Origin of the sequence: Nocardia sp. NPDC046473 (genome assembly GCF_040645995.1) — a bacterium.
Taxonomy (GTDB): domain Bacteria; phylum Actinomycetota; class Actinomycetes; order Mycobacteriales; family Mycobacteriaceae; genus Nocardia.
In genome coordinates, this window is record NZ_JBEYZJ010000003.1 from 572,913 (window position 1) to 628,825 (window position 55,913).

General features: G+C 67.1%; 56 protein-coding genes, 1 pseudogene and 1 riboswitch (2 of these 58 cut by a window edge). Of the genes and pseudogenes, 25 read left to right on the forward strand and 32 right to left on the reverse strand.

Annotated elements, in window-relative coordinates; all coding sequences use genetic code 11:
* Positions 1-231, reverse strand: partial view of an isoprenyl transferase gene (locus ABZ942_RS12760; RefSeq protein ID WP_357381248.1) — the start only. Its footprint begins 549 nt before the window's first position; the window shows 231 of its 780 coding nt (coding positions 1-231); the start codon lies at positions 229-231; its stop codon lies beyond the left edge, outside the window.
* A gap of 207 nt (positions 232-438) precedes the next feature.
* Between ABZ942_RS12760 and ABZ942_RS12765 the strand changes: the two genes are divergently transcribed.
* A complete protein-coding gene (locus tag ABZ942_RS12765; RefSeq protein WP_357381891.1) occupies positions 439-1,062 on the forward strand; it encodes a hemolysin III family protein in 624 nt (207 codons plus the stop codon).
* Between the two features lie 60 nt (positions 1,063-1,122).
* Entirely contained in the window at positions 1,123-2,712 is a 1,590-nt protein-coding gene (locus ABZ942_RS12770; protein ID WP_357381250.1) for an adenylate/guanylate cyclase domain-containing protein, read from the forward strand.
* A gap of 19 nt (positions 2,713-2,731) precedes the next feature.
* On the opposite strand, the gene ABZ942_RS12775 is transcribed toward ABZ942_RS12770, so the two are convergent.
* Positions 2,732-4,768 (reverse strand): thioredoxin domain-containing protein, encoded by a 2,037-nt coding sequence (locus ABZ942_RS12775; RefSeq protein WP_357381252.1) that lies wholly within the window; start codon positions 4,766-4,768, stop codon positions 2,732-2,734.
* Between the two features lie 150 nt (positions 4,769-4,918).
* Between ABZ942_RS12775 and ABZ942_RS12780 the strand changes: the two genes are divergently transcribed.
* Positions 4,919-6,121 (forward strand): Fic family protein, encoded by a 1,203-nt coding sequence (locus ABZ942_RS12780; RefSeq protein ID WP_357381254.1) that lies wholly within the window; start codon positions 4,919-4,921, stop codon positions 6,119-6,121.
* A 161-nt stretch (positions 6,122-6,282) separates the two neighbouring features.
* Here ABZ942_RS12780 and ABZ942_RS12785 read toward each other — a convergent pair.
* Positions 6,283-6,453, reverse strand: a pseudogene (locus tag ABZ942_RS12785) (DUF255 domain-containing protein); the annotation flags it as partial.
* A 224-nt stretch (positions 6,454-6,677) separates the two neighbouring features.
* Positions 6,678-7,772: a serine hydrolase domain-containing protein gene (locus tag ABZ942_RS12790; protein WP_357381256.1), complete on the reverse strand. Its 1,095-nt coding sequence runs from the start codon at positions 7,770-7,772 to the stop codon at positions 6,678-6,680.
* Between the two features lie 172 nt (positions 7,773-7,944).
* Between ABZ942_RS12790 and ABZ942_RS12795 the strand changes: the two genes are divergently transcribed.
* Positions 7,945-8,697 carry a helix-turn-helix domain-containing protein gene (locus tag ABZ942_RS12795; RefSeq protein ID WP_357381258.1) on the forward strand — a complete coding sequence of 251 codons (753 nt, stop codon included), beginning with the start codon at positions 7,945-7,947 and terminating at the stop codon, positions 8,695-8,697.
* A 151-nt stretch (positions 8,698-8,848) separates the two neighbouring features.
* Positions 8,849-9,262 (forward strand): VOC family protein, encoded by a 414-nt coding sequence (locus ABZ942_RS12800; protein ID WP_357381259.1) that lies wholly within the window; start codon positions 8,849-8,851, stop codon positions 9,260-9,262.
* Positions 9,263-9,322: 60 nt separating this feature from the next.
* Here the strand turns inward: ABZ942_RS12800 and ABZ942_RS12805 are convergent, their stop codons facing one another.
* The 8 genes from ABZ942_RS12805 to ABZ942_RS12840 all read right to left on the reverse strand — a co-directional run bounded on the left by ABZ942_RS12805 (position 9,323) and on the right by ABZ942_RS12840 (position 19,527).
* Complete coding sequence (locus ABZ942_RS12805) at positions 9,323-9,742, reverse strand: Dabb family protein (RefSeq protein ID WP_357381261.1); 420 nt, start codon at positions 9,740-9,742, stop codon at positions 9,323-9,325.
* A 68-nt stretch (positions 9,743-9,810) separates the two neighbouring features.
* The gene (locus ABZ942_RS12810; protein ID WP_357381263.1) at positions 9,811-11,010 is read right to left on the reverse strand and encodes an MFS transporter; all 1,200 of its coding nucleotides are present in this window, start codon (positions 11,008-11,010) and stop codon (positions 9,811-9,813) included.
* Positions 11,011-11,210: 200 nt separating this feature from the next.
* Entirely contained in the window at positions 11,211-12,521 is a 1,311-nt protein-coding gene (locus ABZ942_RS12815) for an FAD-binding oxidoreductase (protein WP_357381265.1), read from the reverse strand.
* Positions 12,522-12,624: 103 nt separating this feature from the next.
* Entirely contained in the window at positions 12,625-13,839 is a 1,215-nt protein-coding gene (locus ABZ942_RS12820; RefSeq protein WP_357381267.1) for an FAD-dependent monooxygenase, read from the reverse strand.
* A gap of 52 nt (positions 13,840-13,891) precedes the next feature.
* Positions 13,892-16,987 (reverse strand): BTAD domain-containing putative transcriptional regulator, encoded by a 3,096-nt coding sequence (locus ABZ942_RS12825; RefSeq protein WP_357381269.1) that lies wholly within the window; start codon positions 16,985-16,987, stop codon positions 13,892-13,894.
* 43 nt (positions 16,988-17,030) lie between these two features.
* The gene (locus ABZ942_RS12830) at positions 17,031-17,798 is read right to left on the reverse strand and encodes an SDR family oxidoreductase (protein WP_357381271.1); all 768 of its coding nucleotides are present in this window, start codon (positions 17,796-17,798) and stop codon (positions 17,031-17,033) included.
* 159 nt (positions 17,799-17,957) lie between these two features.
* The gene (locus ABZ942_RS12835; RefSeq protein WP_357381273.1) at positions 17,958-18,425 is read right to left on the reverse strand and encodes a cupin domain-containing protein; all 468 of its coding nucleotides are present in this window, start codon (positions 18,423-18,425) and stop codon (positions 17,958-17,960) included.
* Between the two features lie 130 nt (positions 18,426-18,555).
* Positions 18,556-19,527, reverse strand: coding sequence for an MBL fold metallo-hydrolase (locus ABZ942_RS12840; RefSeq protein WP_357381275.1), 972 nt, complete (start codon positions 19,525-19,527; stop codon positions 18,556-18,558).
* 83 nt (positions 19,528-19,610) lie between these two features.
* On the opposite strand from ABZ942_RS12840, the gene ABZ942_RS12845 reads away from it, so the two are divergent.
* A complete protein-coding gene (locus ABZ942_RS12845; protein ID WP_357381277.1) occupies positions 19,611-20,561 on the forward strand; it encodes a LysR substrate-binding domain-containing protein in 951 nt (316 codons plus the stop codon).
* 7 nt (positions 20,562-20,568) lie between these two features.
* Here the strand turns inward: ABZ942_RS12845 and ABZ942_RS12850 are convergent, their stop codons facing one another.
* Positions 20,569-21,489, reverse strand: coding sequence for a serine hydrolase (locus ABZ942_RS12850; RefSeq protein ID WP_357381279.1), 921 nt, complete (start codon positions 21,487-21,489; stop codon positions 20,569-20,571).
* A 59-nt stretch (positions 21,490-21,548) separates the two neighbouring features.
* Here ABZ942_RS12850 and ABZ942_RS12855 point away from each other — a divergent pair, with 59 nt between their 5' ends.
* Entirely contained in the window at positions 21,549-22,112 is a 564-nt protein-coding gene (locus ABZ942_RS12855; protein WP_357381281.1) for a GyrI-like domain-containing protein, read from the forward strand.
* Between the two features lie 278 nt (positions 22,113-22,390).
* Positions 22,391-22,576, forward strand: coding sequence for a hypothetical protein (locus ABZ942_RS12860; RefSeq protein ID WP_357381283.1), 186 nt, complete (start codon positions 22,391-22,393; stop codon positions 22,574-22,576).
* 6 nt (positions 22,577-22,582) lie between these two features.
* Here the strand turns inward: ABZ942_RS12860 and ABZ942_RS12865 are convergent, their stop codons facing one another.
* From ABZ942_RS12865 to mca, 3 genes are all read right to left on the reverse strand, one after another.
* A complete protein-coding gene (locus ABZ942_RS12865; protein ID WP_357381285.1) occupies positions 22,583-23,161 on the reverse strand; it encodes a TIGR03086 family metal-binding protein in 579 nt (192 codons plus the stop codon).
* Positions 23,162-23,641: 480 nt separating this feature from the next.
* On the reverse strand, positions 23,642-23,911 hold the full coding sequence (locus ABZ942_RS12870) for a hypothetical protein (RefSeq protein ID WP_357381287.1): 270 nt from the start codon (positions 23,909-23,911) through the stop codon (positions 23,642-23,644).
* Complete coding sequence (mca, locus tag ABZ942_RS12875) at positions 23,911-24,777, reverse strand: mycothiol conjugate amidase Mca (RefSeq protein WP_357381893.1); 867 nt, start codon at positions 24,775-24,777, stop codon at positions 23,911-23,913. Before mca ends, ABZ942_RS12870 begins: the two co-directional genes overlap by 1 nt.
* A gap of 119 nt (positions 24,778-24,896) precedes the next feature.
* On the opposite strand from mca, the gene ABZ942_RS12880 reads away from it, so the two are divergent.
* Both ABZ942_RS12880 and greA read left to right on the forward strand, forming a co-directional pair.
* Positions 24,897-25,346: a DUF4307 domain-containing protein gene (locus tag ABZ942_RS12880; protein ID WP_357381289.1), complete on the forward strand. Its 450-nt coding sequence runs from the start codon at positions 24,897-24,899 to the stop codon at positions 25,344-25,346.
* Between the two features lie 300 nt (positions 25,347-25,646).
* Positions 25,647-26,141 (forward strand): transcription elongation factor GreA, encoded by a 495-nt coding sequence (gene greA / locus ABZ942_RS12885; RefSeq protein WP_040738717.1) that lies wholly within the window; start codon positions 25,647-25,649, stop codon positions 26,139-26,141.
* Between the two features lie 104 nt (positions 26,142-26,245).
* On the opposite strand, the gene ABZ942_RS12890 is transcribed toward greA, so the two are convergent.
* Positions 26,246-27,388 (reverse strand): cystathionine gamma-synthase, encoded by a 1,143-nt coding sequence (locus ABZ942_RS12890; protein ID WP_357381291.1) that lies wholly within the window; start codon positions 27,386-27,388, stop codon positions 26,246-26,248.
* Between the two features lie 184 nt (positions 27,389-27,572).
* Between ABZ942_RS12890 and ABZ942_RS12895 the strand changes: the two genes are divergently transcribed.
* Both ABZ942_RS12895 and ABZ942_RS12900 read left to right on the forward strand, forming a co-directional pair.
* A complete protein-coding gene (locus ABZ942_RS12895) occupies positions 27,573-28,748 on the forward strand; it encodes an acyl-CoA dehydrogenase family protein (protein WP_357381293.1) in 1,176 nt (391 codons plus the stop codon).
* A gap of 215 nt (positions 28,749-28,963) precedes the next feature.
* Positions 28,964-29,329 (forward strand): DUF6401 family natural product biosynthesis protein, encoded by a 366-nt coding sequence (locus tag ABZ942_RS12900; RefSeq protein WP_357381295.1) that lies wholly within the window; start codon positions 28,964-28,966, stop codon positions 29,327-29,329.
* Positions 29,330-29,394: 65 nt separating this feature from the next.
* Here ABZ942_RS12900 and ABZ942_RS12905 read toward each other — a convergent pair whose 3' ends face one another.
* Positions 29,395-30,261: a hypothetical protein gene (locus tag ABZ942_RS12905; protein WP_357381297.1), complete on the reverse strand. Its 867-nt coding sequence runs from the start codon at positions 30,259-30,261 to the stop codon at positions 29,395-29,397.
* A 406-nt stretch (positions 30,262-30,667) separates the two neighbouring features.
* On the opposite strand from ABZ942_RS12905, the gene ABZ942_RS12910 reads away from it, so the two are divergent.
* Entirely contained in the window at positions 30,668-31,156 is a 489-nt protein-coding gene (locus ABZ942_RS12910; protein ID WP_357381299.1) for a DUF4254 domain-containing protein, read from the forward strand.
* 92 nt (positions 31,157-31,248) lie between these two features.
* On the opposite strand, the gene ABZ942_RS12915 is transcribed toward ABZ942_RS12910, so the two are convergent.
* Positions 31,249-32,382, reverse strand: coding sequence for an AbrB family transcriptional regulator (locus tag ABZ942_RS12915; RefSeq protein WP_357381301.1), 1,134 nt, complete (start codon positions 32,380-32,382; stop codon positions 31,249-31,251).
* Between the two features lie 256 nt (positions 32,383-32,638).
* Positions 32,639-32,754, forward strand: a riboswitch (TPP riboswitch).
* Here ABZ942_RS12915 and ABZ942_RS12920 point away from each other — a divergent pair.
* The gene (locus ABZ942_RS12920) at positions 32,751-34,139 is read left to right on the forward strand and encodes a cytosine permease (protein ID WP_357381303.1); all 1,389 of its coding nucleotides are present in this window, start codon (positions 32,751-32,753) and stop codon (positions 34,137-34,139) included. Its footprint overlaps the riboswitch before it by 4 nt.
* A 91-nt stretch (positions 34,140-34,230) precedes the next feature.
* Here the strand turns inward: ABZ942_RS12920 and ABZ942_RS12925 are convergent, their stop codons facing one another.
* Positions 34,231-35,622: a cystathionine beta-synthase gene (locus ABZ942_RS12925; RefSeq protein ID WP_357381305.1), complete on the reverse strand. Its 1,392-nt coding sequence runs from the start codon at positions 35,620-35,622 to the stop codon at positions 34,231-34,233.
* A gap of 109 nt (positions 35,623-35,731) precedes the next feature.
* Here ABZ942_RS12925 and ABZ942_RS12930 point away from each other — a divergent pair, with 109 nt between their 5' ends.
* The 4 genes from ABZ942_RS12930 to ABZ942_RS12945 all read left to right on the forward strand — a co-directional run bounded on the left by ABZ942_RS12930 (position 35,732) and on the right by ABZ942_RS12945 (position 38,845).
* Positions 35,732-36,211: a hypothetical protein gene (locus tag ABZ942_RS12930; protein ID WP_357381307.1), complete on the forward strand. Its 480-nt coding sequence runs from the start codon at positions 35,732-35,734 to the stop codon at positions 36,209-36,211.
* A 19-nt stretch (positions 36,212-36,230) separates the two neighbouring features.
* Entirely contained in the window at positions 36,231-37,121 is an 891-nt protein-coding gene (locus ABZ942_RS12935) for an SGNH/GDSL hydrolase family protein (protein ID WP_357381309.1), read from the forward strand.
* A gap of 40 nt (positions 37,122-37,161) precedes the next feature.
* Positions 37,162-38,382: an acetyl-CoA C-acetyltransferase gene (locus ABZ942_RS12940; RefSeq protein WP_357381311.1), complete on the forward strand. Its 1,221-nt coding sequence runs from the start codon at positions 37,162-37,164 to the stop codon at positions 38,380-38,382.
* Between the two features lie 103 nt (positions 38,383-38,485).
* Positions 38,486-38,845 (forward strand): DUF1330 domain-containing protein, encoded by a 360-nt coding sequence (locus ABZ942_RS12945; protein WP_357381313.1) that lies wholly within the window; start codon positions 38,486-38,488, stop codon positions 38,843-38,845.
* A gap of 84 nt (positions 38,846-38,929) precedes the next feature.
* Here the strand turns inward: ABZ942_RS12945 and ABZ942_RS12950 are convergent, their stop codons facing one another.
* The 3 genes from ABZ942_RS12950 to ABZ942_RS12960 all read right to left on the reverse strand — a co-directional run bounded on the left by ABZ942_RS12950 (position 38,930) and on the right by ABZ942_RS12960 (position 41,790).
* Positions 38,930-39,790, reverse strand: coding sequence for a Bax inhibitor-1/YccA family protein (locus ABZ942_RS12950; protein ID WP_357381315.1), 861 nt, complete (start codon positions 39,788-39,790; stop codon positions 38,930-38,932).
* Positions 39,791-39,914: 124 nt separating this feature from the next.
* Positions 39,915-41,066 (reverse strand): methyltransferase, encoded by a 1,152-nt coding sequence (locus tag ABZ942_RS12955; RefSeq protein ID WP_357381317.1) that lies wholly within the window; start codon positions 41,064-41,066, stop codon positions 39,915-39,917.
* 118 nt (positions 41,067-41,184) lie between these two features.
* Positions 41,185-41,790 (reverse strand): hypothetical protein, encoded by a 606-nt coding sequence (locus ABZ942_RS12960; RefSeq protein ID WP_357381319.1) that lies wholly within the window; start codon positions 41,788-41,790, stop codon positions 41,185-41,187.
* Between the two features lie 164 nt (positions 41,791-41,954).
* Between ABZ942_RS12960 and ABZ942_RS12965 the strand changes: the two genes are divergently transcribed.
* The 4 genes from ABZ942_RS12965 to ABZ942_RS12980 all read left to right on the forward strand — a co-directional run bounded on the left by ABZ942_RS12965 (position 41,955) and on the right by ABZ942_RS12980 (position 44,442).
* Positions 41,955-42,530 carry a hypothetical protein gene (locus ABZ942_RS12965; RefSeq protein WP_357381321.1) on the forward strand — a complete coding sequence of 192 codons (576 nt, stop codon included), beginning with the start codon at positions 41,955-41,957 and terminating at the stop codon, positions 42,528-42,530.
* A 60-nt stretch (positions 42,531-42,590) separates the two neighbouring features.
* Positions 42,591-43,031: a DUF6153 family protein gene (locus ABZ942_RS12970; protein ID WP_357381322.1), complete on the forward strand. Its 441-nt coding sequence runs from the start codon at positions 42,591-42,593 to the stop codon at positions 43,029-43,031.
* A gap of 84 nt (positions 43,032-43,115) precedes the next feature.
* Positions 43,116-43,730 (forward strand): DUF305 domain-containing protein, encoded by a 615-nt coding sequence (locus ABZ942_RS12975; RefSeq protein WP_357381324.1) that lies wholly within the window; start codon positions 43,116-43,118, stop codon positions 43,728-43,730.
* Positions 43,731-43,890: 160 nt separating this feature from the next.
* Positions 43,891-44,442 (forward strand): hypothetical protein, encoded by a 552-nt coding sequence (locus tag ABZ942_RS12980; RefSeq protein WP_357381326.1) that lies wholly within the window; start codon positions 43,891-43,893, stop codon positions 44,440-44,442.
* On the opposite strand, the gene ABZ942_RS12985 is transcribed toward ABZ942_RS12980, so the two are convergent.
* The 5 genes from ABZ942_RS12985 to ABZ942_RS13005 all read right to left on the reverse strand — a co-directional run bounded on the left by ABZ942_RS12985 (position 44,439) and on the right by ABZ942_RS13005 (position 47,953).
* Positions 44,439-45,209, reverse strand: a complete 771-nt coding sequence (locus tag ABZ942_RS12985; protein WP_357381328.1) for an alpha/beta hydrolase — start codon at positions 45,207-45,209, stop codon at positions 44,439-44,441. The genes ABZ942_RS12980 and ABZ942_RS12985 overlap by 4 nt on opposite strands.
* A 37-nt stretch (positions 45,210-45,246) precedes the next feature.
* Positions 45,247-45,675: a hypothetical protein gene (locus ABZ942_RS12990; RefSeq protein ID WP_357381330.1), complete on the reverse strand. Its 429-nt coding sequence runs from the start codon at positions 45,673-45,675 to the stop codon at positions 45,247-45,249.
* Positions 45,676-45,767: 92 nt separating this feature from the next.
* Complete coding sequence (locus ABZ942_RS12995; protein ID WP_357381895.1) at positions 45,768-46,046, reverse strand: hypothetical protein; 279 nt, start codon at positions 46,044-46,046, stop codon at positions 45,768-45,770.
* Between the two features lie 15 nt (positions 46,047-46,061).
* Positions 46,062-46,397 (reverse strand): hypothetical protein, encoded by a 336-nt coding sequence (locus tag ABZ942_RS13000; protein ID WP_357381332.1) that lies wholly within the window; start codon positions 46,395-46,397, stop codon positions 46,062-46,064.
* 131 nt (positions 46,398-46,528) lie between these two features.
* Entirely contained in the window at positions 46,529-47,953 is a 1,425-nt protein-coding gene (locus ABZ942_RS13005) for a three-helix bundle dimerization domain-containing protein (protein WP_357381333.1), read from the reverse strand.
* Between the two features lie 277 nt (positions 47,954-48,230).
* On the opposite strand from ABZ942_RS13005, the gene ABZ942_RS13010 reads away from it, so the two are divergent.
* Positions 48,231-49,034: an SDR family oxidoreductase gene (locus tag ABZ942_RS13010; protein ID WP_357381335.1), complete on the forward strand. Its 804-nt coding sequence runs from the start codon at positions 48,231-48,233 to the stop codon at positions 49,032-49,034.
* 8 nt (positions 49,035-49,042) lie between these two features.
* Here ABZ942_RS13010 and ABZ942_RS13015 read toward each other — a convergent pair whose 3' ends face one another.
* The gene (locus tag ABZ942_RS13015) at positions 49,043-49,990 is read right to left on the reverse strand and encodes an SDR family NAD(P)-dependent oxidoreductase (protein ID WP_357381337.1); all 948 of its coding nucleotides are present in this window, start codon (positions 49,988-49,990) and stop codon (positions 49,043-49,045) included.
* 186 nt (positions 49,991-50,176) lie between these two features.
* Between ABZ942_RS13015 and ABZ942_RS13020 the strand changes: the two genes are divergently transcribed.
* Positions 50,177-51,052, forward strand: coding sequence for a helix-turn-helix transcriptional regulator (locus ABZ942_RS13020; RefSeq protein WP_357381339.1), 876 nt, complete (start codon positions 50,177-50,179; stop codon positions 51,050-51,052).
* Here the strand turns inward: ABZ942_RS13020 and ABZ942_RS13025 are convergent.
* From ABZ942_RS13025 to ABZ942_RS13035, 3 genes are all read right to left on the reverse strand, one after another.
* Positions 51,049-52,263 carry an alpha/beta fold hydrolase gene (locus ABZ942_RS13025; protein WP_357381341.1) on the reverse strand — a complete coding sequence of 405 codons (1,215 nt, stop codon included), beginning with the start codon at positions 52,261-52,263 and terminating at the stop codon, positions 51,049-51,051. The genes ABZ942_RS13020 and ABZ942_RS13025 overlap by 4 nt on opposite strands.
* A 63-nt stretch (positions 52,264-52,326) precedes the next feature.
* The gene (locus tag ABZ942_RS13030; protein WP_357381343.1) at positions 52,327-53,949 is read right to left on the reverse strand and encodes a DUF885 family protein; all 1,623 of its coding nucleotides are present in this window, start codon (positions 53,947-53,949) and stop codon (positions 52,327-52,329) included.
* A 70-nt stretch (positions 53,950-54,019) separates the two neighbouring features.
* A complete protein-coding gene (locus ABZ942_RS13035) occupies positions 54,020-55,084 on the reverse strand; it encodes a glycosyltransferase family 4 protein (protein ID WP_357381345.1) in 1,065 nt (354 codons plus the stop codon).
* 245 nt (positions 55,085-55,329) lie between these two features.
* On the opposite strand from ABZ942_RS13035, the gene ABZ942_RS13040 reads away from it, so the two are divergent.
* Positions 55,330-55,913, forward strand: partial view of a glycosyltransferase gene (locus ABZ942_RS13040; RefSeq protein WP_357381346.1) — the beginning only. It continues 610 nt past the right edge of the window; the window shows 584 of its 1,194 coding nt (coding positions 1-584); its start codon is at positions 55,330-55,332; the stop codon falls past the right edge of the window.

A 55,913-nucleotide genomic window follows, 5' to 3' on the forward strand; every position in this document is an offset into this window, starting at 1 on the left:
GACCATCTCGATGCCCTCGGCCTGACACCAGCCGACCAGCTCGGCGATCTTCACCGCGCCGACCCGGTGCCCGTGGCTCACGTCGGTGAAACCGTTCTCGCGCGCCCACCGCCGATTACCATCGCACATCACCGCGACGTGGCGGGGATGTTGTTTGCCGGCCAGCTGCTTCATGAGCCGGGCCTCGTAGATGCGATACGGCAAACCCCGCACCTGAACCGGAAGCTCCACGCGGCCACCCTACGCCTCAGCGGCGGGATCCTGGCAGCGACCGGGTCTCCCGGTACAGTGGCGGGAGACCGTAACTTACGGTTCCGTAGGTTACCGGTGGGTTCAATCAGGAGGTAGCTCGTGTCCGAATCGGTCGGCGACACCGACACCGGAGTGGTCGACGACTCGAGGTCCGAGTCGCTGGTCGAGGCGCTAGGCAAACCCCGGATGCGCGGCTGGATCCATACCTGGGCCGTCGGCGTTGCGGCCGTCGCCGCCATCGTGCTCGTCGCCGAGGCGGCCACCATTTCGGCCACCGCGGGCTGGTCCACCGCCGTCTACGGGCTGACGGTGTGTGGCCTGTTCGGCATCAGTGCGGTCTATCACCGGGTGACCTGGCCCACCGCGCAGGCCCGCATCCGGATGAAACGGGCGGACCACTCGATGATCTTCCTGTTCATCGCGGGCAGCTACACGCCGTTCGCCCTGCTCGGCCTCCCCGGCCGCACCGGGCAGACGCTGCTGATCGTGGTGTGGGCGGGCGCGCTGGCCGGTGTCGCGCTGAAACTGTTGTGGCCCACCGCTCCTCGCTGGGTCGGCGTTCCGCTCTACCTGTTGCTCGGCTGGGCGATCGTGCCGGTCGCCGGGCAGCTGAACAGTCAGATCGGCATCGCGCCGCTGATCCTGCTGCTGGTCGGCGGGCTGTTCTACAGCGGCGGCGCGATCCTCTACGCCACCAAGTGGCCCAACCCGTGGCCGACCGTCTTCGGCCATCACGAGTTCTTCCACGCCGCGACGGTGCTCGCCGCGCTGACCCACTATGTCGCGGTCTGGCTCGTCGTCCTCCGATGACCAGCGCGAACGGCTAAGCTGCTCGTTCGTGTTCCTAGTCACTGCCGTTCGTGGCGTCGCATGATCGCCCGGCTGGTCATCTGGGCACTCAAGGCCCGCGCCGGTCTCGCGGCGGTGGTGATCACCGCCAATCTCAGCGGTCTGGCCGTCATCATCATGGAGCTGTGGCTCAGCGGGTCGCTGAGCAGGCTCGGTCCCGACTGGCTCCGGCATGTCGCGCTGGCGGGCATCTATCCCACGCTCGGTTTCCTGGCCGGGGTCGCGCTCGCGATCCGGGACCGGTCGTACCATTTCGGCTGGCTCGATCAGGGGCGTAAACCTACCGAGGAGGAAGCGCGGCAGCTGCTCCGGCTGCCGATCACCATCACCACCCGCGCGCTCGCGGTGTGGATCACCGGCGTCATCGTCGCGACCCTGTCGCTCATCCGGTTGACGCCGGACAACGATCCTGCGGTGATCGCGGCGCTGTTCACCTTCGGCGGGATCGAATCGGTGGGGCTGACCTTCCTCATCGTCGATCGGCTCATCCGGCCGACCATTCCGATCGTGGCCGCGGTGCTCGGGCCGACCATGCACTGGAGTTCCTCGGTGCTGGTCCGGGTCGTGGTGAGCTGGGCGGTCGCGGCGGCGTTGCCGATGCTGATGCTGATCGTGGTGCTCGGCAATCCGGTGGCCGATCCGGCCGATCGCGTGCGCACCGCCATCTATCTTTCGGTGGTCGGTCTCGGCGTCGGCGCGCTGGCGACGGCGTTCCTGGCCCGCGCGGTGGCCACGCCGATGCGCACGTTGCGGCTGGCGTTGGATCGCATCACCAAGGGCGATCTCGACGTGCGCGTCCCGGTGGGCAGCACCAGCGAGATCGGGCGGTTGGAGAACTCGGTCAACGAGCTGGTCGCGAATCTGCGTGAGCGCCAACGGATGCGCGACGTATTCGGCAGGCACGTCGGCGCCGAGGTGGCCGAGCGCGCGCTGGCCGGCGGGCTGGACTTGACCGGCGATGTGCGGGTGGTGACCGCGCTGTTCGTCGACGTGACCGGCTCGGTCGAACTGTCCACCGGACTGCCGCCGGAGGAGTTCGTCGCCAAGCTGAACCGGCTGCTCGCGACCGTCGTCGCCGCGACCGAGGAGAACAACGGGCTGGTCAACAAGTTCGAGGGCGACGCGGCGCTGTGCATCTTCGGCGCGCCGATCGCCCTGCGCGACAACGCGACTCCCGCACTACGCGCGGCGCGGCGAATCCGGGACGAGGTGGTCGCGGCGGGCGAACTCGACATCGGCATCGGCGTCGCGCACGGTTTGGTCTTCGCGGGCGATATCGGCTCGGACACGCGGCTGGAGTACACCGTCATCGGGGACGCCGTCAACGAGGCCGCCCGCCTCACCACCGAGGCGAAAGAGGTGCCGCGCCGAATCCTGGTGAGCGGGTCCGCCATCGAGGACGCCGCACCGCACGAACGCGCGAAATGGACGCTGTACGAGACGATTCTGCTGCGCGGGATGAAGAAGCCGACGGCCTGTTGGACCGACCTCGACCCCGCCGAACCGAGTACCAACGGTGCGTCGGCCGCCGCGCCGAGCGGCACCGCAGATCCGACGACCGACCGCAGCGGAGTAGTCGAAGTCCGCACCGCCGCAACGGAAACCGACTGAGCCCGGTCGGCTTCCGAGCCTATGTCCGTTCCAAGGATGCGCGTAGTTCAGCCGATGTCGCCACCGGGAGGTCACAGACCGTGCCGCGGCAGACATAGGCGGCGGGCTCGCCGCCCAGTAGCGGGCGGTCAGCCAGCAAGGGTGCCGAATTCGGCAGGCCCGCAAGGATTACCGTGCCGCCGGGGGCGGTGGCACGGGCGGTGGCGAGCAGTTCGCTTGGCTCGCCGGGTGTTTCGGTGGCGATGGCGACCTGGAGGGGTCCGCGGAGCGCGGCCTCGGCGACCGTGAGCCACTGGCCCGCGGAGCGCGGGGCGCGGGCCAGGACGACTGCGCCACGCTGGAGGGTCTGTTCGGCCAGGGAGAAGTAGGGAACGGCGCGGTCGGGATCGCTGGCGGCGGCCGCGGTGAGCAACGCTTCGGCGAGGGCGGACGCGCCCGCCGGGGTGGCGCCGTCGACCGGGTCGCGGGGACGGGCGACCAGGGTTTCGGCGTCGTCGGCGGTGTCGTACCAGCTGCCGGGGACGCCGGGGTCGGCGAAGTGCTGGATTGCCTTGTCCAGCAACCGTTGTGCCTCGTCGAGCCAGCTGAGCTCGCCGGTGGCCTGATGCAGGGCGAACAGGCCGGTGACGAGCCAGGCGTAGTCCTCCAGCACGCCGGGCGACGCTCCGGCGACGCCGTTCAGTGAGGCGCGACGCACGCGGCCGTCGATCACGTGCTCGGACAACAGGAATCGCGCGCAGCGGACCGCGGCGGCCACCCAGTCGTCTTCACCCAGTGCGGCACCCGCCTCGGCCAACGCCGTGATCGCCATGCCATTCCACGCGGTGACCACCTTGTCGTCGCGGTCCGGTTGCGGGCGGCCGTCGCGCGCCTTGCGGAGCGCAGCGGTGACGCGGTCGAGCCGATCGATGTCTGCGGGTGCCGGATCGGTGTATCGGGTGAGCACCGAGGTGCCCTGCTCGAAGTTCCCACCGGTCGTCACTCCGAAAAACTCTGCGGCCCAAGCGCCGTCGATCGGACCGACTTCACCGACCAGCTCGGCGGGCGTCCAGACGTAGGTCGCGCCCTCCACGCCGGGCTGGCCGGGTTCGAGATGCGTATCGGCGTCGAGGGCAGAGGCGAAGCCGCCCTGCTCGGTACCCAGATCATCGAGCAGGAACTGAACGGTCTCGCGAGTAACCCGGTGCGCCGACGACTCCGGCGATCGCCGCGCCAAATGCCCGTACGCCCGCAGCAATTGAGCATTGTCGTACAGCATCTTCTCGAAATGCGGTATCACCCAGGCCGGATCGACGGAGTAGCGCGCGAAACCACCACGCAACTGGTCGTAGATGCCGCCACGCGCCATCGCCTCGGCCGTACGATTCACCGCCGCGAGCACAGCCGGATCACCACTGCGCTCCCAGCTGCGCAGCAGCCCCTCCAACAGCGCCGACGGCGGAAACTTCGGCGCCCCACCGAATCCCGCATGCTTCGGATCCTCGTCCCGCAGCACCGCGGCAACCGCATGATCGAGCAGTTCCGCAGTGATCGCGAGATCGGAGTCGGGCAGCCCCGCCGCCTGCGCCTGCAACGCCTCGGTCACCTGCGCCGACGCCTTGTGCACCTCATCGCGCCGCTGCTGCCAGGTCTCGGTGATCGCGGTGAGCACCTGCGTGAACGACGGCATCCCACCCCGCGCCACCTTCGGGTAATACGTCCCGCAGTAGAACGGCTCCCCCTCCGGCGTAAGGAAGCACGTCATCGGCCACCCACCCTGCCCCGTCATCGCCACGGTCGCATTCATGTACACCGCATCCAGATCAGGCCGCTCCTCCCGATCCACCTTGATGCAAACGAAGTTCTCGTTCATCAACTCCGCAGTCGCCACATCCTCGAACGACTCGTGCGCCATCACATGACACCAGTGACAAGACGCGTACCCGATCGACAACAGGATCGGCACATCCCGCTCCGCCGCCTCCGCCAAGGCAGTGGCATCCCACTCCCGCCAATCAACTGGGTTGTCGGCATGCTGACGCAGGTAGGGAGATGTCGCAGCGGCCAATTGGTTCACGCTTCCAGCCTGCCATACCGGGGTGCACGGAAACCCGATCCTTACTCGTCATCTCGCGTCCGGGGTTAACTCGGATTGATCGTTGCGTTAGTCCGAGTTATGGGGTTAAATCGGACTAAGGTTGCGGAATTTCCGGGTTAGGAGGCGTCTGTGTCGACAAAGTGGCCCGCGCACACCCGGGAGCGGCGAGCGTGGCAGCAGACGCATCGCGGCGGCACCCGGGACGATCGGATGCTGCGGGAGATCGAGGTGTCCCTGCCACCAAGGATCGCCAGACAGGCAGTTGACATCGATGCTGCGCTGTCGGCCGAATTGGAGGCGGCGGTTCGGGAGATCGCGGTGTTGGACGCCGCGCACGGGGACCAGCTCGAGGCGTTGGGGTTACTGCTACTACGCACCGAGTCGGTGGCATCGTCGAAGATCGAAGCCATCGACGCCGATCTCGACGACTACGCTCGCGCGCTACACGGCATTCGGAGCAACCCTTCGGCGGTGGCGATGGCCGCCGCAACAGACGCGCTGGACGCACTGATTGGCTCCGCCTCCCGGGAGCGTCGGGTCACCATACCGAATTTCCTTGCCGCGCACCGCATTCTCATGGCCGACGACAAGTACGAACACATGCATGCAGGGCGCTTCCGGGACCTGCAGAACTGGATTGGCGGCAGCGACCATTCGCCGCGTGGTTCGCTCTACATTCCGCCACCACCGGACACCGTGGCTGACTACATGGCCGATCTAGAGACGTTCGTCAACCGGAGCGATCTGTCGGCGCTCGCGCAAGCGGCGCTCGCGCACGCGCAATTCGAGTCCATCCATCCGTTCACCGACGGCAACGGCCGGATCGGGCGGGCGCTCATCAACAGTGTGCTGCGGTTGCGTGGCGTAACCACACTGGTGGTGGTTCCGCTCGCGTCGGCACTGGTAGCCCGGCGCGACCGCTACTTCGAGCTGCTCACGCTCTACCGGACAGGTGACGTGCGGCCACTCATCTCGGATTTCGCGCGATGTGCGGCAATCGCGGCGGCACAGTCGCGAACGACAGCCGAGCGGCTGCGCGACGAGATCCCTCGCGAGTGGCGTGACCTGCTCGGCGGCGTGCGCGCTGGCAGCGCCGCCGCCGCGTTACTCGGACACCTACCTGCCCACCCGATCCTGTCCGCCGAAGAGGCGGAAGCCCTGACAAACGCTTCTCGCAGCAGTGTTTTCGCGGCAATCGACCGCCTGACCGAAGCTGGTGTACTACGGCCGCTCACCGATCGGAAACGCAACCAGATCTGGGGCGCCGGCGCAGTCCTCGACGAACTCGACGACCTCGGCGTCCGGATCGCCGACGCGGCTCGCCCAACGTGATCATGTCGGCGACTTGCTCTGCGGTGTCGATACGAACTACAGGCCACACTCTCCGTGTCCACCGGAGAGGACGGCACCATCGACAGCCGAGGAATCTCGTCGGGTTGCGTCACATCTCCGCAGGTAGCAACACTTCTCGAAGACTACGGCACTTCGCAACTCACATGACACCAGTGACAAGACGCGTATCCGACCGACAGCAGGATCGGCACGTCCCGCGCCGCCGCCTCGGCCAGCGCAGCGGCGTCCCACTCTCGCCAATCCACCGAATTGTCGGCATGCTGAAGCAGGTAAGGTGATGTCGCACTAGACAATTGGTTCACAGTCGTCAACCTCCCACATCGAGCCGGAGCGCAACACGATCTGATCGCTTCGCCCGGACGTGTGCGGCAGGTCTTGCTGGAACAGCAAAAAGCACCTGCCACCACATCGCGGACTCGTGCGCTATCACCTGAACAGTAGTGCGCCATCGCCGGTCGAATCACTGTGGCGTCCCGCTGGCATAGCGGTGGGTTGGCACAGTCGATCGGTTGCCGACGGCGTCAGGGTTTCGAACTCAGGCATGCGGGCGGAAAGCCGCCTCGAGCAGCTCGGGGAAGATATCCAGCGGTGGCATTCCCCAGTCTCCGTTGACGTTCTGGGTCACGACGCGCTGCCCGTCACGCGTGCCGTACAGGTAGGACCAAGCGCCGGTGATCATCCCGCCGTGACCGTAGACGGTCGTCCCGTTGGGTAGCGTCACCGAGGAGATGCCGAGACCGTAACCGTAGCCGTCGAGCCATCTGCCGTCGGGCACCGGGGTCATCGTGAGCATCTCGTCCAGCTGTGCCGGCGGCAACAACCGACCGGACAGCAGCGCACTGAGGAAGGTGTTGAGATCGGTTGCGGTGGAAATCAATTCGCCGACACCGAAGCCGTAGGTCGCACTCAGCTCGGTCACGTCATGCACGGGTGCGTCGGCCTCGGGGAGCATCAGTTTCGAGTAGGTCCGGCCGTGCGGTCCTCGGATCTCGGTTTCACCGCCCGGCGCATAGGTACCGGTCAGTCCCAGCGGACGGGCGATCCGTTGATCCAGCACGTCGGCATAGGACTGCCCGGTCACCCGCTCGATGATCATCGCGGCGAGCACGAAGTTGGTGTTCGAATAGCCCCACTCGGTACCCGGTTCGAAGTCGGCCGGATGCGAGGTGGCGATGTCGATCAGCTGCGTCGGCCGGTAGACATCGAATCGGTGCTCCAGCATGGCCGGACTATAGAACAGCTCGATCATGGTCTCGTCCAGGGTGTAGCCGAAGATCCCACTGGTGTGACCGAGCAGCTGACGGATGGTGATCCGGGTACCGTCATGCCCGTTGCCGCGGACCAGACCCGGCAGCCACTTCTCCACGGTGTCATCGAGACCAAGCTGGTACTCCGCTACCAGCTGCAACACGATCGTGGCAGTGAAAGTCTTTGTGACACTGCCGATTCGGAAGTGATCTCCCTGCTGCGGGGCACGATCAGAGCTCAGGTCGGCGGCGCCGGCCGAATCGAACCAGGTCTGCTTGCGGTCGCGGATCTCGGCGAACATGGCGGGGTAGCCGTTCTCAGTCACCGCCCGCTTCAGGACGCTCTGCACTGCGGCGGTCCCGGTGTTCAAGTTGATGGTCATCACGCTCTCCTTCAGGTCGGATTCATCTTCGCGATGAGAGAAAAGCTATGTTGCGTTCACAATATCGTCAATCGAATGACATCACCGAAATATGCATATTCGCAGCTTAATTGGCTGTAATCGTTGCAATGATATTGCCGATGAATGCATGACCTGTCGCAAGAATGTTGCAATGACTCGAGCCAAGCGGCAGTCTGGTAGCCCCGAACCAGAGGAGGAGCTCATGCCCGGCGGCCGACTGACGCAGCAGGACCGTCGGCAGATCGCCGCCGGGCTCGCGGAGAACCTGTCCTACGGCGCGATTGCCAAGCGCCTGCAACGGCCCACCTCGACCATCACCCGGGAAGTGATGCGCAACGGCGGACCCCACGACTATCGAGCCGACCGGGCACATCACGCGACCGGACTCCGTGCGCGCCGGAATCATCGTTCACCCCAACCGATTCCCCAGTCTCGCCGTGATCCGGACGGACGCGATCCCGAGGCGGTGCGCGACTTCACCGCGCACTTCACCACCCTGCTGGACAACTCCGGCATCCCCCACATGATGGCGGGCGTGCTCGCCTGCCTATACGCCACCGACAGCGGCAGCCTCACCTCCGCCGAACTGGTCCGCCGACTCCAGGTCAGCCCCGCATCGATCTCCAAAGCCGTCGGTTACCTCGAAGCGCAGGAACTGATCCGCCGCGAACGCGACTCCGACGGCCGGCGCGACCGTTACGTCATCGACGAAGACGTCTGGTACCGAGCGATGCTCGCCAGCGCACAACTGAACGTCCAGGTCGCCGCCGGCGCTCGCGACGGCGCAGACACCCTCGGCCCGAGCACCCCGGCCGGTGTCCGCCTGCGCGCCATGGCCCAATTCCTCGGCGACGTCGGTCGCGACCTCATCGAATCCGCCGAGCGGCGCCGGACCGACGGGTAGGCAACTGGGACAGCAAGTCCGACACGCTCGGCAGCACTGTCGCCGACCAAGGTTCTACCAATAAACGCGACAGGAGGTGTCGTGATTACTTGAAAGGCTGGCTCGGTGACCGTCGGAAGGCCCGATCGGTCGCGTCATGAGGGAGCGTCACGTGAGTTCTGGAGTCAATCCGTGCATCGTGTTCAACGGCAACGCTCGGCAAGCGATGGAGTTCTATCGGGAGGTCTTCGGCGGTGAGTTGGCGGTCGGAACGGTCGCGGACTTCGGCTCACCCGAAGCACCCAGCGCTGACAGCGTCATGCACGCCCGGCTCGACACGCCGGCCGGTTACACGCTGATGGGATGGGACTTCCCGGACGACCGGCCCGACCACCCGCCCTATCGGCCAGGCAACAACGTTGCGGTCTTCGTCGGTGGTGACGCCGCCGAACTCCGCGGCTACTTCGAGAAGCTTTCGGTCGGCGGCACCGTCACACTGCCCCTCGAAGCGCAGGTGTGGGGCGACGAGGCGGGCTCGCTCGTGGACCAGTTCGGGATCAGCTGGATGTTCAACATCACGACCTAGCAGCACGAAACCCCCTGTCGGACAGGCTGTCCGGCAGGGGGTTGTGTTTGGATCGGGTGGTTACTTCTCGCCGTGGTGTCCGGGTGCGGCGCTGCCGCTGTATTCGCCGAGGTCGGAGACCAGCTGGGTCAGTTCCGGGTCGCTGTCGTAGCGGCGCTGGTGCAGTTCGGCGATCTTCTCCGCCATCGCCGGATCCTCGTCGTCGGTGATGTCGAAGGAGGCGAACTTGTCGACCAGGGGCAGACCGACACGGTCGGTGTTGCGGTGGGCCGGGTGGATCAGGTACTCCCAGTAACCTGCCAGGTCCTCGATGACGAACACCGCGCCCCACTGGTATTCGCCACCGAAGTCGGGGCCGACCACGAACGACTTCACCGACGGAATCACCCGGCCCTGGTTACGCAGGCTCTCGAGGGCTGCTTCGATCGCCTCGGGGGTGGCGTCGGCACGGAGGGTGAAACGGTTGCCGTGGTAGATCATGTCTTTCATCCTTCATTCAAGTGAGCCGCAGGCTTGGGACTCGGTGGTTGGTGGTGAATTCGTCGGTGTTACTTGGCATTACGGAGTAGAGGCAGCGCGATCACCGCGCCTAGAGTCATGACGATCCCGCTCCAGAGGAACGCGCCGCCGATGCTGGTGGCGTGGATCAGCGGCGCGAGGATCAACGGAGAAACGAACTGGCCCAAGAAGATCGCGGTAACCAGGCCGCTGAGGATCCGCCCACGAGTGGCGGCCGGTGCGAGCTCGCTCAACCGCAGATTCAGGTTCGGGACTGCCAGACCGACACCGAACCCACCCACGAGTAGCCCGACCACCACCTGCGCCACCGCCCCAGCGGTGCCGACCAGGATCCACCCGGCACCGAGCAGCGCGATGCTCGCGGCGGTGAGGACACTGGGGGACCAGCGGCCCCGCAGCGCCGGAAAACTCAGTGCGCCGGCGACACTGCTGACCGTGGTCGCGGCGATCACCGCACCGACCAAGGCCGGACCGATATGCAGTTGCGCCAGCAGGAACGGCAACTGCGTGGGGGCCATATAGAAGGCGAGGGTCACCAAGAAGGCGAGTAGGTAGAGCCCGGTGATCGGCCGCAAGATCGGTGACCGCGAACCCGCGGTGTTGCCGCTAGCTGGTCCGGATACCTTGTCGCGCTGCTGTTCTCGCAAAGCGAGTAGCGCGAACGGCAGAATCACCGCGCCGACACCATAGATCCAGAACGGCAACTTCCAGTTGGACGCGGCCAGCAGACCCGCCAGCGGCAAGAACACGACGCCGCCGATGCTGGCGAAAGCTTGTTGCAGCCCAAGGAAACTCGCCCGCTTGGGTCCCTGGAACCAGTCGGTGATGATGGCACTGACCGCAGTCATAATTCCGCCGACCGCGACACCCACCATGGCTCTGGTCACCAGCAGCACACCGATGCCCTCGACGAAGAACCCGGCCACTCCGGCCACCGCGTACAGCGCGAGACTGCCCACCAACAGTGGTTTCCGCCCGATCCGGTCCGCAGCCATGCCCGCCAGCGGCGCGCTGAGCCCGATCGCCAGCGACGTGACCGTCAACACCAGCCGGACCAGCACATCCGCACCTGCCACCGCCGAAAACGCCTCCCGCATCCCCGGCAAGCTCGGCGCGATAACCGCCGGACCCATCACCGTCAATGTCGCGGCCGCCAACACAGTGGCACGAGCAATACGCGCCGGAGTGGCCAGCTCTGGTTCCACCGCCTCATCAGGTGCCGCGATCATGGTGTTCCTCCTCGTGTCCGGCAAGTCGTGCTCGCTTGCTGACAACGAGATTTCCATCCACACACCGGCATCCGCGTCGGTGATTCCTACCTAGATACGTAGCCGAGTCGGCGACTAGGTAGGTAGGCGATCAGGCCATCTCGACCGGGCTCATACGCCTGAGCGGAAGCCGTCATCCTGGGGGTGGACGGCGCTGGAGGTCAGCCGAGAACTGGGAAGTTGGCGCGGATGATGTTGTGGGGGTCGCGGTTTCGCTTGATGTCCCGCAGTCGCGCGAGGGTGTTCGGGTCGAAGGCTGCGGTGGCGGACTCACCGGGGGCGAGGAAGGTGTAGGGCTTGGTGCCGGTGATGTGGGTGCCGAGGGCGCTGATGATCTCGTCGAATCGATCACCGATGGGGCCGAGCAGGTGCGGTAGGCCCAGGCCGAGCAGGTACAGCGCGTAGGGCTCGGTGACCGCGCCGCGGGCGCCGCCGTCGGGGCGGTGCTGGGCCAGCGCGCCGCCCAGGCCGCGGATCTGCACGTTGAGCAGCGGCGCGACGGGTGCTTCGATGAGGGTCTTCACGACTGCGTCATCGAGATCGGTGAGTAGTTCGCCGCGTGAGAGCGACGGGCTGGGGTCGGTGGGTTCGGCGGTGATCTTGCCGATCTCGCCGGGGCTGAGTTCGCCGCGAGTGTCGGCGAGAATACCGTCGATCGTGTCGAGCCTGCGGGTCAGGTGCCGTCCGTCGGCGGGATCGCCGAGGTAGGCGAAGTCGATGGCGACGGTCGGTGCGGCGCCGGGAATCTGGTAGCGCTGCAACCACACTGACAGTTCGGCGGGTGCGTCGGTGGTGAGCTCGGTGAACAGGTCGAAGACCGCGCGGGTCCGGTCGGCGGGCCACATCACCCGCCCGCCGTAGAGGCGGGGCAGTGCGAACAATTCGAACTCGAGACCGGTGACGATCGCGAAATCGCCACCGCCGCCACGCAATGCCCAGAACAGGTCCGGGTCGGAGTCGGCGGTGACGCGCTGCGGACGTCCGGCGGCGTCGACGATCTCGATCGCACGCACCGCGTTCGCGGCCCACCCGTACTTTCGGGCGAACCAGCCGAATCCGCCGCCCAGGGTGTATCCGGTCACGCCCACGACCGGGTTGCTCCCGGCCAGCCCGGTGAGCCCGCACCCGGCCGCCGCTGCCTGCACCTGTCCCCAATGCACGCCGCTGCCCACCCGCGCCACACGCTGTCCGGGATCGATGTCGACAGTGTGGAAGTGCTTGGTGCGCACCAGGATTGCACCATCGATGTCGCCGGTCGCACCGTGCCCGGTCGGCTGCGTCACCACAGGCCGGCCCGCCCGGCGGGCGTAGTCGAGCACCGCCGCGACGTCCAGCGCGTCGGCGACCTCGACGACGCCGGCCACGGACTGCGCGATGGCAGAGTTCCATGGTCGCGCCGCCTGATCGAAATCGGCGTCGCCCGGTAGGAGCACACCGCCGCGGACCGCGGTGCGTAGGTTTTCGATAGACATTCTCAATCCTCGTTCGTCGTTGTCGTGGTTGCTGATTGATCGACGACGTAGCGCTCGCGGGTGTGACACGAGCTCCTCGTCGACGAAGTGAGGCTGCTCGCGATCAGTAGTCCGCCAGCGTGATGGCGTTGGCGGCGCGCTCGATCGGTTTGATGATAGGGCGCAGAGCCAGCCCCTTCCAGGGCATATGACGCAGCATGCGGAGCATGGTGGTCTGGGTGCGGATGGCGCGGCGGTCGGCGGCGACCATCTGGGTGGCGTTGGACCAGCCGAGGGTTTGGTTGCGGGAGATGTAGTCGCTCATGGCTTGCTGGTAGCGCGGAAAGGCGACGTGGTGGTCGCCCCGCGCCGCACGGAGTTCACCGGCCAGGACGTATGCGCCGACGAGCGCCATGCTGGTGCCCTGGCCGGACAGCGGGGACGGGCAGTAGGCGGCATCACCGACGACGGCCACGCGGTGGTCCCACCAGCGATCGAGGTGGATCTGACTGACGGTGTCGAAGTAGAAGTCGGGGGATTCGGGCATGGCGTACAACAGGTTCGGCGCTTCCCAGCCCGCATCGGCGAAGGTCTGCGCGACGAGACGCTGCTGCGCGGCGACATCGCGGCGGTCAGGCAGCTGGTCGGGGACCGGGAAAATGAACTGGGCCTTGGCGGTGCCGTGCTGGGTGCTGTAGAGCTGGACGACCTTGCCGGGCGTCGGGTAGACCAATTCCCAGCGGTCCAGGCCGAGGGCGTTGGGGACCGAGAACGCGCAGACCGCCATGCCGGTGTGGCGGACGAACTGCTCCTCGGGACCGAATGCGATGCGACGCACCGCCGAATGCATCCCGTCGGCACCGATGACCAGGTCGAAGACGCGCGTGGCGGCATTGCGGAAACCGACGGTAACGCCGTCGTCGTGCCGGGTCAGCTCCGTGATCGAATCGCCGAACAGGTACTCGACCTCCCCCTTGGTGGCATCGAAGAGGATGCGGGCGAGGTCGCCGCGCAGCACCTCGTCATCGCCGGGCGAGCGCAGACCGATCAGCTCGGGGCCCAGCGTGGCGACGGCCTTGCCGGACGCGTCGACCCAAGCGCCCCCTCGCATATCGGTAGAGGCGCCGCGCAACTGCGGCAGCAGACCCATGCGGTCGACGACATCCATTGCCACACCGCGGATATCGACCTTGTAGCCGCCCTCGCGCAGCGTCTGCGACTGCTCGACGATGGTGACAGTGAAGCCGTAGCGGGTCAGCCAGTAGGCGAGGGCGGGACCGGCGACGCTGGCACCGGAGATGAGGACGGTCTTGTTGGCGAACTGCGGTGTCTCGGTCATGGAAAGGAGCTTCGCGGGGCTCGCTCACCGCGGGCTCACCATCGGCTCACCGTCACTCACCGACCAGCGCGACCACCTGTTCGACGGAGTATTCGCGGCCCCTCCCGAAGGCCGCGAGGAAGCCGGATTCGCCCAGGGCGGAGCGGGTTTCAGCGGTGATGCGAGCGAGGTCGCCGTCGCCGGTGGAGCGCAGACCGCGCAACGCCTCGGCGGCACCGAGCAGGTGGGCCGCGCGTTCCGCGTCGCCGCACGTGGCGGCCACTCCGGCCAGGCCCTCGACGGCCGTGGCCGCCACCGGTCGCAGCTGGTGGCGGTGGGCGAGTTCGAAAGCCGTGCGATGGGCGGCGCGTCCCGCCGCCAGGTCACCTTCGGCGGCGCCGACCCAGCCCAGGCCGATGAGCGCGCGGGCGCGGGCCTCGACCGCCCCCACCGAGCCTTCGGCCACCAGATTCAGGGCCGCGGCATATTGCTCCCGCGCACTCGACATGTTTCCGTCGGCCCGGTCCAAATCGCCGAGCCCGCGAATCGCATTGGCGCGCATATCCGTCGCACCCACCGAGCCGGAAAGATCGGCGGCACGTTCGTAGGCGGCGCGGGCGGCGTCGGGGTCACTGCCCGCCAGGATGTCGCCGCGACGGTTGAGCAGATCGGCGGTGTCGTCGACGGTGCCCAGCTCGGTATAGCGCTGCACTGCCTCATCGATCAAGGCCAAGGCGGCCGGTCGATCGCCACGCCAGTCGGCGACCGCCGCGAGTTTGTCCAGCGCCGTGGCGATCGCCCAGCGGTCACCGGTTGCGTGGAAATCATCAAGGGCACTGCGGAATTCGGTCTCGGAGTCGTGCATACGCCCGGACATGAACAGGTGCAGCCCATCCCCCAGGCGCAGGAAGGCCCGCGACCACACGTCCGGCCCGAAGAGCAGACGCGAGCGATCCGGATCGACGGTGGCCATACCGCCCGCGATGGCGAGCAGAAACACCAAATGCGGTCGCCGCAACGGGTTTCGGGACTCCGATACCGCCGCGGCCGCGCGTTCGACGGCCGCGCGCGACTCGCCACCGCCCCGCGCCGCCACCGCCGCGCACAGCGCGTAGTCCTCGACGGACGACGGATCGAGTTGGGGCAGAAGCTGTTCGGCTATTTCGACGGCGTCACCGGGGCGGCCGCTCAACCACCAGTACCAGGCCAGGGCGGCGATAAGCCGTTGTGCCAGTGGCGGATCGGAACGCGCCGCCCAGTGCAGCGCCGCTTGCAGATTGCCGTCGTCGGCGGCCAGCCTTGCCAGCCAATCCAGCTGGTCGGCCCCGCGCAGCAGCGGGTCGGCGCGCTCGGCGAGGTCGGTGAAGTACCGCGCGTGCGCGTCGAGCAGCCGCTGCTGCTCGCCCGAGTCGATCGCCTGCCGCCGCGCGAATTCACGAATGGTCTCCAGCATTCGGTAGCGGCCGCCGGTCACCTCCACCAATGATTTGTCGACCAGGTCGTCGAGCAGTTCATCGGCATCGTCGATATCGCAGATATCGCGCGCGGTCCGTGCGGTGGCTCCGCCCGCGAAGACCGAGAACCGTTGGGCCAGTGCCTGTTCGGCCGGGGCCAGGAGTGCCCAGCTCCAGTCGACCACTGCCTGCAAGGTGCGATGGCGCGGCTCGGCGGTGCGGTCACCGCGGGCGAGCAATCGGAAGCGGTCGCCGAGGCGCGCGTCGAGCTCGTCGAGCTCGAGGGTGCGCAGCCGGGCGGCGGCGAGTTCGAGGGCCAGCGGCAACCCGTCGAGGCGGGCGCACACGCGCCGGACCTCGCCGATCGTCGCGGCATCCACGGCGAATCCGGGTCGCGCGGCGGCGGCACGATCGGCGAACAACCGAACGGCCGCGCAGTCGAGCTGCTCGGCCAGGGGGGCATCGGCAGCGGCGACGGGTAATTGCCCGACGGGGAAAACGGTTTCGCCGGTGATCCGCAAGGGTTCTCGGCTAGTCGCCAGCACGCGCAACCCGGGGCAGTCGAGCAGCAGCCGGTGCAGCAGGCGGGCGGTGTCGAGAATCAGGTGCTCGCAATTGTCGAGAATGATCAGCTGCGGTCGTTCGGCGAGCATCGAGCGCACCCGGCTCTCGACATCGCGGAGCTCCCCCGGGGCGCGCCCGGCGCTCTCGCGCCCACCCAACGCCGCGGCCACCGCCTGGACCACCTGCGCCCCGTCCACCAGCGGGGCCAGGTCCACGAAGCACACCGGCCCCTCGGTGCGAGCGCCGACTTCCAAAGCCAATCGCGTCTTGCCGGTCCCGCCGGGACCGGTCAGTGTCAGCAGCCGGGTCCGCGCGAGCAGCAGCGCTACCCGCGCCAATTCCGCATCGCGCCCGAAGAATCCGGTGAACGGCGTCGGCAGCCGCCGGACCGCACGTTCCGGTGCGGCATCCGCGCGCAGGATCGCCAGATGCGCCTGCGCCAATTCCGCCGACGGGTCGGCACCGAGTTCCTCGGCGAGCAGCTCGCGCCCCTGCTCGAACAGCGCCAGTGCCTCCGCCTGCCGCCCCGCCCCATACAGCGCCCGCATCAGCAGAGCCCGCGCCCGCTCGCGAAGTGGATGTGCCGCAACGATTTCGGGCAGCGTGCCCAGCGCCGCACGGTGATCGCCCAGCGCCACCGCCGCCGCCGCGCGATCCTCCAGCGCCGCGAGCCACACCTCGGTGAGCCGAGCGGCCTGCACCGCGGCGAAAGGCGCATCCGCCACATCGGCGAGGGCCGGGCCGCGCCACAGCCGCGCAGCCTCGTCCAGCAAGACGGCAGCAGTGGCGAACTCCTTGTCGTGCAAGGTCTTTCGGCCGTCGTGTGCGAGTTGGACGAACCGGTGGGCGTCGACGTCCACCGGTGGCACGGTCAATCGGTACCCGGCGGCCGAGGACTCGATGAGCTCTTCAGGGTTGCCCGCGCTGCGCAGCGCACCACGCAGCCGCGATACCTGCGCCTGCAAAGCATGCCCGGCATTGGCGGGTGGCCGCGCCCCGTAGAGACCGTCGATCAACCGATCTCGCGACACGAAGCGGCCGGCGTCCAACGCAAGCAGCGCCACCAACGCCCGCACCTGCGGGCCGCCGACCGTGATCGGACTCCCGTCGGCCAGGCGGACTTCGATGGGACCGAGGATTCCGAACTGCACAATGCACAGTATGCCCGCAATCTCCGAGCTATCAGATGGACGGCTACCGGGCGCCGATGGCCGGGCTGATGGCGGTGCCGCCGCTCACATCGACCACATTGGCGGTGATCCAGCGGGCGTCCGCGGACGCGAGGAAGGCCACCACATCCGCGATATCGGCAGGCTGCCCCACCCGGCCCAGCGCGGTCATCGCACCGATACTGGCCCGCACCTGCGGATTCCCATCGAGGAAGGCGGCCATCCCCTCGGTCTCGGTCGCACCGGCAGCCACCGCGTTCACGGTGATCCCGCGCGGACCGAGCTGTACCGCAAGGGTTTTGGTGAGCACATCGATCGCGCCTTTGCTCATCGCATAGGCCACCTGGGATGGTGCCGCCACCCGCGGTGCGCACGAGGAGATATTGACGATGCGACCGCCATCGCGCAGCAACGGTATCGCCCGCTGCGAAATGAACAGCGGCGCGACTACATTCACCGCGAAGAGGCTGTCCACCGCCGCCGGGGTCAGCTGCTCGATCGAGCCGTTACCACCGCCGCCGCCCGCATTGTTCACCAGAATATCGAGCCGACCGTCCGGCAGGCGCGTGGTCAGCTCGGCGAACAACGCGTCGATTCCGGCGGGCGTACCCAGGTCGGCGCGGAGGGCGAAGGCCTGCCCACCTGCGGCGTCGATCTCAGCGACGGTCTTTGCCGCCGCTTCGTCGTCATGTCCGTAGTGCACCGCGACCGCCGCGCCGTTCGCCGCCAATCGCAGGGCGATGGCGCGACCTATTCCGCGAGAAGCGCCGGTAACGAGGGCGAACTGAGACATGTGAACTCCTGTGCTCGGATTTGTTTTCTTGACACAGACGTTCGCCGACCGCGCTCACCAAACCCTCACCGTGTGCTCACGGCGACACCGCCACGCCGCGGCGCCTGGTCACCCGAACATGCTCGGCTGCTCCATCCACGACCTGCCACGGCGCACCCGTCAGTTCCAGTCGGACCAGACCGGCGGCGGGCCCACGATGGTGACCCCGTAACTGCCGAGCAGCTCCGCCTGCTTGTCGTGTTCCCGGCCCTCGGCCGCGCCGACGCCGGTGAAGTAACCTTCGATCGCACCCGGTGTACTGCCGACCAGCACCTCACTCTCCTCGGTGATGGTCTGAAAGGTGTGCGGAATATTGCGCGGACCGTAGACGAAGGCCCCGGGACCAGCCTCGGTGACGGCGCATTCCGTCAAGGAATATCCACCGATCCAGAACCGGACCTGCCCGGACAGGATGACCCAGAATTCGTCTTCTCTGGTGTGGAAGTGCAGCGGCGGCGCTCCCGCCGGGAAAACCTTGGCCCGCATAACGGACAGCGCACTCGCGGTCTCCTGCTCCGACAGCACCTGCTCGAAACCACCGTCGTAGTAACGAACTTGCGGCTGGGTCCAAGGTGCCCGAACGGCCACGGGGCCTGCGTAAACCATTGTCATGTCCTCTCTGCACGGGTGGGACGGCCATAACGCCCCCGTAACCAGGAAACCGCAGCCGACGTCAGCAACAAATCACTGTCTGATCACCATCGATCGCTACCTGGCCTCAGGGCGTGAAGGTCTTCAGGTGGTCGACGGTGACGAACTTGCTGGTGGGACTGGCCTGGGCCACCGCCTTGCGCAGCGATTCGAGACCACCCCAGTCCCGTGCGGGCTCGGCGAGCGGATAGTCGAAATCGTCCCAGTGCGTGGGAATTACGTAGCGCGGATTGCCGGTGACGCGCAGCAACCGTGCCACGTAGTCGTAGATTTTGCCGCCGCCCGCAGGCAACAGCAGCACGTCCGGGTGCAGACCGGCCAGCTCGGACTCGATGTAATTCGAGCCACCGAAATTCAGCACGCTCACCCCGCCGCCACTCACCTCGTAGGCCAGCGTGCCGCCCTCGACCAGATCACGAATCACCTTGGGCTCCGGTAACTTTCCCGCGCCGAGGCCTGGCCTGGTACCGGCGAACGCCACCTCGGCTCTGGCACCGGAGGCCGAATGCAACGAGCGCAGTGCGCGAATGGTGTAACCGTCGAAGCGAAGGTACTCACCGCCGGTGGCGATCGAGAGCTGGTCCTCCGGTGCGCCGAGCGCGGCCAGCAGATTGAGATGGGTCTCGGTGCCGAGCACCGTGGCACCGGTCTTCTTCGCCAGGTACGGCACGTCGGTGAGGTGGTCGTAGTGGCCGTGGGTGACCAGGATGTGGTCGGCGCGCAGTTCCCCGCTGTCCACGTAGTGGTCGATGAGTGCGGTGTCGACGGCGATCGGAGTGTTCGGGTCGGCGCCCGCATCGGTATAGGTCCCGGTATGGAACCTGGTCAGCCAGGGATCGATCAGCACCGTCTTGCCGCCGGGCAGCCGGATCTCCCAGCCGTTGTTGCCCCACCAGCGCAGGGTCGCACCGCCGGGTGCCGGAGCCGGGCTGCTTGCCGCCGGGCTCGGGGATTCCGTTCCGCCACATGCCACTACACCGGCCAGCACCGCAGCACCCGCGGTCACACCGAAGAATTTTCGCCGTCCGAAACCTGTCATGCGGGCACCGAAACACAGGTTCGCCGCCGCTGTCCAAGACCGGCCGACCTGCTCGGCGATATCGAAAGCGATATCGTCGCAGCGTGGACCTGCTGCGTCAGCTGCGGTATTTCGTTGCCGTTGCCGAAGAACTTCATTTCGGCCGGGCCGCCGAGCGCCTCGGCATCGCCCAGCCGCCGTTGAGCCAGCGCATCCGCAAGCTCGAAACCGACCTCGGCGCCCGGCTGTTCGACCGGAACAGCCGCCGCGTCGAACTCACCGAGGCGGGCCAGATCCTGCTCGCCGAGTCCCGCGACCTGCTCGCTCGCTGGGAGCGCACGACGTCACTGGTCGGCAAGGCGCATCGGGGCGAGATGGACGCGTTGCGCGTCGGTGTGCCGCCCGAATTGGCCGGGCGGGTACTCGCCGCGATCCTCACCGCGTTCGAAAGTCGCGAGGTCCGCGTGGATCTGCAGGAGCTGACCACCGCCGAGCAGGTTCGCCTGCTCGCCGACCGCCAGCTGGACGCCGGGCTGCTGCAGCATCCGGTCGACGTGGTCGGCCTCGAACTCGGTCCCGCCGTGGACACTCCAGTCGGCGTGGTGCTGCCCCGCGATTCGCCACTGGCCGTGCGTTCTTCGCTCACCCTCGCCGAGCTGGCCGGGCTCGGCTTGGTGATCTTTCCGCGGGCAGCCGCGCCGGGGCTCTACGACGCTACGCTGCGCACCTGCTGGGAACACGGCTTCAAACCGACGCGGGTGCAGCACGCCCGAAATCCCGAATTCGTGCTCGGCATGGTGCTTTCCGGCCGCGGCGTCGCCTTCGATCAGGGCATGGTGGCACAGAAGGAACCGAGGGTGGTCTGGCGGCCGCTACCGGAGGGCACGCTGAGCTGGCGGCTCTCGCTCGCCTGGCCCGCGGCCGCGCCGCATCCGCTGGCGCCCGAACTGGCCGAGCTGATCGTGCGAGTTGTGCAGGGCGACGGTGCGTCTCGGCCCGCGGCGGTGCGGGCCGCGCCGCAACGACCGTGGAATGTGGTGTACGGCAGGCCATGAGCCAGCGTCAGCGAGCGAGCCGAAGAGGTAGCGCACCATCGCTGGCGGCGGGTACGGGCGAGGCACAGCCGTGCACGATGCTGCCGATCGCGTGCGCGGCGACGGCGCCGATCACACGATCCACCTCGGGTAGCCGCTGGGCCAGGGTGCCAACCCTGGTGAATACCGCTACGGCATAACGGCTTCCGTCCGGGTACTCGAGTACACCGATCTCGTTGCGTATCCCTGGCAGCGTGCCGGTCTTGGCCCACACCTGCACCTCCGGCGGGAACGCGCCGGCGAGGCGATGCCAATGCACTTGTTGGCGCATGAGATCGCGCACCCACCGACACACTTCGGCAGGACCAGCGCGGTCCTGACCGATGAGGGTGAGCAGCCGGGTCATCTCCCGCGGCGTGCTCGCGGTGGTCCGGTGCGGATCCAGGGCACGGGTGCCGAGGATCTCCGCGACGGTGAGCGCCGGGAACCGCGCGGCGAACTCGGCGGCATCGCGCGCGCCGATGTCCTCGGCCATGCCCTGCACGATGTTTCGCGGTGCGCCGACGATCCGGGTGCCCGCTAGACCGAGCTCGCGCATCAACGAGCGCACATTTTCGATGCCGACCCGGTCGAACAGCAGGTCGGCGGCGGTGTTGTCGCTCAGCGTGAGCGCGAAGAACGCGGCATCGCGCAGGCTCAGGTCGACATCATCGTGACAACCCGCCGTGCCGACCCCGCCGAGCCGATCCGCGCCGCCCGCGCGCACCCGGTCGGCCGGGTCCAGCTGCCCCGCCGCCACCTGCCGGGCGAACTCCAGCACCAGCGGCACCTTCACCACCGACGCAAGCACCACCGGCTCGTCCGCACCCGACCCCGCCTCCGCACCACAGTCGAAACACCGGGCATGCACCCAACCCTGCACCCCGACGCTCCGAAAGAACTCATCCACGGCTCCCCAACCTGCCACATCCTTGACTCTCCCGGCGCTGGAGCGTTCAGGCTGGCGGTATGAAGCTCGACTTGGCCAAGACCGACAAGCACTACTACCAAGCACCCACGGAACCGACGTTGCGCACCTTCGGCACCTACGGGTACGTGACGGTTACCGGTTCGGGAGCTCCGGAAGGCCCGGAGTACCTCGCGGCCGTCGAGACGCTCTATCGGACCGCGCACGGCGCCAAGAAGATCGCCAAGGTCGGCGGGCACGATTTCGTCGTGCCGAAGCTGGAGGGGCTGTGGTGGGTGGAGTCCGACGAACCTCCACTGACGGTGCCTCGCGCGCAGTGGCATTGGCAGCTGATGATCCGCATGCCGGACGCCGTCACCTCGGACATGGTGCACGGGGCAACCTTCGAGCGGCTCACCGAAGGTGCCGCCGTCCAGGTATTGCACGTAGGCCCGTATGCGACTGAACCGGAGACCTTGGCGAAGATGGACGCGTTCATGAGCGCCGAGGGGCTCACCATGAACGGCCGCCATCACGAGATCTATCTCTCCGACCCACGCCGGGTCCCGGCCGCGCAGGCCAAGACCATCCTGCGCCACCCGGTCCGCCGCGTCGCCGAAAAATAGGATGCGCCGGTCGAATTCGACCGGATACAGTTCGCAACGCGCCCGGTGCGCGGACAACGGTCGTTTCGACCGAATCGGCGGATCCGATAGCTCGACCGATAGAGCTACCTACCGTCGGCTCGATTATGAGTGAGCCGACGGTGACATACCGCGAACTCCGGTGCGCATACATACGCACCCACAGTGCGGCACACGTTTCCCTGGTGTGCCCGAAATACGGTGGGCGCCTAGGAAATCGGGTCGATATACCTGCAGCTGAACGAAAGGGCAGAATTGCCATGCGCAAATTCTCCATCGCACGCCGGAATGCCGACGCAGCCCGAGATATCACTGCGACGACGTCCTCGGTGCATGCCGAGCAGCACGCATTGCACCGCAACCACGGTGGCCGACTCGGCTACCAGCAGATCGCCGATCGCGAACTGTTGCTGCTCGCGGCCTCGACCATGGTGCGGATCCGTTAGCCCGCGCTACGGCGTGCGCGCGAGCACTTCCCGGCCGACGTAGCCGAGCAGCCGACGATGAGCGGGCTCCCCTTCTTCGACAAAGACTTCCGCGTCGAAGACGCCGGGCGTCCGGAACTGGTCGATGCCACCCTTGGCCTGCATGGTGGCGAGAAGTTCGCCACACAGCTCATCGTCGGCCAGCTCGGGCCTGCCGATGGCGACCGCGAGGTCGACGCCGTGCACAACCAGTTCGGTGAGGTGCACCAGGGCCGCCGCCGGTGCGGGCAGCGCGCCGAACGAAACGTGCACGGTGTTGTCCAGTGCGTCGGGCCGGTGCCAGGCCGCCCGATCCACCTCCGCCGCCGCCGCGTACGCGCCCTGCGGATCGCCGCCGAGCCAATCGGATTCATGATCGGCACCCGAATCCGTGCCGCTCAGCGCGGCCGCGAAGAAGTGCATGTTGCCCACCGTATGGTTCAGCACGGTGCGCACATCCCACTCCCGGCAAGGCGTCGGCGCCGCCATGGAGCTCTCGTCCAAGGCGGCGACGATCAGGCTCGTCGCATCGAGTGCACGGTCGATCTGTCCGATCACGTTCTCCATGAGCTTCCTTCGGTCGAGCGGTCTGGCTGAATTGGTAACACAAGCGGGCGACATACGGAGGCCGTTGCGAAAGCTGCTCGCGGCGAATTAGGTTGCCAGCAGTGTGCTTCTCGGTGGCCGGTGGATTAAGCCGATGCGCGAGCCGAATACATCTCGCTACAGTGTGCAATGCGCCCGGTGCGCACGCAACGCCCATCCCACAACGTTTGAAAACTGTTGTGCTGGCAGCGTTGCGACCGTAGACCGCGCTATGCAGTGCGTGTGAAGCTGACAACCACTTTCGATTAAGCTCCAGCCGTACTCATTTCGTTATCCACTTCAGGTGTTGTTTAAACCTGTTACGCCCGATTGAAATTCAACCGGTCCCGCCCATCACTCGTTGCCGGTTCAACCAGCCGATTCCGGGACAGCCGCAAACGATTCGGCGCCGCGTTCCACCAGATGGTGTCGTGCGGCGCCGAATTCGTCACTGTGCGGCAGTCAGGTCTTTTCGGCCCGGCCGTCCGACTCGGCCTCTTCGGGCCGGCTGGTGATGCCGCGCTCGGTCCCCTCGTCGGCCTCCTGGTCCGGTTCCGGGTGTTCCGGCTCGAAGGTTGCGGGCAGCTTCTTGAGGTGCTTGTTCATCGAACGCACCAGCAGCACCGTGCCCGCGAGCAGGACCAGGATGATGACCAGGCCGAGCGGGGAGGCCTTGCCGAACTCCGGCCCGGTCGGCGTGCCGCCGGGCGCTTGGGCGAGCAGAACCAGCATCACCGCTGCTCGTCTTCGATGCCTGCGAACAGATCGGTCTCCGGCAGCGCCGTCTTGACCCTGGTCTTGGCCAGTTCGAACTCCTCGGTCGGCCAGAGCCGCTGCTGCAGCTCCAGCGGAATGGCGAAGAACGCGCCATTCGGGTCGATCTGGGTCGCGTGCGCGCGCAGGGCGTCATCGCGCTGCGGGAAGTACTTGGCGCAGTCGATCTGCGTGGTCACCCTGGAGAACACGTCGCCGCGCTCCGGCACGTACTTGCGCATCCGGTCCAGCCATTCTTGCAGCGGGAACGGCTCACCCATCCGCTCGTACTCCTCGGCGAAGACCTCCATCCGCCGGGCGGTGAAACCGTGGTCGTAGTACAGCTTCAGCGGCGTCCACGGCTCGCCCGCGTCGGGGAACCGTTCCGGATCGCCCGCCGCCTCGTACGCGGCGACCGACACCTCGTGGCAGCGAATGTGGTCCGGGTGCGGGTAGCCACCCAGCTCGTCGTAGGTCGTCATCACGTGCGGCTTGAACTCGCGCACCACCCGGACGAGCGCCTCGGTCGCCTCCTCCAGCGGCACCACCGCGAAGCTGCCCTCCGGCAACGGCGGCAGCGGATCACCCTCCGGCAGACCGGAATCGACGAAGCCGAGCCAGTGCTGGCGCACGCCGAGCGCACGCGCCGCGGCGGCCATCTCCTCGCGCCGGATCTCGTTGATCCGGTCCAGGACACCGGGGGTGTCCATCGCGGGGTTCAGGATGCTGCCACGTTCGCCACCGGTCAGCGTGACGACGAGGACATCGTGTCCTTCGTCGGCGTACCGGGCGGTCGTCGCAGCACCCTTGCTCGATTCGTCGTCGGGGTGGGCATGCACCGCCATGAGGCGAAGGCCACTCACGTCTCGTTCACCATCGCTCTCGCTCGCGGGTGTCGGGTCTTCGTTCCCTATAGTTCCATTCGACCGACATTTGTTCCGACTTACCCCCCGGGAGCGACCTTGTGACCGATCGAAGCGACGCCCCGGTGCCGGCGACGAGCAGTAGGCCGACCGACCGGTACGGAACAAAGGCTCCTGTCGACCGCCGTTGGCTGCCGCTGGTTCTCGGCGTGGTCGTGGTGCTGCTCGGGTGCGGCGTCGCCTTCATCGGGTACCAGAAGTACGGCCCGAAGGACATCGAGTCCGAGCAGCTCGGCTACACCGTCGTCGACGACGCGACCATGACGATCCGGATCAAGGTCACCCGCAAGGACCCTGGACAGGCTGCGGTATGTTTCGTCCGCGCAATGGCGCGCGACAGTGTCGAGGTCGGTCGCCGCGAGGTGCTGATCGAGCCGTCTACCAGCGGCACGATCGAGCAGACCACCACGGTCAAGACATCGTCTCGACCGGCGTCGAGCAGTATCTACGGCTGCAGTGGGCAGGTTCCCAGCTATCTCCGAGCAGGGTGATTTGCCTCTTTTGCCGTACCATTTCTCCTCGAAATTAACTCCGACCTGCACGTTTGTGATTCATGCTAAAATGGCCTGATACACGGTTCCGGGGTTCGGAGCCGTGTTTGCTGCATTGGCGGCCAGCGCTATCTGTTCCGGATTATGAGCTTTGCCCGGAACCAGGGTCTGTCGGGGTTCGATGAACTTCCCAGGATCGCTCTAGCCGTCGACTGGTGCGTGCCCGCCCCACGGGTGGGTACCGCGGCAGTTATCAGGGAATCCCGGCCTGCCGGGAACAACTACTAGGGAGTGATCGAGATGACTGAGACGCAAGTGACTTGGCTGACCCCGGAGTCGCACGACAGGCTCAAGGGCGAACTCGATGCGCTCATTGCCAATCGTCCCGTTATCGCTGCCGAGATCAACGAACGCCGTGAAGAGGGCGACCTCAAGGAGAACGGCGGATACCACGCCGCGCGCGAGGAGCAGGGCCAGCAGGAGGCGCGCATCCGCCAGCTGCAGGAGCTGCTGAACAACGCCAAGGTCGGTGTCGCGCCGACCAAGTCCGGCGTCGCACTCCCCGGCTCGGTCGTCAAGGTCTACTACGACGGCGACGAGTCCGACACCGAGACCTTCCTCATCGCGACCCGCGAAGAGGGCCTGAACGACTCCAAGCTGGAGACCTACTCGCCGGCGTCCCCGCTCGGCGGCGCGCTGATCGACGCCAAGGTCGGCGACACCCGCGAGTACACGCTGCCCAACGGCAAAACGATGAAGGTCACCCTGGTCAGCGCGGAGCCGTACCACAGCTGATGCTTCCGGCCGTGGTCTCCCGCGACCCGGCCGACCTGTTCCCCTGAGACACGAACGGCCGCACCCGTTTCCGAGGTGCGGCCGTTTCGTCATCGCTGCGGTTCCTAGCCGAGCGCCTGCTCGATATCGGCGAGCAGGTCGGCGGCGTCCTCGATGCCGACCGACAGCCGCACCAGATCGGCGGGCACCTCCAGCACGGAGCCCTCGGTGGACGCGTGCGTCATCGCGGCCGGGTGCTCGATCAGCGATTCCACCCCGCCCAGCGACTCGGCGAGGGTGAATACCTTGGTGCGCGAGCAGAAGTCGCGGGCCGCGTCCGGGCCGCCGTGCAGGCGCACCGAGATCATGCCGCCGAACCGGCGCATCTGCTTGGCCGCGACCGCGTGGCCCGGGTGCTCGGGCAGGCCGGGGTAGATCACCTGGGAGACGGCCGGATGCCTGGTCAGGAACTCGGCCAGGGTCTCCGCGTTGTCGCAGTGCCGATCCATCCGCACGGCAAGGGTTTTGGTGCCGCGCAGGGTGAGGAAGGCGTCGAACGGGCCGGGCACCGCGCCCGCGCCGTTCTGCAGGAAGGCGAACGCCGCGTCGAGTTCGGGATCGTTGGTGATCAGCGCGCCACCGACCACGTCGGAGTGGCCGCCGAGGTACTTGGTGGTCGAGTGCGTGACGATGTCGGCGCCGAGCAGCAGCGGCTGCTGCAGGTACGGGGTGGCGAAGGTGTTGTCCACCACCAGCTTCGCGCCCGCGCCGTGCGCGATGTCGGCGAGCGCCGGGATGTCGCCGATGCTCAGCAGCGGGTTGGTCGGCGTCTCGACCCACACCAGCTTGGTGTTCGGCCGAATCGCCGCGCGCATCTCGTCCACGTCGAACACGTGGGCCGGCGAGTGCTCGATGCCCCACTGGCTGAACACCTTGTCGATCAGCCGGAAGGTGCCGCCGTACGCGTCGTCCGGGATGACGATGTGGTCACCGGGCCGCAGCACGGCGCGAAGGGCACAGTCGGTGGCCGCCATGCCCGACGCGAATGCCCGGCCGTAGGTGCCGGATTCGAGCGCGGCGAGGTTCGCTTCCAGTGCGGACCTGGTCGGGTTTCCGGTGCGTGCGTACTCGAAACCGCCACGGAGACCGCCGACTCCGTCCTGGGCGAACGTCGAACTCGCATAGATGGGCACGTTCACCGCGCCGGTCTGCGGGTCGGGATCGAATCCTGCGTGGACGGCCCTAGTGGAGAACCCCAGCTCACTCATACGCCCAGCCTAATCAGGGGCGATTTCCGGGCAACCCCCCGGTAGTACCAGATGGATACTCTGCGGACGATCGCGCCCCCGCTCCGATGTAGTTACGCAGCTAGGGCGGGTAGGCCGGAAAATTTATGACGAGTACCTCCGAAGACCCCGATATCACCGGCGGCCTCCCAATTACGCTTAGCGCATGGTGACTGTGGAAGAACTGTTCGCGATCGACTCCCTGCTGTCCGACGATGAGCGCGAGATCCGCGATGCCGTCGCGACCTTCGCGAATCAACGCTTGCGACCGCACATCGCGGACTGGTTCGAGGAGGGCACCTTCCCGGCTCGCGAGATCGCGCCGCAGCTGGGCGAGGTCGGGCTGCTCGGCATGCATCTCGAGGGTTACGGCTGCGCGGGCATGTCGGCGACGATGTACGGCCTGGCCTGCCAGGAGCTGGAGGCCGTCGATTCCGGCGTGCGCAGCATGGTGTCGGTGCAGGGCTCGCTGGCGATGACCGCGATCCACAAGTACGGCTCGGAGGAGCAGAAGCAGCAGTGGCTGCCGGAGATGGCGGCCGGGCGCGCGCTCGGCTGCTTCGGGCTCACCGAACCCGACTTCGGCTCCAACCCCGGCGGCATGCGGACCAGGGCCAAGCGCGACGGCGCCGACTGGGTGCTCAACGGCTCGAAGATGTGGATCACCAACGGCTCGGTGGCCGATATCGCGGTGGTCTGGGCGCAGACCGAGGACGAGGGCAGGCAGGTGATCCGCGGCTTCCTGGTGCCCGCCGGGACGCCCGGATTCAGCGCCCGCGAGATGCATCGCAAGCTGTCGCTGCGCGCCTCGGTGACCGCCGAACTGGACTTCGACGATGTCCGGCTGCCCGCCGATGCCGTGCTGCCGGAGTCGCGCGGGCTCGCCTCGCCGCTGGCCTGTCTGAGCGAGGCGCGGTTCGGCATCATCTTCGGCGCGCTCGGCGCGGCCCGCGACTGCCTGAGCTCGACCATCGAATACGCGCGCACCCGCGAGGTGTTCGACAAGCCGCTGGCCGGGTACCAGCTGACCCAGGCGAAGCTGGCGAACATGGCCCTGGAGTTCGGCAAGGGTCAGCTGCTCGCCCTGCACCTGGGCCGACTGAAGGATCGCGGCACGGTGACTCCCGAGCAGGTGAGTGCGGGCAAGTTGAACAGCACGAGGGAGGCCATCGCGATCGCCCGCGAGTGCCGCACCATCCTCGGCGCCAACGGCATCACGCTGGACTATCCGGTGCTGCGCCATGCGAACAACCTGGAGTCGGTGCTCACCTATGAGGGCACGGCGGAGGTGCATCAGCTAGTGCTCGGCCGCGCGCTGACCGACGCCAACGCGTTCAGGTAACGAGCGGGCGTCGGGCGAATCAGTTCCCGGCCATCGAAGTCCGAGCGATCGACCTGTAAATACCGAACGGTCGCATTAATCGACAGTGGCCGGGAAACTGGTTCGCCAGCAATGTTTTTCGTGCGGCAAGTTTGCTGGAACGCACTTATGCGGCAAAACAGACTGGGTCAAGCGTCACAGTTTTATAAAGACTCGCCGATTGCTAGCATAGGAACATGTTTCTGCTCGGCCCCGCGTTGCTCGAAGTGTCGGCGCGCAAGATATTGACCCGCCTGCACAAGACGCACGGGGTGCCGGCGCTCGCCGCGGCGGCGGAACTGCCCGCGCTGTCGGCGGCGCTGGATCAGCACGCCGCGGCCGTGCGCGACATCCTCGAGCTCGGCGTCGAGAGCGCCGCGCGGGTGCCGATGAGCGTGCTGCTCGCGGGTTACGCCCGCGGCCTCCTCGACCAGGTACGCGAGGCCGCCGGGCACGGGATGACCGGTGCGGCACCGAGCGATCTCGGCAGCTGGGCGAACGCCGACTGGGTCCAGCTGCGCCTGGCGAGCGTGTGCCTGCACCCTTCGCAGCAGTTCGCCTGATCGACCCCTGACACAGCGCGTCCGCCGTAGGCCAGAGCCCACGGCGGACGCGTTCGCAGTTCGGCCTAGCGCCGATCGCCCGGATCGCGATAGCCCATGTACTCGCCGGACTGCTCGTACGAACCGCCGCCCTGCATCGCGCCCTGATCCCACTGCTGCGCGTGCTGGCCGCGCGAGGCCTGCTGATCCATCCACAGCTGCTCCCGCGACGCGTCCTCACGGCCACGCGAATACGCCTCCGCATGCCCCTTGACCGCAGGCATCTCCTCTTCCAGCCCGCTCAGCCAGTTCTCCCAGCGCTGCTGCATCGGCCGCACCATGCCGCCGCCGACGCCGACCACCAGTACGCCGCCGATGGTGGCGAGCACCGTGATCAGGATCGGCATGGTGACCGAGGTGGCCACCCCGATCTGGTTCAGTGCGGCGACGATGCCGACGCCCCAGATGAACACCGCGGCGACCCGGCCGATCATCGCGCCGTAGGACAGGCCGCCGAGCATGTTGCCGACCAGGTCACGCACCGCGGAGGCGATCGCACCCGCGATCACCACGATGATGATCGCGACGGCGGCCTTCGGCAGCCACGAGACGATGCCGTCGAGCAGGTCGCTCACCGGGTTCGGACCGAACACGCCGAACCCGAGCTGCAGGGCGATCAACAGGATTGCGTAGTAGGCGAGCTTCGCCAGCAGATCCGACGCGTCGTAGCGGCTGCGCGACATCATCTGCTTGAGGCCGCCACGCTCGACAAGGCGGTCGAAGCCGAGCCGGTCGAGCACCTTGTCCACGATCGTCGAAACGACCTTCGCGACGATCCAGCCGATGAGCAGGATGACGATGAATCCGGCCAGCTTGGGGACGAACGTGGCCACCGAACTCCACGCGTCCGAGAACCCCTTCTGGAAATCGATAGCCAAACTGGAGGTGTACATGCCCGTCCCTTCGCTATCCGATTACGCCAGGGCGGTTTGCCGAGGCTGCTTCAACGCCGGTTATACCCCGGCCACATAACTCGAACCTTCCGTTTGCAGATAATTTGCCACATTGCGGCTTTCGGCGCGACCGCTCGCTCGATCCGTAACCGGAGGACGTACTCTCGACTGCGGCCACCCCGACTGGTCGGTCTTCCTCACAACCCCGTACCACGCGATGAGGAGAAGATTGTTACGACCTGTCATCACAGTGCCATCTCGATGTCACCGACACGCCGAGGTAAGAGGCGCACTGTTATCTCGGATTCGGCATCAGGGCAATGCCTCCCGCCTGACGTCACCCGGAGGTGCACGATGAAGACCTTGTCAGCCGACCTCATCGATCGATGGTTGGTCCCCTGCCCTGATGCGAATCACCAGCCGCCGGGAGCCCGCGATGTTCGTGCGTGATCGCGCGCTGCCCGCCACCGGAGGCACCGCTCGGTCGCTGCCGGATCAACGGGAACTGGTCGCCGCCTTCGGTAGCCGCGGCGGTGATCCGAACGCCGAGCATCCGCTGATCGGCTGGGCCCGCAAGCTGGCCATCCTGCATCGGCAGCGCCGCGGCAATCCGCTCGCCGCCGCCGGAATCGATTGCCGCCGTGCCGAATTGGTCGCCGCCATCGATACCTGGGTGGCCACCCAGCTGCCGCGCCGCAGTTGCACCGAGCACCTACGCACCGGATCGCTCGGCGCCACGGTCGACCGCATGGCCGCGGCCCACGCGCACGCGAGCTATCTGCTGCACACCGCCGAGAAAGTGTCCGATGTCCGGGTGCACGCGGCGTGGTATCGGCTGGCCTCGTTGGCGGACGAGTGGACGGATCTCATTGTGGGTGCGGTGCGAAAAGCCTAGTGGCGCAGGGGCATCCGGCCTTGTCGGACAATCTTCGCGTCGAACGAGGAGAACGGCGGGCGCCCGGCCGGATAGTGTCCGCGCAGGCCGGGTCAGACCGCTAGTTCGGGTTCCCGCATGGACAGTTGCCGCGCCGAGAACCAGCGCATCCCCTTGGCCAGCAACGGCAGCATCAGCACCATCAACAGCAGGCGCATGCTCTGTACGCAGGTGATCAGCGGGAGGTTGGCGTCCATCGACTCGGCGGTGGCCAGCACGGCGTTGATACCGCCGGGCGTGGTGGCCAGGTAGATGTCGGACAGCTCGAGGTCGACGAAGGTGGCGACCGCGAAGGCCAGACCGGCGACGATGGCCGACAGCGCGACGATGGTGACCGTCATGCCGGGAATCATCCGTGCCATCTCGCGGACGACGGTTCGGGTGAAGCGGGTGCCGACCTCGAAGCCGATGAGCACGAACAGCAGATCCTTGAACAGGTTCGTCGGCGCGTACCCGTGGCTCACGCCGAGCGCGGTGAGCACCGCGGTCATCAGCATCGGCCCGATCAGCGCGGGGCTCGGCAGATTGAACCGCTTGCCGAGCTTGGTGCCGACGACGCACAGCATGACCGCGATGGACAACCCGGCGACCTGATCACCACGGCCGACGATCATCCAGAACGGCAGGTCGGGATTGGTGACCGAGGCGCCGAGCGTCGCGTGTCCGCTGCTCAGGCTGTCGCCGCTGTTGCTGAGCAGGGCGCCGAGGGCGGGCGCGCTCACCGCGACCAGCGCGACCCGCAGGTACTGCATGAATGCCACCTGGCGCGGATCGGCGTCCATATCGTCGGCCACCGCCACCACCGCCGCGGAACCGCCCGCCAGCAGGCCGAGCGTCGCGGTCGGCAATTCCACGTGGGCGAAGCGGGCGAACACCACCGCGACCAGCAGGCTGATCAGCAGCGTCGCCACCGTCACCGCGAGCACCGGGATCAGCGCCAACCCGATGCTGGACAGCAGCGAGATCTCCAGATAACTGCCCATCAACACGCCGAGCATGGACTGCACGCCGCAGGACAGTTGCCGAGGCATCGGCGCGGGCAACTTCCCGGCCAACGCCAGGGCGCCGCCGACGACGATCGCCAGGATCATCTGCGGTGCGGGAAAATGCACTCGATCGAGTAACTCCGCCCCGGCAAGCACCGAGGCCAGCAGAGCTACCCAACCGATCACTTGCCTCCGAGTCATACCTAGTAATCCTTGCCCCAGCTAATGAACAAACAGTAACGACTCCGTTATCAGGGTTAACGGACGGTGTGATCCCGGACGCAGGAAGTCGATTACCTGTTCAGAGCGGACATTTCCTAAGTCACGCAGGTTTTCGCACTCTACTCGATCTCCACGGTAGCAACTCGAGCGAACCCGCAGCTCACCACTGTTCACCCGGTCCGGCCTTGCGGATCGCACGGACCGCCGAGCGGCCGCGTGTACTATTCGCCCGAACCACCCCCACCGCGGGAGCTCGGGCAAGGCCGGGCTGAGAGGGCGGACCCCAGCGCTTCGCCGACCGCATGAACCTGTCCGGGTAATGCCGGCGTAGGAAGAGCGTTTCGGGCATGTCTTCATCGACCCTGCACAACTCCGAACGGCACGAGGCCCCCTTCACCCTCGACGAGCCCGCCCCGAAGGTGCTGTCCTTCTGGGACCAGAGCGCATTCTGGGCAAACCTGGGTGTCAGCCTCATCGCCTTCTCCGGCGCGTACACCGTGCTCGCGCCGAATTCCGACGGCGCACCGCAGATCTCCATCTCCGCGGGCATCCTCGCGATGATCGTCGGCACCGTCGTCGGCGGTCTGATGCTCGGCTTGGCGGCCGTGCCCGGCGCGAAGACCGGCAAGCCGGCGATGGTGCTGTTGCGCGGCCTGTTCGGCGCGAAACTCAGTTATCTGCCAACCGTTTTGAACATCGCCCAGCTGATCGGCTGGGGCACCTTCGAATTGATCGTCATCGGCGACGCGGCCGACGAGCTGTTCGGTGGCGGTCCGCACTGGCTCTATGTGGTGGCGGCCGGGGTGCTCACCACGGTCCTGACCATCTGGCCGCTGGGCTCGGTGCGGATGCTGCGCCGGTTCGTCACGGTCGGCGTGGTGATCGCGCTGATCTGGTTCTACATCCAGTTCTTCCGTACCGGTCTGCCCGACCTGTCGGCAAACCCCGGCCCGCACGGCAGCGGCCCGTTCGGCGCGGACTGGAACCTCTTCTGGATCGCCACCGACGCGGCGCTCGCGGTGTCGATCTCCTGGGTGCCGGTCGCCGCCGATTACACCCGGCACTCGCGCAGCACCGGCACGGCGTTCGGCGCGGCCAGCGGAGCGTATGCGGTCACGCAGATCGTGGCCTACACGCTCGGCTTGTTCGCGCTGGCCCGCGCCACCGGCGACGGCCAGTATTCGCCGTTCCTGCAGGTCAGTCTCGGCGGGCTGTTCTTCTTCGTCTTCGTGTTGCGCGAGGCCGACCAGTCGTTCGCCAACGTGTACTCCACCGCCGTCTCGATCCAGAACCTCGCCCCGCGCATCGACCGGCGCATCCTGTCGATCGGCCTCGGCCTGCTGATCACCGTGCTCGCGCTGCAGCTGAACATGGCCAACTACTTCGGCTTCCTCGGCCTGATCGGTTCGGTGTTCGTGCCGCTGCTCGGCGTGCTCGTCGCCGACTTCTTCCTGCGCGCGAAGGGCGAATGGAACACCGCCGACGACGCCCCACCACGCTGGGGCATGATCGTCGCCTGGCTGGCCGGACTCTCGGTCTACCAACTCATCAACCCGGGCGACGCCGGTGTATGGACCGACTTCTGGGTGAACGTGCAGGAGGAGCTGCACTTCACCAAGCAGGCGTGGATGAGTGCGTCCTTGCTCTCGTTCCTCGCCGCACTGCTGGTCGCGTGGGCCGTCGGCCGGGTCTCGACGCTGCGACAAGATCGCGTCACGAACGACAACCCCGCCTAACCGCCTCGATCACGAAATCGGCGCACTGTCAGCTCGGATCGAATCCGAGCTGACAGTGCGCCGAAAGCTAAGAGGCGTGCCGGAATTCAGCTCAGTGGCCTAGTGTGCCTACGCTCAGGAAGCCGAGCAGGTCGTGCCGGGTGATGACGCCGACGGGCTTGCCCTCCTCGACGACCATCAACGCGTCGGTGTCCGACAGCGCCTTGGTCGCGGCGGAGATCGGTTCGCCCGCGCCGATCAGCGGGAACGACGGGCTCATGTGCTTGCCGACCGGATCGGTCAGGTGCGCACGGCCTTCGAACACCGCCGAGAGCAGATCACGTTCCGAGACGCTGCCCGCGACCTCGCCCGCCATCACCGGCGGTTCCGCGCCGACCACCGGCATCTGCGAAACCCCGTATTCGCGCAGGATTTCGATGGCGTCGCGCAGGGTCTCCGACGGATGGGTGTGCACCAGGTCGGGCAGTTCGCCGGACTTGCCGCGCAACACGTCGCCGACCATCGGCTCGACGGTACTGCCGTCGAGGCGCTCGCGCAGGAAGCCATAGGAGCTCATCCACTGGTCGTTGAAGATCTTCGACAGGTAGCCGCGGCCGCCGTCGGGCAGCAGCACCACCACGACCGCGTCCGGGTCGCGCTTGGCGATCTCGATGGCCGCGACCACGGCCATGCCGCAGGAGCCGCCGACCAGCAGCCCTTCCTCGCGGGCCAGGCGCCGGGTCATGTCGAAGGAGTCCGCGTCGGAGACCGCGATGATCTCGTCCGGGATCGCCGGGTCGTAGGCGGACGGCCAGAAGTCTTCGCCGACCCCCTCGACCAGGTACGGCCGTCCGGTGCCGCCGGAGTACACCGAGCCTTCCGGGTCGGCGCCGATGATCTTGACCTTGCCGCCGGACACCTCTTTGAGGTAGCGGCCGACACCGGTGATGGTGCCGCCGGTGCCGACGCCCGCGACGAAGTGGGTGACCTTGCCCTCGGTGTCGCGCCAGATCTCCGGACCGGTCGTCTCGTAGTGGCTGTCCGGGCCGCCGGGGTTGGAGTACTGGTCCGGCTTCCACGCGCCGTCGATCTCACCGACCAGACGGTTGGAGACGCTGTAGTAGCTGGCCGGGTCCTCCGGTGCGACGGCGGTCGGGCACACGACAACCTCGGCGCCGTACGCGCGCAACACATTGCGCTTGTCCTCGCTGACCTTGTCCGGGCAGACGAACACGCAGTGGTAGCCGCGCTGCTGGGCGACCAGCGCCAGGCCGACACCGGTATTGCCCGAGGTGGGTTCGACGATGGTGCCGCCGGGCTTCAGCTGCCCGGACTTCTCGGCCGCGTCGATCATCTTCACCGCGATCCGATCCTTGGAGCTACCACCCGGATTCAGATATTCGATCTTGGCCGCTACCAGTCCGGTATTCGGTCCTACAACAGAGTTCAACCGGACCAGCGGCGTATTGCCGATGAGGTCCACGACATGGTCGGCGATGCGCATGCGCCCCATAGTTCCAGATGGACCCGGTGTGAGTTGGCGCACGCCACGCGCAAGGCCGTCCGGCCCGACAAACCGGGAATCGGGCAAACACCCATTTAGGATCCGAACCATGGAGCAGCCGAACATCGCCAGGGCCGGCGTTGTGCTGGCCGGAGCGGCACTGGCCGCGCTGGTCGGACCGGGCGCGCAGGCGAACGCAGTCACCGTCGAATTCCCGCAGGTGCTCACCATGGCGCACGGTGGCCTGTGCGGGACGACCGTGCGCACCTGGGCCGATGTCAGCCCAGCGTGGCCGGGCCGGGCCATTATCAATATGCGCGCGCTCCCGGTCGTCGGCATCGGCGACGGCGACTATCCGCTGGCCCCGCTGTGCGAGGTGCACACCATGGTGGACTGGCGCAACACCACCACCGGCGCGGCAGGCCGGTACGAGGACACCATCGTGACCGGCCTCTACGGCAGCATCCAGTACGCGCTGTTCCAGGACACCGGCCCGGGCCATGTCGAGGTCACTGTCACCACCGACGCGGCGAGTATTCCGGCGCACGGTTGGTTCGACGTTCCCGCTCCTGCTGCCCCGCCTGCATAAAGTCGGTACATTTTGTTTTGTGAGCGCACCACGCATCGGCTGGCGTACCGCCGCGGTGACCGGTGCCGCAACAGTCCTGGCCGGATCCGGAACCGGCGCCGCATGGTGGGCGACCTCTCGACTGTTGATGGCGCAGGCCGGCGCGGCGCGCGGCGTCATCGGCCGCGACACCTCGAAACCCCCTGAAGCAGACGGCATCTACACGGCGGGCTGCCTGGCACCAGAACGCTGGCGCTCCGGTAAGCAGGCGGATCTGCACCTGATGGTCTTCGGCGATTCCACCGCGGCCGGTGTCGGCTGCCTGGTCGCCGACGAAGTGCCCGGCGTGCGCCTGGCCCGTGGCCTCGCCCTCGCCACGGACCAGCGAATCCGATTGAGCACCAAGGCGATTTCCGGCGCCACCTCCAAGGGGCTGTCCGGTCAGGTGGACGCCATGTTCGTGGCCGGGCCGCCGCCGGACGCCGCGATCATCCTCATCGGCGCCAACGACATCACCAAGAAGCACTCGGTCCGCGCCTCCGCCCGCAGGCTGGCCGCCGCGGTCGCCCGACTGCGGATGGCCGACAGCGTGGTCGTGGTCGGCACCTGCCCGAATCTCGGCACGGTGACCGCGATTCCGCAGCCGCTGCGCACGGTGGTGCACAACTGGAGCGTCCGGCTGGCTCGTGCGCAAACGGTGGCCACCAGCGTCGCGGGCGGCCGTCCGGTGCCGATGGGCTATCTGCTCGCGCCGGAATTCCGGGCCCAACCCGAACTCCTGTTCTCCGCCGACGGTTTCCATCCCTCGGCGGCCGGTTACGAACTCGCCGCCGCGCAACTTCTTCCGGTCCTGCTCGAGGCGCTGGCCGAGGCGACCCCCGGTTCCCGTTCACCGGGGCGCGACGTAGATTCGATAGGAACCCGCGAGTAACAACAGCGGTTCGCACGTTCCTTCCGACAAAGGAGTCCTCATGCCTGAGGCTGTCATCGTCTCGACCGCCCGCTCCCCCATCGGCCGGGCGGCCAAGGGATCGCTGGTCGACATGCGGCCCGACGACCTGACCACCCAGATCGTCCGCGCGGCGCTCGACAAGGTGCCCGCCCTGGACCCCGCCCAGATCGATGACCTGATCCTCGGCTGCGGTTCTCCCGGTGGCGAGTCCGGCTTCAACCTGGGCCGTATCGTCGCGGTCCAGCTCGGCTACGACTTCGTGCCGGGCACCACCGTGCACCGCTACTGCGCGTCGTCGCTGCAGTCCACCCGGATGGCCTTCCACGCGATCAAGGCCGGCGAGGGGCACGCGTTCATCTCCGCGGGCGTCGAGACCGTGTCCCGGTACAAGAACGGTTCCGCCGACAGCTGGCCGAACACCCAGAACGAACTCTTCGCCGAGGCGCAGGCGCGCACCGCGAAGACCGCCGAGGGCGGCGCGGGCATCTGGCACGACCCGCGCGAGGACGGCCTGATCCCCGACGCCTACATCGCGATGGGCCAGACCGCGGAGAACGTCGCCGGCTTCACCGGCATCACCCGCGAGGAGCAGGACCGCTGGGGCGTCCGGTCACAGAACCGGGCCGAGGAAGCGATCAAGAACGGCTTCTTCGAGCGCGAGATCACCCCGGTCACGCTGCCCGACGGGTCCATCGTGTCCAAGGACGACGGCCCGCGCGCCGGCGTCACCTACGAGGCGGTCAGCAAGCTGAAGCCGGTGTTCCGCCCGGACGGCACCGTCACCGCGGGCAACTGCTGTCCGCTCAACGACGGCGCCGCAGCGCTGGTCATCATGAGCGACTCCAAGGCCAAGGAGCTCGGCCTGACCCCGCTGGCCCGCATCGTGTCCACCGGCGTCTCCGGCCTGTCGCCCGAGATCATGGGCCTCGGCCCGATCGAGGCGTGCAAGCGCGCACTCGCGTTGGCGGGCAAGTCGATCGACGATATCGACCTGGTCGAGATCAACGAGGCGTTCGCGGTGCAGGTGCTCGGCTCGGCCCGCGAGTTGAAGATCGACGAGGACAAGCTGAACGTCTCCGGCGGTGCCATCGCGCTGGGCCACCCGTTCGGCATGACCGGTGCGCGCATCACCACCACGCTGATCAACAACCTGCAGACCCACGACAAGCAGTTCGGTCTGGAGACCATGTGCGTCGGCGGCGGCCAGGGCATGGCGATGGTTATCGAGCGCCTCAGCTGAGATAGGTAATACGTAAGGGCGGTCACCAGTTTCCGGTGACCGCCCTTTCTCGTCTGTGGCTTTACCTGTCAGGTAATCGCTTTCGCTACCTGGAACGTCAAAGATGAAGAACGTCAACGCAACAACAGCTCAGGAGTCCGCAATGCCCGCCTACGCGATCGCCCACCTGCACGACGTCGACGTCAATGCCGAGATCGTCGAGTACCTCCAGCGGATCGACGCGACGCTGGCGCCGTTCGGTGGGAAGTTCATCGTGCACGGCGGCAAGCAGACCGTGTTGGAGGGGCCGGCGAACGGCAATGTCATCGTGATCGAGTTCCCGGATTCCGCTGCGGCACAGGGCTGGTACGACTCGCCCGCGTATCGCGAGATCCTCCCGCTGCGCACCGAGAACTCGGTCGGCGTCGCGGTGCTGGCCGAGCATTGCGGCGATGATCACGTGGCGACCGATGTGCTGAGCTGATTCGGCCCGAGACACGCAACGGGTGGTTACCGGAAATCTCCGGCAACCACCCGTGTGTCAGTTCAGCGGCGGGAACCGCTGCCCTTAGTCGTTGTTGAAGTAGCTCAGCAGTCGCAGGATCTCGACGTACAGCCAGACCAGGGTGACGGTCAGGCCGAGCGCGACGCCCCAGGCCGCCTTCTCCGGCGCCTGCGCGCGGATCAGCTGATCGGCGGCGTCGAAGTCGAGCAGGAAGCTGAACGCGGCGATCGCGATGACCACCAGGCTGAAGATGATCGCGAGCGGGCCACCGTCGCGCAGGCCGAGGCCGCCGGAGATGAAGAAGCTGGCGATCAGGTTGCCGATCACCAAGACCAGCACGCCGATCATGGCGCCGACAACCATCCGGGTGAAGCGCGGTGTGACACGGATCGCGCCGGTCTTGTAGACGACCAGCATGCCCGCGAAGACACCGAAGGTGCCGAGCACGGCCTGCGCGATCATCGCGCTGCCGCCGACGCCGCCGAACGAGACGTTGGTGAACATGAACGACAGCGCGCCGACGAACAGTCCCTCGAACACCGCGTACGACAGCACGATGACGGGGTTGTCCATCTTCCTGGCGAAGGTCGCGACGAGCACCAGCACCAGGCCGACCAGGCCACCGCCGATGACGAACAGCGGCGCCAGCGAATTGTTCGCATTGGTCAGGCCGTAGGAGATGATCGCCGACAGCGCGAGCACGCCCAGCGTGATGGCCGTCTTGGTCACCACGTCATCGATGGTCATGGCCCTGGTGGCCGTCGGCTGCTGGTACGGCTGCGGCTGCTGGTACTGCTGCCCGTACTGGTTGCCGTACTGCTGACCCATCTGGCCCGCACCGGTCACGCCGGAACCGAAGTTGGCGTAGCCACTGCCCTCTTGCCGAGGCAAGTTTCGGAAAACCGGATTGCTTGTGCTACGCACTTGCGTCCCTTTCTGGTCGATGCCGCTGTTCGACGAGCTCTCGCTCGCGAACCAACTGCTAGGTCCAACGTTTGCTGCGCGGCACGAGTTCCCGGGGAACTTGCCGACGCGGACAATTCGGACTCTACCGCTGTTGCGCGTCGTGCAGGCCACGCACGGACCGAGTGACCGTGAACTTGCGGTTGCGCCCGACCACGTCGGTGCGGCCGACCATGCGCTCGATCACACCGCGGTAATTGAGATGTGAGTTGAATACCGTCCACAGCTCACCGCCGGGTCGCAGCACCCGACCGGTCTCGGCGAACATCTTGATCGCCGAGCCGGTGTGCACGGCGGCCCCGACGTGAAAGGGCGGATTGCACAGCACCAGGTCGGCGCTGTTGTCGGCGGCCGAGGACATCGCGTCGTCGCGCACCACCGTCACCCGCTCGGCCACGCCGTTGACGGCTACCGTCGCCCGGGCCGAGGCCACCGCGGCCGCCGACTGATCGGTGCCGAGCACGCGGAGCGCGGGCCGCGCCTTGGCCAGCGCGACGGCCAGTATCCCGGTGCCGCAGCCGAGGTCGATGGCCTCGCGCGCATCGGGTTTCATCCACTTCAGGTGGTCGAGCAGAAACCGGGTGCCGATATCCAGCCGGGCACCGGAGAACGCGGCACCGTGTGCGACCACGTCGATGCCGAGATCGTCGAGCCGGTCCTGGACCGGGAACGGCGGCTCGCCGACCGGTTTCGGCCCGCTGACCAGCAGGGTGCGCGACTTCTGCCGGCCACGGCTGGCCCGGACCTCGGAAAATGATTGGGCCAGAACGTCGTTCATCGATTTCGTCAGATACTTGTCCCGACCGCCGGCGAACACCACCACCTCGGGATCGGCGTAGCGGGCGATGGCGTCGGCGACCTCGGTCAGCCCCGCCAGCGCCCGCGGCAGCCGCAGCAGCACCACTCGGACGCCGGCGAGCAGGTCGCGGCCGAGCGGATACGCCGTGTAGCGATCGGCGTACCCGAGCGCGCGGGCATTGTTGGCCAGGGCGAGTTCGCCGGTCAGCAGATCCTGATACACACGGACGTTGCGCAGGTCGTGCGCGGCGACCGCGCCGATGGTCAGCGCACCGTACGCGTCGCCTAGGATAGCTATCTTTCCGCTATCAGAACTGGCGAGCGCTTCGTCGGCGACATCGAGGATCAGCCGATCGGCGGCATCCACGGCATAGAGGTTTAACGCCTCTACATCTGGATACCGCCGCAGCCGGCTCAGTACGTCCTCGATATCTGCCACCCCACAAGTGTGCTAGATCGTTGCCCTAGGTTCACACCGGCCCCGGCAAACCCGCCCCAGCAAACCGTGCAGTCTCTTGTGGGCTAGACGAAAGTGCCAGCACCACAACATATTACGGTCAATTGCCCCCCGCCTTGCCGCCGGTGGGAGTCACCGCGTGCCAGACTCCACCGACACCTTGCCCGAGCAGATCGCCCGCCTTCTGATCCTTGGCGAAGAAGTAGACCGGCCAACCGGCGATGGTGATTTGGCATGCGCCATCAGCACGTTCGACGAAGCCGACGAGTTGCGGGTCGACGCCCCCGGCGTACACGGCCTGGCCGCGCTGCGCGACCAACGGCGGCCAGGTCGCGGCACAATTACCCGCGCAATTCGACTTCGGTGGCTTCGCGGTGTCGTTGTCGAATCGATACAGCGCGCGGTCGGTGGCCGTAACGTACTGTCCGACAGCGTTATTGTCCGCGATGGCGAGCTGAACGCCATTCGTGCCGGTCGGCGCGGTTCCGCCGTAGATCTTCAGCCAGTCCTGCATCTTGGCGGGCGCCTGATTCTGCGGCGCGCCCGCCGGGGCCGCGACCGAGGTCGACACCACCGGGGCCGGGGACGCTGTGGGCGCCGGTTTCGCCGGGTCGGCGCTTCCGCAGGCACTCAGCAAACCGGCGAGAATCACCGAGGCAGCGGCGAATGGCAGCGCGGCTCGCTGGAAGTGCTTGGTCGACAGCATTATTCAGATCCTCCGGATCGATCGATGACGCGCGATTCGCGTCCGGTCATCGAGGACTACGACACAGACCCACGGGCGGTTCACCCGAAGTTACTTCCGACGGCAAACATCGAGAAACCCATAAATCCCGCACGATGCACTGATAGCCGATTACCATCAGTCCCATGCGTAACAGGATGGTGTTGGCCATCGCCGCCGCGACGGCACTGCTCGCGGGTTGCGGCGACGACGGATCCACCGCGAGCACCCCTGCCGCTCCCACCTCGACCACCGGCACCATGGCCGAAGCACCGAGCACTCCGCGCGACGCGACGACCAAGCGGGGCACCGCGTCCGGCGACGCGGGCCTCACCGTCACCAACATTCGGATCGGCCACCAGTCCGGCTTCGACCGGGTGGTCTACGACCTCGGCGGCAAGGGCACTCCCGGCTGGATCGTGCAGTACGCCGACCGGGCCGTGCAGGACGGCAGCGGCAAGCCGATCGACGTGGCCGGGAGCTCGATCCTCGAAGTGCAGATCCTCGGCTCGGCGTACCCGTTCGACAGTGCCGTTGCGCCGTACGCGGGCCCGGATCCGGCGACCGAGCCGAGCGCACCCCTCATCGCGGGCGTCTATCGGACCCTCGTGTTCGAGGGCACCACCCAGTCGTTTATCGGCGTCAACGCCGACCGCCCCGGATTCACCGTCACCACGCTGACCAACCCGACGCGACTGGTCATCGACGTCGCCACCCCGTAGGTACCCGTACCACCAGGGGGTATCAACATCGCGCCGAGTAGCCCTCACTACACTGGCCGCGTGGTCGAACAGCACCTCCCGCTCCGCGCAACCGGGCTCGCCCGGGGGCTCGGCGTGCTGGTGCTGCTCGCCGGGATCGTGGCGATGCACGCGGCGGTGTTCGCGACGCATGGTCACGCGGATGCGGCGGTCCCCGATCACGGCGCGCTGGCGATGCCGGCCGCCGTCAACCAGCTCGTCATCATGCCCGACGCCGATCATGGTGTGCCAGGCGCGGATTGCGCGGGAGACGGATGCGGCGGCACCCACGGTGGAATGCACGGCTGCGTGTTCATCCTTGCCGCTACTGCCCTGCTGTCGACGCTGGTGCTGCTGTACCGGATCGCCGTCGATCGTCCGGGCAATGGTGTTGCGCGGCTGCGTCATTGGCGGCCGCGGCGGGAACGGTCACCGCCGTGGACCGTGCTATCCCTGGCCGAATTGTCGATTCTGCGGATCTGACAGGTACCCGGCGACCGTCTCGACGATCGCCGGAGTTCGCCCTGCTCGAAACCCAGTCATGCGCAATTCACAAGGAGCACAACCATGTTCATCACCCGTACCCGAATCACGGCCGCCATCGTCGCAGGCGCCGCCGCCCTCGTCCTCGCGGGCTGTAGCGACGACAACGCCGTGTCCGGCATGGATCACGGCGCATCGAGCACTTCCGCCGCCGCGAGCGCACCGGCCGCCCGCACCGACTTCAACGACGCCGACGTCACCTTCCTGCAGATGATGTACCCGCATCACGCGCAGGCGGTCGACATGGCGAAGCTGATGCCGAGCCACAGCCAGAACCAGCAGCTGCTGGCCCTCGCCGCCAACGTAGAAAAGGCCCAGGCACCGGAAATGCAGCAGATCACCATGCTGTTGCAAAGCTTCGGCAAGCCCGCCCCGACCGCGGGCAGCGGACACGCGGGCCACACCATGCCGGGAATGATGAGCGCCGACCAGATGACCGCGCTGCAGGCCGCGTCCGGCCTGGACTTCGACCGCCAGTGGTTGACCATGATGATCGAGCATCACACCGGCGCGGTCGCCATGGCCGAGACCGAGCTCGCCGGCGGCACGAACACCGAGTCGAAGACGTTGGCCCGCAGCATCATCGACAGCCAGCGCGCGGAAATCGACACCATGCGCGGCATGCTCGGCCAGAGCTGATCCGACGGTCTGTCGCACCGGGATGCCCCGCCGGCCCCGGTGCGACAGACCGCACCTCGCAGATATCGGTTGTTCATCGATATCGGTCCAGCCTGCCGAGCCCGCCGCCGCACGGACGTACCGTCGGAATGTCCGGCATCGGCACAGAGAGGGACCGATCATGCGACGACTCGAACGCGCGGGCTTGACCGCCGCCGCGGCGGCGACCGCGGCGGGCGTGCTGATCATCGGCGCCTGCTCAGAGCAGGTTTCCGGCACCGCCCAGGTCAACCAGTCCGACCTGGCCGCCTACACCTCCGAGGTCACCGCCTCCTCGGTCGCGGCCTCGTCGGCCCGCGCCGCCGCCGTCGAACGCGCCACCGGAGCGGCCTGCGACGCGTTCCTCGCCGCGAACGGCAACTCGATCCGCGACTTCAACGACTACATCGCGGTCAGCAACGACAAGGGCGTCAACGATCCGGCGGCGACCGGCAAGGCCGACATCGCCGTCGGCACGCTGCACACCGGCGCGGGCGCGGTCGACCAGCAGGTGAGCACCGACGTGCCGTCGAACATCGCCGACGTGCTGCGCGCCTACCGCGACGACAGCAATGCCCTCGCCGACACGCTGGCCCGCCGCGCCGACACCGACACGCTCAACACCACCATCGACAAGTTCAACGCCACCAAGGACACCGCCCTCGCCGCCTGCGCCGGGCATGGCACTCGTTAAGACGTATCGCCGCGCTCGAAGAACTTCTCCAGCAACGCGTTGAACGGTGCGCCGGTGTCGGGCACCAGGTGCCCCATTCCCGCACAGACCGCGCGTTCGGCGCCGGTCTGTTCCGCGATGGCGTCGCAGATGATTTCGTTCGACTCCATATGCCCGCCGGAGATCACCAGTATCGGAAAACCCGCCGCCCGTAGCTGTGCCGTGGGCGGTGCGGCCTCGTCCGGCGGACGCGCGCCTTGCAGCCGTCGCATCCCATCGATCAGCACCGGCGGTATCGGTTCACCGAGGGTGACGGGCGCCCCGACGAGGTCGAAGAATCGCGGCAACGCCACCTCCGGCGGCAGCTCGACATCCTCGATCAGCGCACGCGTCGCGGCGGCCGCCGCATCGACCACCGAGTTTCCGCGCGCGATGCCGAACAGCGGCGGCTCGACGATGGTGAGCGAACGGATGTGCTCCGGCCGCTGGGCGGCGGCGTACATCGACACGATCGCGCCATAGGACAGCCCGACGAGGTGGACCGGCCGGTCGAGCAGCTGATCCGCGATCAGCCGCGCGTCCGGCTCGAAATCCTGACGCCCCAGGGCGGGCGTGCCGCCGTGGCCGGGGCGATCCGGCGCGAGCACGGTCCACCGGCTGGTCAGTGGGCGTTGCGCGCGCCAGGCTTCGCGGCCGCCGAGAATCCCGCCGTGCACGAGCACGACCGGTGGCCCGTCACCCCACCGGTGCACCTGCAGCCGGACATCGGGATTCGTCGGATCCATCATCGATCTCCTTCAGCTCGACTCGGTTCGTGCACCACGGCTACTTACCGGTGGGCGGTCCGCACTTCTCCATGTTCACCTGGGTCATATGCAGGCTCGCCTGCGCGATATCCGGACCGACGGTGTCGATCGTGGCCTGGCCCTTCGAGATGGCCCGGTAGCCCGCGCTGATCTTGTCGATATCGCCGACTACCTCGGCCGGTGCGCTGGCCTTCACCTGGTCGAAGAGGTCGGCGGTCTGGCCATAGTCGGCCTGCGCGATGTCCGACTTCGAGGCCAGTTCGCGGGTGCGGCGGGACAATTCGAGCATCGACTGGCAGTAGTCTCCCGGAGTGGCGGGTGCCTGCGCTGCCGCAGCGCTACTGGTACCGGGCGCGGGGGCGCTGCTGCTCTTGTCGTCGGAGCAGGCCGCGCCTGCGGCCGCGACGAGGGCGGTGAGCGCGATCGCGCAGAGTGTTCGGCGATTCATGGACGATTCCTCCGAGTCTTGATGGCTTGTGCTGCCGATACTTCGGGGTGGACGTCTCACCGACCTTTCACGCGCGTCTCAGGGCAGGTAGCTCACCTGTCGAGCACGCGACGCAGCACCTGGCCGATCGCATCCGCTGGATCAGCACCGCTCGTCGGTGCCCGCCAGACAATAGCCTGGTCGGGGCGGACGAGCACGGCGCCATCGGCATCGATGCCGACCCGCCCCGGCCATTCGTTCGCTTCGATCACCGTGGCCACCAGCGGGATTCCCAGCCGGGCCGCCGCTTCGTCGGCCGCATGCACCCAGGCCGCGCCGTCGAGGCCCGCCAGCAGGCGAACTCCGTTCGGACGAGATCGAGGGTGGCACAGCGGGAACCGACCAGCTCACTCGCCGGGCCGCTCGATGACCTGCCATGCGGGTGCCTCCGCCGAGGCGGGAATGGTTCGCGCGCGCTTGCGCACTTGCTCGAGCACCACCAGCGCCGCGCCCGCGAGCAGAGTCAGCACGGCGAAGATCGTCACCACGACGGCCGCGGCGCCGAACCCCCACATCGCCACCACCGTGGCAGCGACAGCGATCACCACGCCGATGAACAGCAAGCCGAACCCGGCCCAGTTCCTGGTGTCCGCCAATGTCGCGCCCGGCTGCGGCTCCGTGATCCGGGTGATGTCCTCGGCGTCATCGAGCGGCGGAATCTCGTACGGCCCATCCACTGTCATGCTGCTTTACCTCGCGCCGCGATACCGGCTGGTCGGCCGGTACCTGATGCGACAAGTATGCCCCTATTGCCTCATCCGAAACCAGACCAGACACTCGTTGTCCAGCAGGGCGTTTCGGCTGCGGCAGCGAATCAGTTGTAGGACTTGCCGACGCCATCGAGCAAGCGCTCCAACGTGTCGAACGTGGGGGTGGTGATCACGTCGACGAGGTCGGCGGCGACCGGAATGTTGTGATCGGCGGTCACTTTGGCGAACTGGGTGGCGTCGCCGGTGCGGAAGCCGTGCTCGGCGGCGAGGCGCTGCAGCTCCGGGTCGGTGGACAGCAGGCGGCCGATCCGGTCGCCCGCCTCACCCAGCGGTACCAGTGTGTGCCGGGACATGATGGTCGGCGACGGGTACAGCAGTGTCATGTCCGGCTTGATCTGGCCACGCACGGTGGCGTCCACGAACTGCGACTCGTAGATCCAGACCAGCGGCGTCGGGCCCATGCCGGAGGCCAGGTAGGCGTCGAACGGGCCCTCGCTACTGTTCTGGGTGTAGCCCTGACCGACGAAAAGCCTTGACACCGTCGGGATTACGTCCTGCTCGGCGGACGTACCCTGCACGATCGTGTTGTTGTTCGCGACGTAGCCCGCGATGGCCAGATACATCGCCGCGGAGTTGGAGCTGCGCGGGTCGGTCGTGGAGATGAGCACGTTCTTGCGGACCGAATACGCGGTGTTGTCGCCGAGTTGGTCCCACCGCGTGTTGTTGCCGACCATGCGCAGGTAGGGGGCCATGTCGAAGGTCGGCACCGGGCCCTGATGCACCACACCCGACTTGGCGAGCAGGTCGGCGATCGGCTTGAACGTGGCGATCGCCATCGGCGACGAGAACGGTATGTACTTGGCACTCACGTTGCGCTGCCGCTGAATTCGCTCCGCCGCCTGCTCACTCGACGGGAACGCGAACGCGTACTTCCCGAGATCGACCGACGTCGCGATCTCCCGCGACCCCGCCGCGTCCACCTCCACCTTCACTCCGTTGCGCGCCAGCACCTCGGCGACCTTCGGATCCTGAAAGAACGACATCTTCTCGGACCCGACCACGCCACGCACCAGGGTCAGTGACGACACTCCCGGCGCCGCCGCCTGCGGCGTGGCACTCGGCTGCCGCACCGCCAGCGCCAGCGTAACCACGGTCACCACCACCAAGGCCGCGACCACCGCGGCAACCGCCGCCGGCGCGAAACGCTTGTTCGCCGACCATGTTTCACGAATCGCGGCAGGCAACCCACCATCCCCCGATTCGGCTTTGTGCTTAGCCTTACGCGTCCGCGCGGTGTCCGGCCCGACGACCGCGTCCCCTACCTCTCCCACTGCCGCCAACTGCCGACGAACGTAGCGCTCCACCAGAATCGGGATGAACGTCCGCACCGGATGCCCCGCGAACCGCCGCCGCGCCGCGCCCACCACGCCCTCGATGTACTCCGGAGAGTAAGTGCCGCCAAAGTTTTCGACCAACCGCTCCGTCATCTGACGAATCGCCTGTTCCTCCCGAACAGTGTCGACAACCACCACATTCTCCTCGGCATCGAGCGGCCAGCACATCCCCACGACAGCACCCAGCCCCCATCGCGCCGGCCAACCCTAGCCTTGCTCCCACCCGCCCAACCCCACCCAACCGCAGAATTCAATACGAAATCCCCATTCCGAAACCCCCCGTTGCGCCCCCGTTTCCCCACCGAAATGCCCGGCACGGGCGGCTTGATCGGTTGGCGGCGGGCTGGGGGTCGCGCGGGGGTTGGGGGGGAGGCGCTATCGTCGGCTGGAGTCGCTGACTAAGGAGATGGTTATGCCTCGCACTGCTGTTGTTACCGGTGCTTCGTCCGGGATCGGGAAGGCGACGGCCGCGGCGTTGGTGGCGCGGGGATATCGGGTGATCGGGACGAGTCGGAAGCCCGAGGGGGTTGGGGACGAGGCTCGGGTGGCGGGGGTCGAGTATCGGGCGCTCGATTTGACCGAGGCTGCGTCGATCGAGGCGTTTGTCGCGGGGCTCGGGGAGGTTGATGTGCTGGTCAACAATGCTGGGGAAAGTCAGGCGGGGCCGTTGGCGGAGCTGCCGACGGATGCGGTGGAGCGGTTGTTCCGGCTGAATGTGCTCGGGCCGGTGGCACTCACGCAGGCGGTGTTGCCTGGTATGCGGGAGCGCGGGTACGGCCGGGTGGTGATGGTGGGGTCGATGATCGCCAGCTTCCCGATGCCGTATCGGTCGTCGTATGGGGCGACCAAGGCGGCGCTGAAGGGTTTCGCGGTGGCCGCGCGATTCGAGGAGTCACCGTTCGGGGTGTGGATCAGCACGGTCGAGCCGGGACAGATCAATACGGGGCTGCGGGAACGCCGGACGAAGTACCTGACCGAGGGTTCGCCGCACACCGCCGACTTCACCACGTTCATCGCGAAATTGGATGAGGCACAAGGCAAAGGCATCACCGCCGAACGGGTCGCCGACACCATCGTCAAGGCCATCGAGGCCGACCGCCCACAGCCCCTCTATGCCGTCGGCAGCAATGCCCCCGTCATGTTCGCGGTGCGCAGACTGCTGCCGCGCACCGTGATGGAACGCCTCATCGCCCGCGTACACGGACTGTCCCGATAGCGAGGCAATCAGGGTTTGCGCCCAACTCCCGCCAACTGTTCGGCCAGCGCCCACAACCGGTCGGCCCGGCCGGGGTCCACGGCGTAGGGCAGGTAATAACCGGGTGGCGGATTACCGTCCGCGTTCCAGGCTGTGGCGACGGCGCAGTCTTCGAGATACTCGCCGCCGACCAGACCGGGTGCCACCGCGGCCCACACCGAAGTCGCCGCTCCTTGCTCCGGCGTGCGCCACCCGGGCGGTATGTCACCGCGACGGCGCAGTGCGGGCCAGCCCGCTGCCGCGAGCTGTTCGGGATCGAGGTGGCGTTGCAGACCGGTCACGATCCCACCGGGCATCACCGCGTTGGCAGTGAGACCTTCGACGGCGTATCGGGCGTGCAGACCGACCGCGAGCAACGCGCACGCAGTCTTGGACTGACCGTAGGCCTGCCACGGATCATAGTGGCGGCGTAGATAATTCGGGTCGTCGAAGTCGATGTCACCGCGACGGTGCGCCCGCGAGGTGAGCGAGACCACCCGCGCCGAGCCCGCCGCGCGCAACGAGGGCAGCAGACCCATCGTCAAAGCGAAATGGCCGAGATAGTTGACGGCGAACTGTGATTCGACGCCATCGGCAGTGCGCCGCAATGGTGTCGCCATGATTCCGGCGTTGAGAATCAGGATATGCAAGGGCTTTCCGGTGGCCGCGTGCTTGTGCGCCCAGGTCGTCACCGACTCCAGCGATGCCAGGTCCAACGGACGAAACACGATGCGATCGTTGCCTGTTGACGCGCGGAGCGCAGCGACGGCAGCCGCCCCGACCTGCTGATCGCGACCGGCGAGCACCACCCGAGCGCCCGCCGCGGCGAGAGCTCGCGCGGTCTCGAATCCGAGTCCGGCGGCACCACCGGTCACGATGGCTTCTCGCCCGGTCAGATCGTGATCCGCGATCACCTCTAGCGCAGTCCGCACCGTCATCGCGTCGACCACCAAGTGTGTGACCTCGCGGCGCGCGTCCGGGCCTGGGCCGTTCGGAAAAAAGTCATGCCCCCGAGCCTGCTGCCGGCGGCGATGGCGGGGAAGGTGGCGGCACTGCTGGTAGTGCGGTGCCTGGCAGTGATACGGCCAGCCACGGTCGTGGCATCCGATGACACACTGAATGCCATGGCGCAGGCACCCTTTGAACCGGCTGACGGCACGGCCTTGGGCGAATTCCTACGGGCTCGGCGCGCTTTGCAGCAGCACACCGATCTCGGTTTGCCCGTCGGCACGGGCCAGCGCCGCACTCCCGGCCTGCGACGCGAGGAACTGGCTGCGCTTACCGGCATCAGCATCGACTACTACATCCGCCTCGAACAGGGCAAGGAAACCAATCCCAGCCCTGCGGTCCTCGACGCACTCGCCCGCGCGCTGCGCTTGGACGACGAGCTGACCACCCATCTGTTCGCCCTGGCCGACCTCGCGGCAGGCCGGGGCAGGCGGCGCCGGGGCGCACCGGCGGTACGCCCCGGCATCGCGATGCTGCTGGAAAACGTGCGTCCCTGCCCCTGTTACGTCCGCAACCGCACCAATGACATCATCGCCAGCAATCCCGAGGGCCTGGCCCTGCTCTCCGGGATCGACCGGTGGCCGCCCGCCGAACGCAACACCACCCGCTATGTCTTCCTGCATCCGACCGCTCGAACCCTGTACGACAGCTGGGATTACGCCGCCGCGGCCAGCGTCGCCCAGTTGCGCGCCGCAGTGGCAATCGATCCGGCCGACCCGCGCCTCACCGAACTGGTCACCGAACTCTCCACGGCAAGTTTGGAATTCGCCGCCCTATGGGCGCGCCATGATGTTCGGCGCCGATCGACCGACCGAAAAACGTTCCGCCACCCACGCATCGGCGAGATCACTTTCGTCTACGAGACCCTCGACCTCGGCACCGATGGTCACCGCCTCGCGCTCTACCAAACTGTCCCCGGCACCGCCGATTACGAGGCCATGCTCCTGCTCGCTCTCACGGCAGACACCGACGAGGCGACAAAGCCGAGTTAGCTTGGCGGAACCTGTTGTTGGAACCAGGTGAGGATCTGCGGCATGGCTGCGCGGGCCGAGTTCGTGTGGTCGAGGTTGCCGAGGTTCTGCAGAGTGGCGTTGTCGCTGTGCAGGGCTTGCAGGCAGTGTTCGGCGTTGGCGTAGGGGACATTGCGGTCGGCGGTCGCGGCGTAGAGGTGGACGGGGACGCGTGGGGTCCAGTCGCAGGTGGTGTCGCTGTCGGTGATTGCTTTCAGGACCGCGCCGGTGGGGTTTTTCGCCCACTCGACGAATCGTGGCGTCAGCAGGAGGTCCGGGGTGATGGGTAGCAAGGTGGCGATGGTGAGTTCGTTGCGGGTGCCGTCGAAGAGTCCTTCGATCTTTCCGGCGTACGGTTCCTGGAAGGCTTCGGCCGGGTTTTCGTAGAAGCGGTAGATCTGGTTCATCGCTGTCAGCCAGTACGCGAAGTAGAAGACCGCGGGGCCCGGTGCGACTCGTCCGTCCAGGCCGGCGGGGGTTTCGACGCCGCGGAGGGCGTAGGGGCCACTGACCGGGGCCAGGGCGGCGAGTCCGAAACCGGGCACCTCGTCTGCCTGTAGCGCCTTGCCGAATGCCATTGCGGCGTGGCCGCCTTGGGAGAAGCCGGTCACCAGTATGTCGTGCTCGAATTCACGATGCTGTTGCGAGGCAATGCTTTTAGCCGCGAACAGTAGGTCGGCCGAGGCGCTTACTTCCGTCGGGGCGTGGGTGTAGGGATGGTTTCCCGGTCCGTCGCCGAGGCCGAGATAGTCCGGGGCGATCGCCGCGTAGCCTGCTGCCGCGAACATGATGGTGCGCGCTTGGTCGGGACGGCTCTGATTGTTGACCGACGGCGCATCGCTCTTCAGCACCAGCGTGCCGTGCTCGAAGCTGACAGCGCGCAACCGGGGGGAATCCGTATGCGGGAACACGACGAGCCCACTCGCGGTAGTCGGTTCACCTGCCGCGGTGATGGTGCGATAGTCGACGCGATACGCGTCCACCCCGTTGTGCACCGGAGTATCGAAGTTCCCCTTGGTGAGGTAGGCGGCGGTCTCCTCGATCGACAGCTGCGCAACCGGTGTCGTGGACACCACAGTCCCCCGTTGCCCCTGCCCGGGCAGGGGCGCATGCTTCGTCTCGGCCGCGCAGCCACCAACACCACAGAGCAGAACGAGCGCACCGACCAGGGCGAAATGTCGCGTTCTGAACATGCAGGCTCCTCTGCTGGCCCGGACGGCACTGCCGACCTGCCGTAGTGGGTCCTCCCACTATGCCTATCCGGCCAGCCGGTCCGCTTCGTCGAGGTGGTCACGCAGGCCGAGCAGCTCCCAACGCTGCAAAGACAACGGCACGTTCCCCTCGCGCCAGAGCCGGTCGTGGAATTCCTTCAGATCGAACGCGTCGCCGAGTTCGCGGACCGCCGTGCTGAGCAGATCCTGAATCTGCAGTTTGCCGATCTGATAACTCAACGCCTGGCCGGGGTTCCCCGCGAAGAACACCGCTTCCTCCCACGCCGTCTCGCGATCCATCGGCACCGCGACCGCCAGCCGATCCGTCGCCTCATCGATGGAGAGTTCGCCGAGCGCGAGCGCGATATCGACGTCGACGCGTAAAGCCCGCAGCCGCATGGCATTTGCCACGAAGATCGCGCTGGCCGGTGCGTCGTCGAACAGCCCGGCGTGCAGCATCAGTTCTTCGTAGTTGAACGCGATGCCCTCGTTGGGCGTCGAGTCGTAGAACCACCGCCGCGCGGGATTCTCGTGGTGCCAACCGATCGCGACCTGCTGGGCGTGTACGCCTTCGTGCACGATCGCGGTGCGCGAATCGAACGCGGCGGCCCGCTCGAAGTACGGCAGATCCGGTCGCGGCGTCGGGACATACCGGGAGGCGTCCTCGTCCATTCGAGCGGGCCCGGTCAGGTCGTCGGCAACACCGAGCCAGGTCAACGGCTCGAGATAGGGCGGCCGCGGCGCGAATCGGTAGTGCCGCAAGCTCTCCGGCTGACTCAGCAGACCCCGCTCGTCGGCGAACGCACGCACCACACGCTCAGCAACGGCTTGGCGCTCGACCTGCTCGGACGCATCGGCGGGCAGCTCAGGTTCGGCGGCGTCTCGGTGCCGGGTACGCAGCAACGCCTCGAGGGCGACGGCCCGATGCCACTCCTGGCGGCCCATCTCACGCAGCCGCTGCGCCGAATAAGGCAGCAGCGCAACGCGATGCAGAAAGTAGGCCAGCGATTCCGGCCCGACCGGTTCGACCTCACCCAGCGACGGCAGCTGCTCGGCAAGCCAATCCCGGTACGCCGCAACGGCATCGGCGGCCACCCTGGCGGCCGAGGGCAACTCGGCGGTATACGCATCGGGCAGGAACGGAACCAGCTCCGCCATCGCGGCCTCGAGCGACCCCTCGGCCTCGTCCAGCAATCGCAGCGTGCTGCGCGTGAACGCCGCACCGGCCCGACCCGCGAGATTCTCCCTGGCCTGCTCGAGCACGAGCGGAACGTGCCGCAGCAGCGCGCTGATCTTCGCCGCCCTGGCCGCGTCGAACGGCGACGAGACGAGCAACTCCAGATAGATCGGACCGAGGCTCTGCTGTACGTAGAAGCCGGGATTGCGCTCCCAGTCCCGGATCAGCTCCAGCTCCCAGTGCACCCTGGCGAGTGCCGAGCCGAGCAGCCTGCCGTCGACCTGTACCGCGACCGGCGCGTCGGACAGGTCGAGCTCGCGGTGTCGGCGGGTCAGCTCGGCGAGCACCTCCCGGCGGCCGGTGATCGCCTTCGAGGACCAATCGGGCAGCCACCCCGCCGGCCGTTCCACCCGTGGCAGATCGTCGTGCGAGTCGGGCAGTGTCGCCAGCCGCCAGTTCCAGAACTCCTCGGCAAGCTTCGCTAGACCCATATCCGCACAATACAATTGGCGCCCGCAACCGGCCAGCCATTAGATACCGGGTGGCGGGTGCCGCGACTACCTACAGCCCGGCGTGTGAGAACAGCCCGGGCGAGCCGATGCCCTGCTGCGCCGGCGACGCGGGCACGATGCGCTCGAACAGCGCCAGATAATCGTCGATCATCCGCTCCGCACTGAAGCGCTCGCATACGTCGTCGCGGGCGACCCGCCGATCGAGCTGATCGACCTTGGCGAGCGCGGCTGCCGCCCCGGCCACATCGGTGACGAGGAATCCGGTGACACCGTCTCGAATGATCTCCGGCATCGATCCCAACGGGGTTGCGATGACCGGTGTTCCGGTCGCGAGGGCCTCGACGACCGCGAGACCGAACGGCTCAGCGAATCCGATCAGGTGCAGCAAAGCGCGTGCGCCACCGAGCAGTTCGTCCCGGCGCGCCGGTCCGACCGGCCCGACATAGGTCACGGCGGGGTCGCTGAGGTGCGGCTCGACCGCCGTGCGGAAGTACTCCTCGTCCTGCACCACGCCGGCGATGATCAACGGCAACCCGGTGAGCCGCGCCACCTCGATTGCCAGGTGCGTCCCCTTGTCGGGGTGAATTCGCCCGAGAAAGAGCAGATATTCGCCATGCTCGGGCCGAAATGTGAACTGCGCGGTATCGATACCATGATGGATTGTCGCGGCATAGCGGAGCGCTGGATGCCGATCGGCATCGCTGATCGCCACATAGTGCGCGATATCATCGAAGGCCTTATATACCGGCACAATTTTCGGCGAGGAAAAGCCGTGGATCGTGGTGACCATCGGAGTCGACACCAGGCGGCTGTAGGTCAGCGGCATGAAGTCGAAATGATTGGCCAGTACGTCGAACTCGCCCGCGTGCTCGAACGCGGTCGAATTATGCAGTGCCTCAGCGACTTTGGCGTCGGCATCGGCCGTCTCCTCGTACCCCGACGCGACCGGCGCGACCAGCCGCGCCGATGTCTCGGAGTCCCCGGTGGCGAACAGCGTGACGTCATGTCCCCGCGCGACGAATCCCTCGGCCAGGGTCGACGCGATGTGCTCCCACGGTCCATAGTTTTTCGGTGGCGTGCGATGGGCTACCGACGCGATTACGCCGATTTTCATAAATTCCTCGATTACTGGCGAATTAACCGCCGAGAGCCGCCTGCGAACGGGCGGACTTGATGCTCCGACCATATCACATCGACCCTGCGTGACCTGGGTGTTACTATCGAGGCCTAGTGGTCGATCCGCCCGTGTCGTGCTCCGGAACGGATTCTCAAGCGCTTCAGCGCGACACGATTCAGCCAATTGAGTGGCTGCAGACAGCGGCACCGTCGGCGCTGGCTCGAATCAGAAAGGCTGGCGTTGTGTCAGTTCGGTCTTACGGCGTTCTGAGCACTTATCCACCGACCCAGTGCGGGTTGGCCACCTTCACCGACTCACTGGTCGACGCGCTGACCACCCCCACCGAAACCGGTTTTGCGACGGTCGATTTCGGTCAGGGTCCGGCTGCCGCACGCACCGTCGGCATCGTCGCCGTGGTCGACAGCCCCGAGTCCGCACCGCAACCGTTGGTGACGCACCAGTGGGAGCGCAGCGCCCGGCGTGGCGCCGCCACCGCGGCCGCCGCCCTCAATCGCTTCGATGTGGCCATCATTCAGCACGAATACGGTATCTACAGCGGGCGCGACGGCGTCGACGTCCTGGAAGTCGTTCGCGCTCTTCGCGTTCCGGCGATCGCGGTGCTGCACACCGTCCTGGTCACCCCGACCACGCAGCAGCGGATGATCCTCGAAGAGCTGGCCCGCCACTGTGCCGCGCTCGTCACCATGACCGAGACGGCCCGCGAGCGGCTGATCGCGCACTACGCGGTCGATCCGTCGAAGGTCAGGGTGATTCCGCACGGCGCCACCGAGCACCGGCCCGGGCCGCACAGCACCCGGCATCAGCC

Excerpts from the sequence above, each read along its gene's own strand:
- ABZ942_RS12765 (WP_357381891.1), top strand. The coding sequence starts at position 439 with ATGCGCGGCTGGATCCATACCTGGGCCGTCGGCGTTGCGGCCGTCGCC.
- ABZ942_RS12770 (WP_357381250.1), top strand. The coding sequence starts at position 1,123 with ATGATCGCCCGGCTGGTCATCTGGGCACTCAAGGCCCGCGCCGGTCTC.
- ABZ942_RS12790 (WP_357381256.1), bottom strand. The coding sequence starts at position 7,772 with ATGACCATCAACTTGAACACCGGGACCGCCGCAGTGCAGAGCGTCCTG.
- ABZ942_RS12795 (WP_357381258.1), top strand. The coding sequence starts at position 7,945 with ATGACTCGAGCCAAGCGGCAGTCTGGTAGCCCCGAACCAGAGGAGGAG.
- ABZ942_RS12805 (WP_357381261.1), bottom strand. The coding sequence starts at position 9,742 with ATGATCTACCACGGCAACCGTTTCACCCTCCGTGCCGACGCCACCCCC.
- ABZ942_RS12810 (WP_357381263.1), bottom strand. The coding sequence starts at position 11,010 with ATGATCGCGGCACCTGATGAGGCGGTGGAACCAGAGCTGGCCACTCCG.
- ABZ942_RS12815 (WP_357381265.1), bottom strand. The coding sequence starts at position 12,521 with ATGTCTATCGAAAACCTACGCACCGCGGTCCGCGGCGGTGTGCTCCTA.
- ABZ942_RS12820 (WP_357381267.1), bottom strand. The coding sequence starts at position 13,839 with ATGACCGAGACACCGCAGTTCGCCAACAAGACCGTCCTCATCTCCGGT.
- ABZ942_RS12830 (WP_357381271.1), bottom strand. The coding sequence starts at position 17,798 with ATGTCTCAGTTCGCCCTCGTTACCGGCGCTTCTCGCGGAATAGGTCGC.
- ABZ942_RS12840 (WP_357381275.1), bottom strand. The coding sequence starts at position 19,527 with ATGACAGGTTTCGGACGGCGAAAATTCTTCGGTGTGACCGCGGGTGCT.
- ABZ942_RS12855 (WP_357381281.1), top strand. The coding sequence starts at position 21,549 with ATGAAGCTCGACTTGGCCAAGACCGACAAGCACTACTACCAAGCACCC.
- ABZ942_RS12860 (WP_357381283.1), top strand. The coding sequence starts at position 22,391 with ATGCGCAAATTCTCCATCGCACGCCGGAATGCCGACGCAGCCCGAGAT.
- ABZ942_RS12865 (WP_357381285.1), bottom strand. The coding sequence starts at position 23,161 with ATGGAGAACGTGATCGGACAGATCGACCGTGCACTCGATGCGACGAGC.
- ABZ942_RS12870 (WP_357381287.1), bottom strand. The coding sequence starts at position 23,911 with ATGCTGGTTCTGCTCGCCCAAGCGCCCGGCGGCACGCCGACCGGGCCG.
- mca (WP_357381893.1), bottom strand. The coding sequence starts at position 24,777 with ATGGCGGTGCATGCCCACCCCGACGACGAATCGAGCAAGGGTGCTGCG.
- greA (WP_040738717.1), top strand. The coding sequence starts at position 25,647 with ATGACTGAGACGCAAGTGACTTGGCTGACCCCGGAGTCGCACGACAGG.
- ABZ942_RS12890 (WP_357381291.1), bottom strand. The coding sequence starts at position 27,388 with ATGAGTGAGCTGGGGTTCTCCACTAGGGCCGTCCACGCAGGATTCGAT.
- ABZ942_RS12895 (WP_357381293.1), top strand. The coding sequence starts at position 27,573 with ATGGTGACTGTGGAAGAACTGTTCGCGATCGACTCCCTGCTGTCCGAC.
- ABZ942_RS12900 (WP_357381295.1), top strand. The coding sequence starts at position 28,964 with ATGTTTCTGCTCGGCCCCGCGTTGCTCGAAGTGTCGGCGCGCAAGATA.
- ABZ942_RS12905 (WP_357381297.1), bottom strand. The coding sequence starts at position 30,261 with ATGTACACCTCCAGTTTGGCTATCGATTTCCAGAAGGGGTTCTCGGAC.
- ABZ942_RS12910 (WP_357381299.1), top strand. The coding sequence starts at position 30,668 with ATGCGAATCACCAGCCGCCGGGAGCCCGCGATGTTCGTGCGTGATCGC.
- ABZ942_RS12915 (WP_357381301.1), bottom strand. The coding sequence starts at position 32,382 with ATGACTCGGAGGCAAGTGATCGGTTGGGTAGCTCTGCTGGCCTCGGTG.
- ABZ942_RS12920 (WP_357381303.1), top strand. The coding sequence starts at position 32,751 with ATGTCTTCATCGACCCTGCACAACTCCGAACGGCACGAGGCCCCCTTC.
- ABZ942_RS12925 (WP_357381305.1), bottom strand. The coding sequence starts at position 35,622 with ATGCGCATCGCCGACCATGTCGTGGACCTCATCGGCAATACGCCGCTG.
- ABZ942_RS12930 (WP_357381307.1), top strand. The coding sequence starts at position 35,732 with ATGGAGCAGCCGAACATCGCCAGGGCCGGCGTTGTGCTGGCCGGAGCG.
- ABZ942_RS12940 (WP_357381311.1), top strand. The coding sequence starts at position 37,162 with ATGCCTGAGGCTGTCATCGTCTCGACCGCCCGCTCCCCCATCGGCCGG.
- ABZ942_RS12945 (WP_357381313.1), top strand. The coding sequence starts at position 38,486 with ATGAAGAACGTCAACGCAACAACAGCTCAGGAGTCCGCAATGCCCGCC.
- ABZ942_RS12960 (WP_357381319.1), bottom strand. The coding sequence starts at position 41,790 with ATGCTGTCGACCAAGCACTTCCAGCGAGCCGCGCTGCCATTCGCCGCT.
- ABZ942_RS12965 (WP_357381321.1), top strand. The coding sequence starts at position 41,955 with ATGCGTAACAGGATGGTGTTGGCCATCGCCGCCGCGACGGCACTGCTC.
- ABZ942_RS12975 (WP_357381324.1), top strand. The coding sequence starts at position 43,116 with ATGTTCATCACCCGTACCCGAATCACGGCCGCCATCGTCGCAGGCGCC.
- ABZ942_RS12980 (WP_357381326.1), top strand. The coding sequence starts at position 43,891 with ATGCGACGACTCGAACGCGCGGGCTTGACCGCCGCCGCGGCGGCGACC.
- ABZ942_RS12985 (WP_357381328.1), bottom strand. The coding sequence starts at position 45,209 with ATGATGGATCCGACGAATCCCGATGTCCGGCTGCAGGTGCACCGGTGG.
- ABZ942_RS12990 (WP_357381330.1), bottom strand. The coding sequence starts at position 45,675 with ATGAATCGCCGAACACTCTGCGCGATCGCGCTCACCGCCCTCGTCGCG.
- ABZ942_RS13000 (WP_357381332.1), bottom strand. The coding sequence starts at position 46,397 with ATGACAGTGGATGGGCCGTACGAGATTCCGCCGCTCGATGACGCCGAG.
- ABZ942_RS13010 (WP_357381335.1), top strand. The coding sequence starts at position 48,231 with ATGCCTCGCACTGCTGTTGTTACCGGTGCTTCGTCCGGGATCGGGAAG.
- ABZ942_RS13015 (WP_357381337.1), bottom strand. The coding sequence starts at position 49,990 with ATGACGGTGCGGACTGCGCTAGAGGTGATCGCGGATCACGATCTGACC.
- ABZ942_RS13020 (WP_357381339.1), top strand. The coding sequence starts at position 50,177 with ATGGCGCAGGCACCCTTTGAACCGGCTGACGGCACGGCCTTGGGCGAA.
- ABZ942_RS13025 (WP_357381341.1), bottom strand. The coding sequence starts at position 52,263 with ATGTTCAGAACGCGACATTTCGCCCTGGTCGGTGCGCTCGTTCTGCTC.
- ABZ942_RS13030 (WP_357381343.1), bottom strand. The coding sequence starts at position 53,949 with ATGGGTCTAGCGAAGCTTGCCGAGGAGTTCTGGAACTGGCGGCTGGCG.
- ABZ942_RS13035 (WP_357381345.1), bottom strand. The coding sequence starts at position 55,084 with ATGAAAATCGGCGTAATCGCGTCGGTAGCCCATCGCACGCCACCGAAA.